The following is a 52,329-nucleotide window of genomic DNA, read 5'->3' as shown; positions in this document are numbered from 1 at the left end:
CAACAAGGACGGCTCCACCGCCGGCAACAACCCCATCGTCCAGGAACCCTGCTCCGACGTCGCCCGCATGCAGTGGCGATTCAACCCCGTCGGCAGCACCCCCACCAACCCGCCCACCACCCCGCCGAGCAGCGGCAAGCCGACGGTGGCCGCGGACGGCAGCGGCACCTACCGCACCGTGCAGGAGGCCGTGGACGCGGTCCCGACGAACAACACCACCCGACGGGTGATCACCATCAAGCCCGGCACGTACCGGCAGGTGGTACGCGTGCCGTCGAACAAGCCGAACATCACCTTCCAGGGGCTCGGCTCGTCGCCGTCCAACACGACGATCGTCTACAACAACTCCGCCCACACCAGCGGCACCTCCGGCAGCGCCAGCATGTTCGTCGACGGCGCGAACTTCGTCGCGGAGAACCTGACCATCTCCAACGACTACGACGAGAACACCTACGAGACCGGTGACCAGGCCGTGGCACTGCACCTCAACGCCGACCGGGCGGTGCTGCGCAACGTCCGGCTCCTCGGCGACCAGGACACCTTCCTGGTCAACGACCGCACCCGCGCCTACGTGGTGAGCTCCTACATCGAGGGCACCACCGACTTCATCTTTGGCGGCGGCACCATCGTCTTCAACGCCTCCACCATCCACGAGAAGCGCTCCTCCGGCGGCACCATGACCGCCGCCAGCACCGACAGCGCCAAGACCTACGGCTTCCTGTTCTACAAGTCGACGATCACCGGCGCCGGGAGCAACAACACCACCCTCGGCCGCCCGTGGCGGCAGGGCGCCCAGGTGCTCTACCGCGAGTCGAGCCTCAGCGGCGCGATCAAGAACAGCCAGCCGTGGACCAACATGGGCGACTCCACCTGGCAGAACGCCCGCTTCTTCGAATACCGCAACACCGGCTCCGGCGCGACCGTCAACAGCAACCGCCCGCAGCTGAGCGACTCGCAGGCCGCCAACTACACCCCGCAGAAGTACCTGGCCGGCACCGACGGCTGGAACCCCATGTGACGCACGCCCGCCCACGGCCGGAACTGCTCTTCTGATCCCCGGCCCGCACCACCCGGTGTGGCCGCCCGCGCCCGCACGGCGGCCACACCGGGCCCGGGAGGCGACTGCTTCGGCCACCGCCTCGGTTCCCGCAGACATTCCGGCTCGGCGCCGGCGCGACAGGACAGCGCTCGCGCCGGCCCGATCGCGCTGTACCGACAAGGAGAAACGTCATGGTAGGTAGCGGCAGCCGGGGCCGAGCCCGGCAACGACTGCGACGCGTGCTGGCCGGCGCGGTCGCGAGCATCCTGACAGCCGGTCTTCTGGTCGGGCTGGGCCCGACGGCGGCGACCGCGGCGTCCGTCGACCTGAACGGCTGGTACGTGCTGGTGAACCGCACCAGCGGCAAGGCGATGGACGACTACAACTACGCCACCACCGACGGTGCGGCCGTGGTGCAGTGGACCCGGGGTGACAGCGACAACCAGCAGTGGCGGTTCCTGGACTCCGGTGGCGGCTTCTACCGGCTCCTCAACCGCCACTCCGGCCGGGTCCTCGACAACGCCGGCTGGTCGACCACCGACGGCACCAACATCGTGCAGTGGACCGACAAGAACGCCGCCAACCAACAGTTCCGGCTGGCCGACTCCAGCGGCGGCTACGTCCGGCTGGTCAACCGGTACAGCGGCAAGGCCGTCGAGGTGCAGGGCAGCTCCACCGCCAACGGCGGCAAGGTGGTCCAGCGCAGCGACTCCGGCGCGAACAACCAGCAGTGGCAAGTCGTCCGCGTCGGTGACGTCACCCCCACCCCCGCCGCCGCCACCACCGCCTGGCAGGGCGGCCGCTTCGTCGTCGACACTCCCAACGTGGTACGCCGGTCCAACATCGTGCTCAACCGGGCCAACACCACCGCCAGCGAGTTCGTGCCGCTCGGCAACGGGTCGCTGGGGGTCGCCGCCTGGTCGGCGAACGGGTTCACCGCCCAGCTCAACCGCAACGACACGCTGCCCGACCGCAAGTCACCCGGCTGGGTGGTCATCCCCGGCCTCAGTCGGCTGACCGGCGCCGCCGACTACCGGGCCTCCCTGGATCTCTACGACGGTACGCTGCGGGCCTCCGGCGGCGGCATGACCATGACCGCGTACGTGCGCGCCGACGCCGCTCAGCTGGTCGTCGACGTCACCGGGGCGGACCCCGCCAGCAGCCAGAGCGCGCAGGTGAAGCTCTGGAGCCCGCGCAACCCGACCGCGCAGGCGTCCGGATCGGTCGCCGCGCTGTCGGAGACCTGGAGCGACTGCTGCGGCGGCGGCACCTCCGGGCAGACCTTCGGCTCGCTGGCCGCGGTCAGCGCGGCCGGACGCAACGTCACCGCGTCGACCCCCGACTCGCGCACCGGCCAAGTGAGCTTCCAGCCCCGGGCCGACGGCTCGTACCGGGTCATCGTGGCCTCGCCCCGCTGGACCGGCGGCAACGCCCTCACCACCGCGACCAACCTGATCAGCAACGACCTCACCCGGAGCTCGACGGACCTGGCCGCCGCCCATTTGACCTGGTGGCACAACTACTGGGACTCGGTCGGACTCATCAAGATCACGTCGGCCGACGGGTCCGGCGAGTACGTCGAGAACATGCGGACGCTGTACCTGTACAACATCGCCGCGAGCAACCGCGACTCCATCCCGGGCACCCAGGCCGGCGTCGCCAACCTGTTCAGCTTCGGCCAGGACCACCAGCCCTGGTACCCGGCGGGCTACTGGTTCTGGAACCTGCGCATGTTCATGCAGGCGAACCTGAGCGCCGGCGCCTTCGCCCAGAACGTGCCGATCTTCAACCTGTACCGGAACAACGTGTCGGCCATCGCGGCCTGGACCAGCGCGCACTACCCCGGGCGCCAGGGCCTGTGCGTGCCGGAGACGATGCGGTTCAACGGCAACGGCACCTGGTACCCCGGCAACGAGTCGTGCGACTCGACCATCGCCCCGTCGTACAACTCGCAGACCGTCACCACCGGCGCCGAGATCGGCCTGTGGATCTGGCAGACCTACCTCGCCACCGACGACCGGTCGTTCCTGTCCGCCAACTACCCGGTGCTGAGCGGCGCCGCCCGGTTCCTGCTCTCGCACGCGAAGAGCGGCTCAGACGGCCTGCTGCACACCACCTCCAACGCCCACGAGACCCAGTGGGCGGTCAACGACCCGATCACCGACGTCGCCGCGATGCAGGCGCTGTTCCCCGTGGTGGTCTCCGCCGCGCAGACCCTGGGCGTCGACGCCGACCTGGTCACCCAGGTGCGGGCGGCGATCCCGAAGATCCGCCCGCTGCCACGTACCGACCAGGCCACCCAGACCCAGGTCCTCGGACCGTCCGCGGACGCGGCGGGCACCACCGTGCTCGCGCTGTCGGCGCAGCCCACCGCGACGAAGCACAACGTGGAGAACCTGGGCCTGGAACCGGTGTGGCCCTACAACCTGATCGGCGACACCGGCAACCAGTCGGAACTGGCCAAGCGCACCTTCGCCCACCGCAGCTACGTCGCGGAGAGCAGTTGGAGCCTCGACGCCCTGCACGCCGCCCGGCTGGGCCTGGGCGACGAGATGCGCACCGCGCTGGGCGCCAACGTCGCCAAGTACCAGGTATTCCCCAGCGGCATGGCGAGCTGGAACCAGCAGCCCGAGACCCCCTACCTGGAGCAGCTCGGCGTCACCGCCGCCGCCGTCAGCGAAGGCGTGGTGCAGAGCTACGACGGCACCCTGCGCATCGCGTCCGGCTGGCCCACCGGCTGGGACGTCGACGCCACCGTCCACATCCCGCACAAGGGCAAGGCGTACGTGCAGGTCCGCGGCGGCAACCTGGTCACCGCCGCCGTCGACGCCGGCGCGACCGGCACCCTCACCCTCCGCAGCCCCTGGCCCGGCCAGCGGGTCTCCGTCGTCACCGGCTCGGGGACCACCGTCCTGAGCGGCCAGACCGGCGCCACGATCGCCGTCCCGGTCCAGGCCGGCACGGCCTACCTGATCCAGCGGGAGGCCGCACCGACCACCGCACTGCCGTTCGCGCAGGTCAGCGGCGGCGCCGCCAGCAGCCCGAAGAGCTACAACGGCCGGACGATCGGACTGGCCAGGTAGGCGATCACCGCCCGCAGGCGGCTCGTCGGCGACCCGGTCGGGGCCGCCGACGAGCCGTGTCGCCGCGGCGGCCGCCGCGTGCCCCCGGAACAGCGGCGGCCGGACGCCGGGTCGCTCGACGATCGGGCGCCGAACGGGCCGGGACAGCGGGACACGACACCGGTGCGGTTCGCCCGCACCGGGTGGATCCCGGAGGCTGGTCGGGCGGGTATCACCAACGCACAGTAGGCCCACTCCACCTTCCGGACAGAGGCCTCGCGGTGATGCGAGGTCCTCCGTGGCTTCCCGCGCCGCGCCGGCGTCGAGGAACTGTTCACCGCGGTCCGGCAGCGGCGCGGTCGACTCGACGTGCTGGTCAACAACGCCGTACGCGCCGAACTCGCGCCGATCGCCGACCGGAACTGGGACCGCCCTGACCGTCAACCTGCGCGATGTCGCTCAACCCGACGCCCGCCCCGGCAGCATCGCACCAGAGACCACCGCCGCAAACAAGATCATTGCCGGATGCGACGCCAAACTCACCAATACCGCGCTGTCGCAGACGCCGGAGGCGACCCGGCCACCGTCGCCGGCTGGATGGCCGAGGTCAACGCCCAACGCGCCGCCGCCCTCGCCCAACGCACCGCGGCAACGGCAACGGCAACGGCAACGGCAACGGCAGCACAAGCGCAGACTCCCCGTCGCCTCACCGAGGACGACATCCGACGCCTCGTCGGCAGCTTCGACGACCTCCGCACCACCCTGCGCGACGCCCGCAGCGAGGACAAGAGCACCGTCTACCGCGAGCTACGGCTCGCTCTCACCTACAACCCGGTGAAAACAAAATCAGCGTCGAGGCTAAGCCTGACGCTGATTACTGTGGGGTAACTGTACGTGTCCGAGGGGGGATTGGAACACCCGTGCGTTTCATATGTGCACCATTTCGGGTGCGCATGCTCATAGATTACGGTACAGCCAGGGTTGGCTCAAGTGCTTGCGGTTCGGCAGGTGTTCGCGGCGCGGACACGCAAGCATCCACCGTTCCACCAGCACGGCCTTCGGATTGGATATCGACAGACCGCCACGTCGTCGCCGAACACTCGTTCAGGTGAGACCGTAAACGGATCCGGCCTCTCGGTGGCTGGACTCCAACCTCAAGGATTCGGCCAACTCGATCTTGCGGCCGAGATACGCAGGCTAACCACCTGCAGACGGGTATTGTCGGCGTCTTTTACGCACTCGACGGGAGTGCTCGACCTACTCGAACAGCTCGCGGATGACTCCCATGGCCCGCGGCGAAACGACCTCGTCAGGGTAGAAGTCGCTGCACAGACGTAGGGCGTCATCGACTGTCGCCACCTCGGCCAACGCCGCCAGGGTGCGAAGGTCGTCCACGTCGCGGGTCCGCGCCGCGAGCGCCTTCATCGCGAAGATGTGCTCCGGCGAGGCCGCCATCACGCGCAGGCCAGGGTGGTCGAAGACCCGCCGCCTGCCCGGGTCGTCCTTGCCGGAGACATACACACTGGCCTGCTCGTTGAGCCACCACGGCGGCAACCCCAGTTCGTCGGCGACCGCACGCGCCTCGTCAAGGACGACACCGTGCGGGACAAACATCGCATCGACGTCCCTGGTCACCCGTTTCGCATCGTAGGCGAGCGCCATCGCGGCACCACCCACAACGAAGATGTCGGCGACGACCCCGCGACGGACAAGCCGCTCACGCCGCAGCCAGATCGTGCACGGACAGGTACACGCCATGCTTTCGAAATGCAGCCGGGGCCCATGCCAGGGCGTCGGCCCGGTGGATCGCCAGTTCGGCCGGGAACCACGCCCGCCGCAGCACACGCGCGTCGACCCACGCAGGCGGAGCAAGATCCGCCTGAGCCAGCAGATGCTCCGCGACTGCGGCGAGCAGTGCATCCCACCGCGGATCCCCCGTCAGCCCAGGCTCGTCGTTCAATAGGGCGACCCTGGTTTCGGCGGGCTCCCAGCGGTACTCCTCGAGAAACTCCCATACGAGCTTCCAGCGAGTCTGGTCGGTGTCCGCGGATGCCAGATGGATGGCGAGCCTGGCCAGACTCATCGGTTCGTAGCTGGAACCCATCGGGCAAGCCTCACCTTCGAGCCGACAGCTTCATCCGTTGCAGACTATCGCGGAGCCGACCGCGAACACCGCAGAGGTGAGGTGGCGACGGGGTCCGATTTTCTTGCCGCACCTCTGCTCGGACCGTTCACTCACGCTGACCACGCGGCGCCGCTCTTGTGATCTTGGCGGAAGGCGACGCCGTCTGCGACTTTGCCGCGAACTCAAAGGGGTGCATGCGAGCGTGACTATCAGCCAGATTGCGATCGAGAAGGCGACTCCGGCCGGGCTGGGCAGATCCGTCTCCCACCAAGCCCGGCGGACGGCATCACTTCGCGGGTGTGGTCTTGACGGTGGCGCGTAGCGTCTGTGCGAGGCTGGGCATCGCCTTCCAGCCGTCGGCGACTCGTGCGATTCGGGCGGTGTTGGTGGCAGTGAACTTCTGCAGGTCGTTAGCGGCGGCGTTGACGACTCCATCGAGCCGTGATTCACGGCAGGCCCCGTCGGCAGCGGCAATCTTCTTCTCGAATGCGACAGCGTTGGCCCATTCAGGGAGGGCGGTCGGGTCCGACGGACGCTCAAATGACACAGGCGGGAACTTCTGCTCGACCTTCAGGTACGCCGCGGATAGGTCACCGGCGTCGATTCCGGCCGACTTCATGCAGCTGGCGTATTGGCGAGGCAGGTCCGGTGCGACCTGCTGCTGGACGCTACCGAGCAGGTCCACCAGCTCGACTTCCAGTTCCTGTTGCCCGTCAGGAACCCTGAGCTTCTCACCCTCAGTTGCGGCGTTCTGGCAGGACTCGACAGCAGTGAACCAGCGAGCTTGGTCATCCGCGGCGGCAGGCAAACCCGGGTTGGGGGTCTCACCTCGCTTGGCCAGCATCTCGATACGGGCGGCGACCCCGAAGTCGACGCGCTGGGGCGCAAATCCGAGCAGATCCCCGGGGGCAGGGTCGGTAGGCGGGCTCATCGGCTGATAGGGGGTGACGCCGTACACGACGCCCTTGGTCCGGGCGCAGGCGGCGATCGCGGACTGGCTCGTGAGCCACATCCGCTCCTCGCCGGCCAGACGCTGTTGCGGCGTTCCATATACCTGGTCGATCACAGCGGACAACATGGCCGGGGCATCGACGCCGACGGGCGCGGCGACAGGCATGCCGGGCTGGGCGCAGCCGGCCAGCGCGGCGATGGTAACGGCGGTTGCAACGGCAACGTTCCGGCGGCGGTTAACCATTGGCCGGTGGGCTCCCTTCATACGAGATCAGGACGAGCAAGAAGTGACCGAGCCGCCCCCGCCGTACAGGTACGAACCGGTGGAGGTGAGCCACCACGAGTGGGTGCACTTGTTCGGAATGCTCACGAGGACCTCAGATGGTGGGGTCTGCTGCACCGATAGGTGACGGTTCCAGTCACGCGACCAGACAAGCCGCCGAGCCGAGCACGATAGCCGCCGCCGTGGCGAGTCGGCGGCGCATGGGACCAGGCAAGAGCTTCCTCTCTGATGAACAACGCCACGCCCCTCACCGGCCGCGCGAAAGGCATGGATGAATCCACCGAGCCAGCAGCGTACCCCCCAATCCAACTCGCGTATCGATCTCAGACGATCAAAAGGCCTCTGTGTCATCACCCGCACCAAGACCGTCGCAGTGCGGAGTCGTCGTCGAAGCCGCAGGGTGGATCCTGACCGAGGCCTCCGAGGTGCCCGACTGCCGTGATGAACGCCAGCGGACGGCGGCCGATGCCTCCCGGGCCAGCGCCGACGCGAACCTGTCCGGGGCCACATGGGACAGTGACGGCACCCACGGTGGGCGTCACCGACGCCGAGGACGACCGGGACCGCACCCTCGGCCGGCGGACGATCCGCAAGCCCCGTCACCGCCCACGGTGGCGGGGCTTCTCACCTGTCGACCGGCCGGTCTACCTCGGGCAGGTGGCCGTGCGCCCGCACGGTCGTGGCCGTGGCCGTGGCAGGGCCGTTGCCGGGCCGGGCTGACGCGACGCGATCTCGCGTGACCGCTATCCTCTTGCCGTGATCCGCACTCTCGCCGCCGTGTTCCTGGCTCCGCTGCTGCTCGTCTCGGGGTGTGCGTCCACCGACGTCCCCACATCCGCCAGGGCCAACCCCAGCGTGCCGGCGGACCGGGAAGCCGTCGGCGCCTGTCTGCTGGTGGCCCGGACGATCGAGCGGAAGGACGTGCTCTTCGGCTCGGGCACGCGACCGGCGGCACGCGCCGCGCAGTCGACCGATCCGGGCATCCAGGAGGCCGGCCGGGAGCTGATGACGGCGGGCACGGCGGTCGAGGAACTCCTCGTCAAGAACGCCCCGGACGTCGATCGCGGACCGGCCACCGCGCGCCTGGTCGAGGCGCAGCAGAAGTTGCTGTCGGCGTGCACCGACCTCTTCGGACCACAGCCGTGGCCGTTCGACAACCAGCCGTCGCCCCGCGCCACGAGCTGAGCCGATGAAGGAACTCGGGTGATCAGGGCGATCTTCCTCGACATTGGCAGAACGGTCCTCGACAAGTCACGCGAGTTCGTCGACTGGGCAGACTGGTTGCGTGCACGGCGGCCTGGTCGAGCAGCGACGCAACGGCACCCGACGGCGCTGTTGGCTCCGCCCGACCAGCTCGCCCTGCTCGGCACTGGAATCGACGAGCAACGCCGACCCTGGAGCGACCGCCTCGACGCGCCCGCGCACCAACTCAACGGCCAGGAGGCTGTCCGATGACCCGTCAGCGCCGAGCTGCGCGGCGATGAACTGATCGACCACCGCCACCTCAACACCGAGCCCGCCCGGGTCTGGACGGTGTTCACCTAACCGACTGATGTCGCCGCGTTCTGGGGCGGCTCGCACGTCATCATGCCACCCGACTCGGTGACCATGGACCCAGTTCGTGCTCGACACCCGGGCGTCGGACGGCACGACCCGGCGGCTCTGCTTCCTCTACGTGCGCCTTGACCCGACCCGCGAACTCGTGCTCGACGAGCCGGTCACCGCCCTGCACACCAGCGTGACCCTCGGCCCACCAATGGAGACACCGACCCACCATGCACCAACGCCGACTGCCGGCGGAGCAGCGGATCAGCCGGGTGGCCGACGGGTTCGCCTCGATCCTGGACGCCCTCGCCAATGACCTCACCGAGGACAGAGCCCGCCGTATCACAGCCGATTCAGCGTGACCTGGTCGCCAGATACTTCGCCGACTTTCGCGCTGGCGACCACGCACGCATCCCGGCATCCTCACCGAAGACGTCGACTTGGTCGTCCACGGGCACCGCAACATACGGGCCGGGCCGAGTACGACGGCGAGATCGAGAATCGGCCTTTCTCGGGCAGCCCGCAGCTCGACGTCGAGCGGGTGATCAAGGACGGGCCGGTGGTGGTGGTCACCGGCGAGGGACGAACCGTTCCGGTTCGCCTTCAACGACCTGTTCACTTTCCGCGACGGGCTGATCGTGCGCGGCGACTCCGCACTTCGTGCCGCCGCCCTGAGGGAGTCGCGAGGGTGGAATCGCGGTGTCGAGGCACCGGACGCTCCTCAATCCCGCAGGTGGTTGAGGAGCATCCGGCCGACTCCACGAACTTAGTCCCGCAAACCCATCGCCCGACGGATCGGCCCCGCCAGCGCCGGATTCTTCAGCCTCATGACGCTGATGAATCCGTTCCAGGTCGTCGCTCCAACGACGACCCGCTCGTCCAATGCCATCATGACGAAGCCGGGTCGTCCCGAAGGCCCTCCCAGCACACCCCAGTCCACTCCTCTGCCGATAACATCCCACTCGCTACGCAGCCGCACTCGAGCCCAATGCGGCCCCGCCGATGGGTCCCCATCGACCGGGCCGACCGAGACGAGGAAGCAATCATCCTCGTCGAACAGCCCGCCCGTGTCGGCAAAGTTCCACCAGGCTGCATTCGCACCCTCAATCAGGGCAGGATCATCGAACATGAATTCGACGTCCTCCCTGCCGTCCTCGACGGAGCAGGCCGAGAGCATCCAGGCCGCCGCAGCTGGCAGCTCGACTGTAGGCCAGGTGAAGTCGACCAAGTCCACACCTGCGGTACCCAGCGAAGCAGCGATCATCTCCGGATTTGGCATTCTCTTCACTCACCCACACGGCCGATAGGTGGTGATCCGGTCGTAGTTGTGACCAGTTCCCGGGCGCCCACCCTTCGGGCCTACCCAACCAATGGTGCCATCGGCCTTCACTAGGAGACGGTAGTCGTTACCGCCGCCGGGAATTTCGTAGATCTTCGCACCCCTCCAGTAGGTTCTGGCACCGATGGGTCCGGATCGACCGTCGAAGGTGTCAGGAACCTGCACGGTCCGGCCGTTCACTCGAACAGGGCGACCGTTCTCCATGCGGGTCGTCATGCGCTGCGACAGCTCACCACGATTGTACGCGTCAATTCCGGCTTGCACGATCCGGGGCGGGGTGAGCCCGTCATTGTGTACCAGAACCGGGACGCCACCAGCAACCACGTAGTACGTGTGAAGCCCGTTTACGGTCAGGTTGAAGGCAAGCGCCGTGTGTAGGGAAGCCGGGCGGAGGCCACCGACGATCGCTGCTCCTCCGTTAGGAGCGAGAACGAGATCGCCTCGGTCGAGCTGGTCGGCCCGCTGCCATTCGCGTTCCGTTTGGTTCCAGTACGGATGGTCCTCGGTCGTGACGACAAGTGCCTCCCCGACCTCGAGTTCGATGAGATCGTCGAGGTGTTTCCAAACATGATCGACTCTCCGAGGTCCCTGCTCGCCTGTCTCCGGATCCGTCGCGAGGACCTCGTCACCCGCTCGAATCTTCTGCAGCGCCATGACCGAGCCGTCGGCCATGAGAACTTCAGTGTCACCACTGAAGCTCATGCATCCGCAGTTGCAGCCACCTCGTCCATTGGGGCGGCCCCTCGGCCCCAGTCCGCGTCCAGCACCCGCAGCAGCACCCAGCGCCCCAACCCCCCCGGGGATCAAGTCGTCGGAAGGCAGCACCTCCGCCAGCTTGTCGATATTGGGGTTGTATAACTCCTCTACCCACTTCTGGCATCCACCCGGATTCCCCATCTCGACGCAGATGTTCATCGCCAAGGCCCGTTCGCTGACGGGCGCGAGCTCCACGCTCGGGACGAGCGCGTCCATCGCGAAATGTGCGCCGCGTTGTTCATTCCAGCGGCGGGTGAACTCTTCCAGCGGCACTGTCTCGGGGACTCGGATGACGTGACCGAGGATGCGGGGGTCGTTGCGACGCGTGGGGGCGCTACCCGACTGCTTCCGACTGGTGCCCCAGGCCTTGTTAGCCTCCGTGCCGCACCCGCCCGGGCAGCCCTTGGCCGGACTGTATCCGTAGCAGTCGAACTGGCGGCAGTCGTCCGGGATGAGGCCGGTCGGGTCGCTCGTGGTGACTGGCGAGTTGTTGGCGTATGCGTAGCCGTTCCACTGCTGCGGGCTCGACAGGTCCTGAAGTGGGTCCAGGGAGACGAAGCGACCGGTCGTTGGGTCGTAGTTGCGGGCGCCGACCTGGGTCAGCCCGGTGGCGGTGTTCAGCGGCTGGTTGAGGAAGCCACGGTTGTCAGGCGCCGTGACGGTGGCGCCGCGCTGGCCGCCGTAGGGCGTGAACTGACGCCAGGTGGGGATCTGCGCGGTGTTGTTGAGGTAGAGGGTGGGATTCCCCTGGTGGTCCGGGATCAGGTAGCTGTAGTTGGTGCCACTGCCGGTCCGGATGGCCGTCGCGCCGTTGGGCAACGGGTAGTAGCGGACACCGCTGACCGCGTTGGTGGTGGTGTTCAGCGTGATCTGCTGGGTCGGCAGGTAGAGCGTTGTGGTGCCGGGGTCCCGCTGGACGAGGAGGTTGCCGTCGGCGTCGTACAGGAAGGAAGTGTTGCCGTCCCGACCGCCGGTGACCGCGGTCAACTCGCCGGTCTCGTCCCAGGTGAGCGTCTGATTGCCCTGACCGGCGTTCCGGGCGGTCATGTTGCCGGTCTTGTCGTAGGTGTACGAGGTCGAGCCGGTCAGGCCACCGGCGGTGGTCGTGCCGGTCAGCGTGTGCGGCTGGCTGGCGCCGTTGCCGTTGTAGACGTAGTCGGTGGTGGTGTCGGCCCCGCCGCTGAGGGAGCGCTGGATCTGGGTCTTGCGGTTGCCGACAGCGTCGAAGGTCCACTCGGTCCAGAACGCGCTGGTCGAGCCGATGCCACTGCCCACCTTGGCGCGGTTGGCGACGGTGGGCTCGGTGGCGCAGTTGTCGGTAGCGGTCCAGGCCGAGGTGAGCCGCCGCAGGCCGTCGTGGCGGTAGCACTGGGTCTCGGCCGCCACGCCGGGCAGGTTCCGGGTCTCGACCTGCTTGACGATGTTACCGAACCGGTCGTACTCGTAATCACGCTGGCCGATGTCGGAGGTCGACGTGGCCGTCTTGGTGATCTTGCGTTGCTTGAGCCAGCCGGTGTGATCGTCGTAGATGTTGACCATGGTGGCCTGGCTGTTGCTGGCGTTAAGGCCGCCGCCGGTCACCCGCCCCCACGCGTCGTAGCTGGTGACGTTGGCGTAGGTGGCCAGCAGGCTGCCCGCCCCATTGGGAATCTCCAGCGCGCTCTTGTAGGAATAGGTGACGGTCTCGGTGGGCAGGCCGCCGGCGGCCTGCCAGGCGTCGCTGTACGGCTTGCCGGTGACGCCCAGGTACTTATGGGTGAAGGAGTAGGTGTTGCCGAGCAGCCCTTCGGTCGCCGGGATCGTGATCGTCTCGCCGGTGGAGGCGCCGAAGGCGGTGAAGCCGCCGTACTGGGTGGTGTAGGCAGCGCCGTTGCGGTAGGTGGTGGCCGTGGTCAGCTTGCCGATCGGGTTCGTCATCCCAGCGACCGCGTTGTTGGTGTTGTCGTACTCCCACTTGCCGAACTGGTTGGCCGACGACTGGTCCTTCTTCGCGGCGGTGAAGCTGCCGGTCTTCCGGTTGATCTTGTCGTAGGTGTAGGAGACGGTCTTCCCGCGCGCGTCGGTGGTCTCGGTGACGTTGCCGACGCCGTCGTACGTGGTGTTGCTGGTGCCGGCGACCGGGTCCGTCTTGCTGGTGACCCGGCCCAGCAGGTCGTACTGGCTCTTCCAGTCGGCGCCGCTCGCATCGGTCAGGAGCGCCTGGTTGCCGCGGTCGTCATAGCCGTAGCTGGTGGTGGTCGTGGTGCCGCCCGTCACCTGGAAGGTGCCGGTGAACGCGTTCGCCGGGCTGACCAGGGTGGGCGCGGCGGTGTACTGGAGCAGCGTGGTGGCACGACCCATCGGGTCGGTGACGGTGGTGGTGACGGTGCCGCCCGGCGGCGGGATCACCGTGGTGCGGTCACCGTTGTGGACCATCCGGGTCGACGAGACGACCAGGTTGTCGCGCTTGCTCTCGGCGAGGATCACCCGGCCCGCACCGTCGTAGGTGTTGAACGTCTGGTTCAGCACCTTCTTGGACAGGTCCGTCGCGTACACCGGAGTGGTGCCGGGATCACGCTCGGCATCCCACCAGCCGTTGTAGGTGGCGGCCACCCAGCCCCGGCTGTCGTAGAACGTGTCGGTGACCATCCGCCCGCCGGCCGGAGTGGTGGCCTGCGTCTGGCGGGGCCGCAGCTGGGCGTCGTAGATCTGGATCGCCGGCGCCCACCCACCGGAGTTGTTGAGCGTCTCGGTGGTGGTGGCGGTCGGGCCGGTCTTCTGGACCAGGTAGGTGTAGCGGACGTTGGGTGAGGTGCTGTTCGCGCGGGACGCGCCCCAGACCGCCTTGACCCGGCCGAGCGCGTCGTACTGCCGGGTGGTCACCACGCTGTTGGCGTCGCTGCTCACCGTGGTGAGGTTGCGCATCGGCGTGACCGTCGTGGAGGTGGAGTGCCCCTCGGCGTTGGTGGTCTTGACCCCGACGGTCAGGCCGACCGAGTTGTCGGTGTAGGTGGTTCGGCTGACGTTGCCGTTGGCGTCGTACGTGGCGACGGCCCGCCCGTAGCTGTCGAAGTCGGCCCGGCCGGTGGTCTGGTAGACGTAGGCGCCGGACTTGTAGTCCTCGGCCTGGCGCACCATGGTGACCGTGCCCCGGGTCGGCACCTTGGTCTGCGGGAACGCCTCGTCGAACGCGGGGTCGTCGTAGTAGGTCCGCACGTGGGAGACGACCTGGCGGGGGCGGTCGACGGTCGCCGGGGCGGTCAGCGTGTTGACGCCGCCCGGCGCGGTCGCGGGTGAGCCCTGGGTGTAGCCGCCGCAGGCCACCGAGACGGTCTCGACCTGGCTGATCAGACCGGTGATGTTCGCGCCTGTGTTCGCCGGCGCGTACTTCGTGGAGGTGCAGCGGTCGTAGGCGGCGTTCACCGGGACCGTGTGGTCGTAGGAGTACGTGATCAGGCCAAAGGTCGGCGAGTTCACGTCGGTGTCATAGGTGGTGTCGGTCTGGCTGTAGCGCCAGGTCGTCGTGCCCGACGAGGTGACCGCCTGCCGGTTCCACTTCTGAACCTGGCCCATCTTGTGGGCGGTCAGCGCGGGCAGGCCGGCACGCGCACGGGTGGCGGTGGCGCCGGACACCCAGTAGGAGGTCACCGACGAGGTCTCCACCGGGCCGGTATCACCACGGTGGGTGGCGCTCTCCAGCTCCCGCCCGGCCAACTGGTCGAGGTCCTCGTGCTGCCCACCGGCGGAGTCGGTCACCTTGACCACGGTGCTGTTGTTGTTCTTCGACATGCCGCGGTAGTAGGTCGAGACGGACAGCGTCTGCGCGTCGTTGACGCCGTCACCGTTGCGGGTCTCCACCGTGCCGTAGCCGCGGAACTGGCCGTAGGTGCGGTACTTGGCCTTGACCACCTCGTTGTCGTCGTAGCGCCAGGCCGCGCCGCCGACGTACTTGTAGCTGGTCGAGGTCGACCGGGCGCCGCCGGTGGGGTCGGTGGCGGTGACCCTGGTGACGGCGTACTTGTGGAACCAGTCCCGCTTCGGGGTGGTGAGGCCGTCCGGGGTCCAGTAGACCGGGTAGCAGGAGCGCGTGTTCGTGTCCGGGGCCAGGGTGACCGGCGCGGCGCACGGCAAGGGCAGTTCGTAGCTGGCGGCGATGACGGAACCGGTCTCGGTGGTGACCGTCTCGATGCGCTGCCGGTAGAACGACGGGAAGCCGCCGGCGGTGTCGACGCGGTTGGCCAGCTTGATCCCGGTGAAGGAGACCGACGGCAGGCTGATCGGGGCGGTCGACCCGCCGGAGGTGAGGTCGTGCCCGGTCCGGCTGATCGAGTCCAGCCACAGCGTGGGCGCGGTACCGTCGCCGGTGGCCGGCATGGTCTGCGCGAGCGCGTACGTGTCGACCGGCAGGTGCTTGCCGGCGGTCAGGTCGTACTGCTGGGTCTGGATGGAGGTCAGCCGGACCGTGGAGAAAAACGACGGGCTCCAGGACTTGCAGTCGGTGTCCTTGGCACAGACCAGGTCGTAGGGGACGTCGGGCCAGTTGGCCTTGGTGGTAGCGTTCAGCGGCTTGCAGGTGCCGGACAGGCAGCGGTCATCGGTGTTGAACACGACCCGGTCCGGCACGGTGCCGTAGGCGCCGCCGTCGGTGAAGCCGTAGTCGATGCGGGCCAGGTTGCTGTCCCGGACGTAGGGCACGTCGGTGGCGCCCTCGTTGCGGCCGTAGTAGTTGACGTCCTGGTTGTAGTAGTAGGCCATGGCATTGCCGTGCGGATCCTTGACGTAGTCGAGGTTCCACCGATGCGCCATGGTGCAGACCGACGCGCCGAACCCGGCGCTGTCGTAGCAGGGGTCCCCGGCGTGCGGGGAGTAGACCGGACCGGAGTCGACGGACTTCGTCTCCGGCTTGTCCGTGGTCCACCCGGGCAGCCGGTTGCGGCCGAACTCGTAGGTCGTCCCGTCCGGCTCGGTGACCCGCCAGTAGTCGGTGTTGTAGGTGCCGCTGCCGTTGTTCGACCCGGTGACCTGGGTGACGACCGAGCCGTTGTCGCTCTGGAGCTTCCAGATCTTCTTGCCGGCGTCCCAGATCATCGACGACGACGAGCCGTTGAGCGACAGCGTCAGGATGGGCCCGGTGTAGCAGCGGTCGTAGGTCTCCTTCGGCGACGGGCTGCCACCCGGGTTGTCCTTGCAGGACACGAACGTCTGCTCAACGTAGTTGCGCGGCGTCGACCAGCCGTCGCCAACCCAGGACGCCTGCGCGTTGGTGGCGACGGTCTGCCCGTCAACCGCGCTCGAGTCGTAGGAGAGGGCGAGTTGCGGCGCAAGTTTCGACCGTGCCGGCGGCAGGGTCAACGGGTAGGAGTAGCTGAACGAGCCGGTGCTGCCACCGGCGCTCCACGAACCGGAGGGCTTGAGGTCGGTGGCGGCGTACGTACCGCCGGCACCGCCCTCTTCGCCGGCGCCGGCCACGGCGGCGACGAGCATCGGGGTGGCGGTCGTTGACGGGGAGGCGTCGAGCGGAATCTCCGCCGAGACGGTGTGGGCGGCCGGGTCATTGGTCGAGGGCAGCGGCTGCTGCGTGCGGCACTCGGAGCGCTGCGGGGTGGTCAGCGCGCAGGCGGGCAGCCGAACCAACTTGAGCCGCAGGCCGTAGTTGCCGCCATACGCCTCGGTGAACGCACCGTAGTCCACCCCCACACGGACGGTCCCGGCACCCGTGGCCCGCGCGGCCGGCTGCGGGGCGACACTGGCGAGCACGCCATTGACCCCGACGGCGGTGGCCTTGGCGCGGTCGAGCACACGCACGTCGAGCCGCGTCGGGCCGGTGTAGGCGGCCCGGGCCTTTGCCACCGGGCTCACCCAGATCGGCGTACCCGCGGCGCGGGCCTTGACCGGGGCGGTTGCCCCGGCGGTGGCGGCGGCGAGGTCCACCTGCGCGGCGGCGGCCCGCGGCCACGTGGTCCGGGTCGGCGTGAAGTTGGTCTTCGCGTCGTTGCGCGGCGTCACGAAGCGGCTGGGCAGCGGCTTCACGCCGTCGACCGACCGGCCGGGTGACGGGACCGGCGGTTTCACCGTCGTCGGTGTGGTGGCGCTGGCCGGCGTGCCGACCAGCACGCCGACGGTGACGACCGCTGAGACTACGGACGCAATCCATCGTGTGCGGCGCGTGAACAGCCGCACTCCCCCGTGCCTGAGCATGCGAATCCCAACCTGAGTGTATGGATGAGGTGACCACGCCGGCTGTCCTCGCACACCCTCCGTGGCGCGATCAATCTGCCACGTAACCAAGCCGGTGGATGTCACGAGACGATAACAATCGATCATGTTCTTTACCATAAAACTGTCGCAGTGAGTGCGAAAGGGACAGCGCTCAGTGACGAAGGGATTCCCCGGTCCGGGTGAGCGCTGGTTCACTGTGCCGGCTATCGGACGCGCATCCGTCACGTCCCTCGACACGGGGAGCTCCTCACCATGTCCGCAACCCGGCCACCACATCGACCGAGGACCGTCCCGCTCGCGGCAGCGGTCACCATGATTGTCACCGCCGTCGCCGTCGCGCCCGGTACCACCGCCGTCGCTGCTGCGGACGGCTACGCCGGAGCCATCCGACCGGCAACCGCCACCGGCACTTCCCTCGATGTCGAGGAAGCGCTGACAGAGGCGCGTCGGACCGGCCAGTCGGTGGAGGCAACCGCCGCCGGCACCTCCTCCTCGGTAGTCACGGCCCTGCCCAACGGTCAGATTCGCCTGACGCAGCACGCTACGGCCACCCGCAAGAGGGTCGACGGTGCCTGGAAGGCCCTGGACGCGACGTTGGCCCGACAGCCGAACGGCACTATCACCTCAAGTGTGACGACCAACGAGGTGAAGCTGTCCCCGGGTGGAGACGCCCCGCTAGCCACGCTCGTGTCCGGTGATCGCGTTTTCACCGTCGCAGCGCCGATGCCGCTGCCCCCGCCAGCCCTGTCCGGTGACACGGCCACCTACCGCAACGTGCTTCCTGACGTCGACCTGGTCGCCACGGCGAGCCGCAACGGCGGCTTCTCCCACGTGTTCGTCGTCCACACTCCAGAAGCCGCAGCAGATCCCGCCTTGGCCACCCTCGAGCTCGACACCCAGGCAACTGGCTTCACTCTCGACGTCGACGCCGCCGGCAACATCGCCGGACGGGACCGCTCCGGAGCAACCGTTCTTTCCGCCCCTGCGCCACTCATGTGGGACTCCAGTTCGGGACCCGTCACCAAGCCCGCCGCACGCGGCGGACTGTCGTCCAGCAGCACCGCCATGCCCGGACGAGCGGCACGTACCGCCCCGATCAAAGTACGGCTGCAGGGCCGGCAGCTGCGGCTGACGCCCGACCAAGACCTGCTGACCAGCGCGAAGACCACGTATCCGGTCTATATCGATCCGACCTTCACCTGGTCGCCGGCCGGCTCCAGCCGAGGAGGCTGGGCCAGCATCTCCTATCAGCACCAGTCCACGAACTATTGGATGAACACCCCGGACCCGTACGACCGAATGCAGGTAGGCAACTCGGGAGTACAGCGGTCCAACACCTTGATCAACTTCACGGTACCGATCAGCACCCTGACGAACGCCGAAATCAATTCGGCCTACTTCAAGATCACAAATACTCGGTCGTATAGCTGCGACGACAAGCAGGTCAACGTCTACGCACCCGACACGGTGTTGAGCAGCAGCAACGCCACCTGGAACTACTGGGAGGGCCAGAGCAGCGGCCCATTGGCCGCCTCCAAGAGCTTCGCGTACGGATACACCGGCTGCGGAGCCAACGGCGTCTCCTTCGACGTCAAAACGCAGATCCAGCGCGACGTCAGCAGCAGCCACAAGACCCGTACCCTGTGGATGAAGGCGGCGAACGAGGCCAGCGATGCGGAGAGCTGGAAGGAATTCCTGGAGACGAGCCCGACACTCGAGATCGAGTACAACCACAAGCCGAACAAGCCGGCCGGCTTGACCACCTCACCAAAGACCGCCTGCACCGGAGGATCCACCGTCGGTGACGCGTCGGTCTCGCTCTACGCGCCGGTTTCCGACCGCAACGGTGGCGTCCTCGGGGTCTCGTTCCGGGTCACCCGCAAGAGCGACGGTGCGGTCGTGGCCACGTCCAACCCGAACCTGCTGACCTCGGCCTCGGGCGCCACCTCGGTGCTCGTCGTCCCACAGGCCACGCTGCGCCAGTATGCCGGCTACACCGGCCCCGGCACGGGCTCGGTCACCGCCTTCACCTGGCGGGTCCAGGCAACGGACTTCCGCACCCCCAGCGACTGGTCGGACACCTGCACCTTCAACTTTGACCCCACTCGTCCCGGCCACCCCGAGGTGAGCAAGCCCCAGGGCGCCATCCTCGGCCAGCCGACGACCTTCACCATCACCGCAGCCGGCGGCACCACCCCGAGCGGGTACCTCTATCAACTCAACGCCGGCGCGCCGGTCCAGGTGCCCAATGCCGGCGCCGGTGGTACCACCGTGTCGATCCTGCCTACCCGCTACACCAACACCCTGACAGTCACCAGCCTCTCCCCCGGAGGCAACATCGGTGACTCCGAGAGCGTCACCTTCAACGCGGATCCCACCATCACCGCGGCTGACGGGGACATGACCGGCGACGACGTTCCCGACCTCCTGGCCACCGGCAGTGTCAACGGCCTGCCACCAGGACTCTGGCTCACCGAAGGCGGCTCCGACGGTCCCGCCGCGCCCGCCACCAACATCGGCGCCAAGGGCAACGGGCTGACAAAACCCGGATCATCAAAGGATTACAACGGCGCTCAAGCCATCACCGGCCAGTTCTCCGGCTACGCGCTGCAGGACGTTCTCGTCTACTACCCCTCCGGACCCTTCGCCGGGGGCGGCACGGTCCTTCGTACCAACGGTGACGGGTCCGTCATCCAACCGTCCGCGGACGACACCCAGTACACGATCCAGCGGGAAGACCTCATCGACGAATCCGGGCAGTCCCCCCTGCAGGTGGCCAGCGCCGGCGACGCCCGCCACACCGGATCGTCGCGCCACGATCTCATCGGCATCAGCGGCAACAACCTCGGCTACTACCTCACCTACTACCCGTCGGTAGCACCCGGCGCCTTCCAACAGGTCACCCGCACCTCCGCAACCACACCCGATGGCAGCACCGACTGGAACAACTGGACCATCGCCACCGCGCAAACCACCACCAGCACGGGCACCAGCACCGCCATGTTCCTCTGGGAACCCAGTACAGGGGCCCTGCACCTCTGGACCGACCTCAGCATCGACATCGATAGCGGCCAGATGACCTACACCCCCTACACGATCGCCGCAGCCGACTGGAACAAGACCGCCGCCGTACGGCTCCGGGCCGCCGACATCACCAACGACGGACTCCCCGACCTCTGGACAATCGGCGACGGTGGCGTAACGAAGGTGTGGCGCATGACCAGCCTCGCCGGCACCACCGGAACCATCACCGCCGACACAGACCGAGGGATCCTCACCCCCAACCACGCCTGGCACCTCGGCGAGGCAACCGAAGGACCGGTCAGCAGCCTGCCCGCAGAGGACGCAGTCGGAACACTCGCCGCGACAGGCAGCGGAGCCGCGACCTGGCACTCCGGTGACCTCTTCGACCCCAGCATCGACCTCGACGGCCTCAACAGCACCCTGACCACGCCGTCTTCAGCGGTGCCCACCAACGGCGAGTTCTCCCTCTCGGTCTGGGCGAAGCCCGACGCCACAGGCGGCACCGTCCTCTCCCAGGACGGCGTCAACACCGCAGGCTTCAGGCTCTGGGCGGAGGCGAGTGACAACTCCTGGCGGTTCGCCATGTCCCGCAGCGATGTCGTCAGCCCAGCCTGGGACACGATCAGCAGCGGTGCCAACACCGTTCGGCTAGGCGTCTGGACAGAGCTGACGATCACCTACAAGCCCGCCAGCGGAAACCTCAGCAGCATGTACCTCTACATCAACGGACGTAACGTCGGCTCGGCGGCACACTCCACCACCTGGAACGCCGACCGGAGCATGCGATTCGGCAGCACACGCACCGGAACCAGCACAATCGGCAGCTACTTCAACGGCCAACTCTCCACGATCCAGACTTGGACCTCGGTCGCCCTCAACCCGACACCCGCCCCCCACGACCTGACCGGCGACGGCAAACCGGACCTCGTCACCGCGGACTCATCCGGCAACCTCCACCTCCGCGCCAACACCGGCGGCACCGGCATGGCCACCTTCGGCGCACCCGTCAAGATCGGCAACGGCTGGGGCAGCCTACGATGGGACATCCACGACTGGACCCAAGACGGCCTCGCCGACGTCATGATGGTCGACACCACCGGGAACCTCTGGGCGTACCCGAACGTCAACGGCGCACCCAGCTCCGGACGCCGCAAACAACTCGGCGTCGGCTGGAACGACTACACCCACGCCTCAGCCAACGCCAACACCTCACCACGACCCGACCACTTCGGCATCAAAAACTCGACCGGCGAGCTGTTCTACTACCCCAACGGCTGCTGCAAGGTACAAGTTGACGACGCCGGCTGGTCGAACCACCGCATCTACCCCGCCGACTTCAACCGCGACGGTCTCGACGACCTCATCGCCATCGACCCAGCCGGATACATGTGGTACTACCCGAACACCGGACAAGCAGGACACGCCATGCTCGGGACGCGGAAGCAGATCGGCGTCGGCTGGGACTCTCTCCGGGTAGCCATAGCAGACATCAACAGCGACGGGCTTCCCGACGCCGTCGCCGCAGCGTCAACCGGCCAAGCATGGGTGTACCCAGGCATGAGCACCATCAACTGGGGCACCCGATTCCAGGTGGCCAGCGATTGGAATGCCACCGTGGTCAAGAATATCGGCTAAGACAACCAGGAAATCGGTCCGGTGTCTCGAGGTAAGGTATCGAGGCACCGGATCTTCCGCCTAATCCATTGAGCGCTTTCATCCGTAAGTAGGTATCTGCGGTCAGAGGCAACGAGGGGGAGCAGAGCGGAGGTCGCGCTGCGGTTGCACGGCCGGTCCGACCACCTCGCCGCGTGCGGTGCGGTCGGAGCTGGCTCGCCCGGCACCGCACGCGGCTATTGGCCCCTACTCGGACGTGGGCCACGCGACGTGGTTCACCGGCGACCCCGCACCGCCGTGATCTGCCACCCGGGCCAGTGGATGGGGCTGGTTGGTCATGGCGGACAGCGCGTTGGCGACGTCGTGCAGGTCGGCCTTGATGTAGGTGGTGATGGAGGATCCGGGGCTGTCGGTGTGTCCGGCGTAGGCGCGGGCGATGCCGTAGCCGAAGTGCCGTTCCACCCAGGTCAGCGTGGTGTGGCGCAGCCAGTGGGTCGAGATGCCGTGCACGGCTACCCAGGGCAGGCGCGCGCCCAAGCGTTGCCACAGGTGGTCGTAGCGGCGGCTGGTGATCGGGTGGCCGTTGCGTGCGCGCAGGAGCGGGTCGGTCGGCAGGACCGCGCCGCGAGCGTCGGCGTGCTCTCGCAGGTGTCCGGCGAGGTCGAGGGTGATGGGCTGCCAGCGGACAGTGGATCCTTTCTCGGTGAGGCGGACGAGTCCGTTGGTGGTATCGAGGTCGATCAGCCGTAGGGCCAGGGCGCCGCTGCGGCGGCATGCGGTTTCGGTGTGCAGGCGTAGGAGCAGCGCGTCGAGGATGACGTCGTTCCCGCTGGTGCGCGCTATCGCGTTGATCTCCTCCAGCTCGTGTGCCGTCAACGCGCGGCGGGTGCCGGGTAGGCGTCGGGGTTTCGCGACGCGGTGCGCGGGGCTGGCGGAGGCGTCGATCAGCCCGTCGGCGATGGCCCGTCGGTAGTAGGCGCGGGCGGCGGCGATGACGTGTTCGCCCGCGTGCCGGCCGTTGCGGCTGTTGCGCCGCGCCACGGCGCTGGCGATCATCGCCTGTTTCAGGGCCTCGACGTCGCTGGCGGTGATGGTGTCCAAGGACCGCTCGGGCCAGGCGGCGGCCATCCGGTCCCAGTAGGTGCCGTAGGTACGGCGCGCTCCGGGCCCGGCAGCGGCGACTACACGGGGCAGGTACTCGGCGACCGTCGGCACAACGGACGGCGTCGCGGGGTGAGACTGCAGATCGGTCACCGTGACGCGGAGGTGAGCCAGAACCTGGCGAGCGGCAGCGACGGCGGCGGGGTCAGCGGTCATCGCCGGCTCCCGCCAGGTGAGTGTGCAGGTCGGCGAGCAGGCGTACGACGGTGCTGACGGGATGCACGACGACCAGGTCGTGCCTAACGATGGCGGCGAGCAGCACGGGTTGACCGGGCTCGATGCGGCACATGTGCCGGGCATTCGCTGGCAAGGGTAGGTCACCTCGGCTGCCCACCTGGTGGCGGCCGTCGCTGGCCGAGCAGATGACGAGCATGCCGTGACGCGGCTGAATGTCGAGGCGGTGGTGCGGAGGCCAGCCCAACGCGCGCAGGAGGTGCTGCGCGCTCACCCGGCCACAGCGTGCCGGAAGAGCCATCCACAGCAACAGGGGCGCCTCGGTGATCGCCGACGGGCAGACTCGGGCCGGTAGAGCGGGCATCGGCATCGGGCTTGGGCCCGGACGCGCGGGCAGGGCAGCCGGTACGAGTGGACCGACGAGGTGTTCCTTCGGTCGGATAGGTCGTGTCATGACCGAACAATCACATTCAGGCAGTACGCGACGAGGCACGATCCGTTCGGCGGCCTTCTCCCGGCCCTTCACCGACCTCCGCCGACATCAAGATCACGCGCAACAGCAAAGCCGGGTAGGTATGAATGAGCGGGACCAGGTTCCTGCCCAAGACTCAGGCGCAGGCGAGGTGCATCTTTGCCGCGATACGGTCGTGGCAACCCCGGCTACCGCCCCGCCGCTTCCGCTCCTCGCCGCCGTGCGGCTCCGGCGCGGGTCGGCTTATATCGCACGCTGCCGCAGCGCTCGCGAGAGGCCAGCCGCCAACGACACGGCTGTCGATTCCTGTCCCCAGGGCTACGCTTCGACCCCTGAAGACCGTAATCTTACGTCTTCGGTCACTGGTGCGTCTCGGAGAGTAGCGAGGAAGTGTTGGTGAGTGCCGCGACGAGGGCGCGGTAGGTAACGGTCGTCTGGGAGGAACTGCGTGCCGAACCCGCCACGGCTGTGGTGGCAGGACATCGATCCGGTCGTGTGGCGGTGCTTCGGCCAACCCGAGGACCTGGCGCGCGAGCGCAACACGGCAGTGTTGGCAGCCCTGGAGGAGTTGGCGACACGCGCTCCGATGTCGACGCCGGCCGACATCGCCGCGCAGATGCGCGACGTCGGCTTCCGCGACCAGGTGACCGAATTCGAGCTGCGTACGGTGCTCGACTACCTGACGAGCGCGCATCTCGTCGAGCCATTCCGGGACTATGCGGCGCTCAATGCGGGTTTGGATGCGGTGGTCCGCCGGCAGGAGGCGTGGGCGCTGACCAAGATCGGCCGGGCCGTGGTGGCCGCGGTGCGCACGGCTGTCGTCGACTCGCGGCGGGCGCTGCAACTGCCGAGCCGTCTTCTCGACAGCGTCGAACGCACGGTCCGTGATCTGATCGAGCATCTCTCTTCCGACGCTGGGCTGCTGCCAACCGACCTGGATGACGTCCGGACGAGGCTGGACGAGATGCAGCGTGTCACCGCCGACTTCTACGCTGCGCTGGCGCAGATGGTGCAGTCCGACGTCACCGATGATTTGCTGTTCGGGGAGAACCGTGATCGTGTCATCGAGGCCCTGCGGCAGTTCCCGCGCGAGTATGGGCGAGCGCTGCGCCGGGTCGAGGCGGCCCTGACCGACTTGGAGTCGGCCGGGCACCGGCCGCTGGTCGAGACCGCCGCCATGCACGCGGGCCTGCTCGACGCTCGCGATCAGCAGGACTGGATCGACGAGCGGGTGCGTCGGCTGTCCGACCTTGCCGCCTGGTTCGCCCCTTCGGGTTCGGTGCAGCGGCTGATCTCCTCGGCGGCCGGCGCCGTGCACACCCTCCTGGTGGCCATCGATCGACGCTACACAGCCCTGCGGCGTGGCTCGGATCTGGCCGCCGACTTCCGGGAACTCGCCTACAGCTTGTACGCCCAGCCGGACGACGAGGCTGCCCGCCGGGTGTACGCGGCCGCGTTCGGCCAATGGCCTGCCGTGCACGCGGTCGTCGGGACGGCCGAAGAAGACGTCGCCCACGCCACCCCGGCAGCCGGTGGGATCAGCCGGCACCAGGTGGAGGTGATCCTGCGCGAGCACGAACGCGTCGGTCGCTCCAGCGGCCGTCCCCGCAAGGTCCCGGACGCCGGTGCTGCCCGGGCTGCCGCTCTGGAGAAGGCCGCCGCCACTGCGGCGAACCGGCGGCGCTTCAGCGCGTTGCTGGCCACCGACGGCGAAGTGCCGCTGAGCTATTTCACCGGTCTGGCGACACCGGCGTTGGTGATCCTGCTCGGCGCGATCGAAGCTGCGCGCAACACGATCGATGCCGCCACCGGATACGGCGAAGTCCATGCCGAGGGTGCCAGCGTGGTCGTCCGGGTCCGGTTGGGCCGCCCCGAGACCCACCTGCCGGTCCGGCTTGCCGAAGGGACCCTGGTGGCGCCGGAACTGTTGATCACCGTGACCCCGACCGAAGCCGCCCAAGATCCGCAGGTCGTGATGACGAAGGGCGCCGCATGACCCAGCGGCTTCTCGACCCGGATCTCGCCGACGCGGCACGCCACCTGATCCTCACCTGCCGGATCTCTTCGGCCGAAGATCCGGTTCGCTACCGAGCGGTGCTGCGCGGCCGGCGGGAGATCACCGACTTCTTCCGGACGGAATTAGGGTGGACCTTGCACATTCACGACGTTGGTGGGATGGCGCGCCTGCATAAGCGCCGTGACGATGTTCCCGGGGATCGCGGACCGCGGCTGCAGCGGCGCAGCGGACGAGGCGAGTTGGCTCCCGCTCAGGTGCTGGTGCTGGCCGCGCTGGTCTGTGAACAGCTGTGGCGGCGTCCGCGGATCAGCCTGCGCGAGCTGTTGCAGTCAGTGGCTCAGGTGTGCGCCGCCGAGACGGCCACAGGTCGGCTACCGGCTTTCCAGATCGTGGCAGCGGACGGGGTCAGCAAGCGTGAAGCACAGGCCGCACGGGCGAACATCGTAGATGCGATCAAGCTGCTGCAGATCGACGGGGAGATCAGCGTTGACGCGGACCTGGACCGGGCGGTGACAGACGAGAACGCGGAGGTGTTCATCACCGCTGACCGCGACAGCCTCGCCAACAAGTTCGCCTCGTTGTCGCCGACGCTGTTGTCGTTGAGCAGCCGAGCTCCCAGTCAGCACGTCGCCACGCTGACAGCGGCTTCGCTTCCGGACGCCGAGCCGGACGCCATCGCGCAACGGCAGGCCAGCGTGGAGGGGCGCCGGCTGACCGCGCTACGGCGGGTGGCGGACGACCCCGCCGCTGACCCGCAGGACGACCCAAACCCGGTCGGCTACCTCGCCACCTCGACCGGCCGGGAACGCGCGTTGAACATCGCCGCCGCGCTGGGGCTTGTCGCCAGCGTGCGCCGCGACTGGTGGGAGATCACCGACCCGACGGGAACCGCCTCTGACTTCGACTTCCCGCAGGGTCGCAAGACAGAGCGGCAGGGTGCGCTAGCCCTGCTGTCGCACCTGCCGCACCACGGCGCGTCCGAGGTAACCGCCGGTGAGGTCACGACATTGTTCAAAGAGATCCGCCGAGACATGCCGCGGTGGGCGGCCGGCTATGCCGAACGACTGCCCGTCCTGGCCCGGGCCGCTGCCGGGGAACTGGTTACCGCCGGCCTGCTCCGGGTCACCGGCGACGAAGACCGGTGGCAGATCACACCGGGCGTGCACCTGTGGCGCGTGCGGGCACGGCATGGCCAGCCCGCTCGCCCGGGCCGGCACCGCACAGAAGCCGACTCGGACACGAGGGAGGAGCCAGCGTGACTCTCATCGCGCACCCGGGCCGACAGCCAACCGGAAGCCACGACACCGCCGGCCCGGTGTCGGATTGGAACGACGGACCGATCGCTGCCGATAGGTGGCAGCCGACCCGGGCCGGTGCGGTGAACTCGTGGGCGTGGACCGATGAGACGCTCATGTTCGCCGACGGCTGGCTGGCGCTGGCCGGGCCAAACGGATCCGGCAAGTCCCTGACCGCCTCGATGCTGGTCACCGTACTGCTCGACGGCGAGGTGTCGCAGAAGGCGCTGTCGGTGTCTGGTGAGGCCGTCGGCACGCTGATCGACCGGCACACCGACCGCAACGCCAAGGAGGACCGCACCGGAGCGTGGTGGCTGGAGTACGGCTACCGCGACAGCGGCACCGGTGACGTTCGCTACCTGACGACCGGGTTGTGGCTACGCTCGCAGAGCAGCGGCTTGCAGAAGGCGTTTTTCATCACGCCGGGCCGCGTCGGCACCGACCTCTTCCTCGCCCGACAGCGAGACCCGATACCGATCGAAGGGCTCGCCGAGCAGGTTGCCGCCGCGAACGGCCGACTGTTCACCTCCCACGACCGTCTCACCATGAAAGTCCGGGACTATGTGAACCTTAACGAGGAGAACCAGTACCGCGACGCGATCCGCACGACGCTGTTCGCGCCGTTGGACTCGGTGCAGTTCGACGCTCTCGTCGGAGTGTTGCGCAGCCTGCGCAGCGTCCGCACCGCAGAGGCGATCTCCCCGAATCAGATGCGCGCGGTGCTGACCGAGGCGCTTCCGGCGCTAGATCCTCGCGCGTTGCAGTTCATCGCCGACACCATGGAACGCATCGCCGATCTTGAAGCGCAACTGAAGCAAGCCCGCGCCGAGATTCGACAGCTGGAACAATCGGAGCAGCAATACCAGCGCTACATCGACGCGATCATCGCCGAGGAAGCCGCCCGACTGGCGAATGCCCAGACGGTCTTCGACGACCACGCCCGTGAAGCGCGCACCGCCGAGCAGCAGCTGTTGGAGGCGCAGGCACAGGCGGCGCGGGTACAGGCCCGGCGCGAGGAACTGCGCGGCGAGATCGCCGGTGTCCGCGGCCGGCTCCAAGCCGCCGAAGACGCGCTGCGTGACCATGCCGGCGCCCAGCTCCCACATCTCGAAGAACGCCTCACAGATCTACGCAAGCAGCAATCCGAGCTGGAAGCAGCCGGCCTGGACCTGCAGGAAGAGTCGCAACACGCCGCCCAGCAAGCGGTGGAGTCCGCGGATCAGTGCCGCAACAGTCAGCGCCATCTGACCGGGATCGGCTCGCGGCTACGCGCGACAGCCGCCGACGTCGGGGCGCACGCATTCGTCGATCGTCTCGCCGAGGTCACCGAACACCTCACGGCAGCCAACAGCCTCAACCAGGACCCACCCAAGATTGACCTCGCCCAGATCGCCGAAACACCCCGCGGCTGGATCGAGACGCGCACGACAACCCTCAACGGCATCGACACGACGCTGCACGAGCACGACTTGGCACAGATCGAACAACGAAGCGAGGCCGGGCATCTCCGCACCGCCGAGGAGGCCCAGGACCGTGCCGCCGACCGCGCCGGCGATGCCCGCGCCGAACGTCGTACCGCCGAGCAGGACCTACTCGACGAATTGGACCGATGGGACAACCACCGGGCGCAGCTTCCGTCCGTCCCGGCTGACCTGACGACTGAAGCCGAGGACCGGATCGCCCCCGACCGGTTGCTTGCCTGGCTGCACGAGGCCGGGACCGCCACACGGGAACGCATCGCCCTGGCAGCCCGGGAACAGGACGTCGTGCACGGCACCCGCCTCGTACACGCTGCCGAGGGCGCGGCTCACCAGGCCGCGCAAGCTCGACAGAGCGCCGAACAAGTCGCCGACCAGGCCCAACGTGACCTGGAAAACGCGCAGGCGCAAGCCAACATCAACCATACGACCGTCGACGAACAAGCACGCCAAGCCCAAGCGGCCCATGACGCCGCCGTGGACGCTGCCCACGCCATCACCGCCACAGCTGAGCGAGCTCTGGCGGACGGCCGCGTGGACGCCACGCTGGCAGCAGCCGAGTGGGGCCGCCAGGTGGCCGAGTGGCGCGCCGGGCTCGTCCACCTCGACGGCCGCACGGTGAACCTGCCCGACGATCCGGATGCCATCGATCTGCGGCAGCCGTTCCTCGATCTGGAACGGGCCCATTCGGCGGCCGTCAGCGGTCTGCAACGCGCGATCGCCGAGGCAGGGCGTGCCGTCGATGAGGCGAGGCAACGAGTCAGCGGGATCGAGGACGAGCTCGATCAGGCCCGGCGACAGCTGCCGGTGCCGCCAGCGCCACCGTGGCGGTCGCCGCGCGATCCGGGCCGTGGCGTGCCGTTGTGGGCCGCCGTTGCTTTCGCCGAGCACGTCAGCGCCGAACAGGCCGACCGTATCGAGGGTGCCCTGCTGACCGCGGGGCTGCTCGACGCGCTGATCACCGGCGACCGCCTGGTCGGCGACGGTGACCTGGTGCTCGCCGGCGACCGTCCCGTGGTCGGGCAGAGTCTCGCCGACATTCTCGTTGCGGAGAACGGCTCGGGCGCCGACCCGCGGCACGTCGAATGGCTGCTGCAGGCCGTCGCCATCGACCTGGCCGGCAGCGACCTCAGCATCGGGCATCTGCGCACCGGCAACGTGATCGCGTCGGCTCCGCCCAACTACCGAGCCACGTTCATCGGCCGGACCGCCCGCGAACGCGCCCGGCTCGCGCTCGTCGCCGACCTCGAACAGCGACTGGCTACCGCGCGCCAAGGCCTCGATGCCGAGACGCAACGCGTTGAACACCTTGAAGCCGCTGTCCGCGCGTCCCGCCGGGAGCGGGATGACTTCCCGCCCGCCGAGGTGGTTGCCACGGCACGCGAGCAGGTCAGTCAACTGCAGCTCGGCGTCGCGAAAGCTCAGCAGCACACCACACAGGCACTGGCCACCGCCGCAGCGCAGCTCACCGGCCTGCTCGCCGAGTTCGACGCTGCCCGCACCGCCATAGACCGGACGGTGGAGACTGCCCGCCGGCGACGTGAAGAGGCGGCCGGCGCACTAGGACGATCCCGGCAATCCGAGTCCGACGCCGGCGACGCCCTGACCACCGCGCGGGAGGAGCTGGCGGAAGCCACTGAGCGGCGCAACGAGGCCCGAACGGCTCAGCAACTGTGCGCCGCCGAGGAACAGCGATTCCCCGACGTGGAGCAGCTGCGCCGCACCACCCGTGATGAGGACGCTGCCGAACGGGACGAGGCCGCTGCCCGCGCCTCGGTCGACGAGCACCGCCACCGGCACCGGCAAGCCAGCGACCGCGCCCGCACGGCGCTGCGCGCACTGCATACCGCCGCGACGCTGCCCGACGGCACCATCCTGCCGACCGACCGAGAAGTGCTACGACGGCACCGGGACTTGGTCGCTACCCTGCTGCAGCAGATCGAGGCCTGGCAGAGCGCCGGGCAGCGAACCCTCGACTTGCTCGCAACAGCCCAGCGCGAGCAGCGGACAGCGGGCCGGGTCGCCGGTCGGTTCCAGAAAGCGGTCGCCGCCGCGGATCAGATCCGGCTCACCGCCGAGGAACTGGACGCCCGGATGGAGCAGACCCGAGCGCTGTACGGGGCGGAATACGCCGAGCTACGCCAGACGAAAGACCGGCTCGCCGACGACCTGACCGACAAACTGGCAGAGGTCGAGCAACGCGAGGCCGAGTTCCGCACGCACGACAACGCTGCGGTCGCCGCCACCACCACGCTCGACAAGATCGCGCCGCGTCGTCGAGAGGCCGACCAGCATCGCACCGACTGCTTCGATCGAATGTGCCTGCTGATCACTCACGGCTTCGCCGAAGTGCCGGAAACCCTGCCGCGTGATAGCGACAACCGGCCTGCCAACCTAACCGCCGCACTCACCTGGTCGCGTCAACTACTCGCCGGCAAACCCACCACCAGCGCCCGGCTGGACACCTTGAGGATCGCTCGGGAACGGGTGCAGAAACAGCTCGAGAGCACGATGCGGTCCGTCAACCAGGCCCTCGCAGAGTTCGATCAGCAGCTCGACAGCACCACCCTCGAGGGCACCGAGTGGCGGCGCATCACGCTCGCCGCACCCAACGCCGCCGTCGGCGAGGATCTGCGGCAAGCCGCCGAGACACTCCGCGCCACAGCCGAAGGCCTCGAACGAGATCTGCGCCAGGACGTCAAAGCGACTCTCAAGACGTCGATGTTCACCCAGCTGCGGCGTGACATCCAGACCCGCCGCGAAGCGGCAAGAGAACTTGTCCGACAGATCCGGGCCACCCTCGAGAACGTTCGAACCGGCGTGGCCCGCGTCGGCGTCCAGGTCGACTGGAAGGTCCGCGACGACGGCAACTCCCAGCAAATGGTCGCCCTACTCAAAGCGCCACCCTCCGACGAGGTCTTCGACCAAATGTACGAGATCCTGCGGGAACGGATGGAGGACGCCGGCGAGGAAACCTGGGCCGACCGGGTCGCCCACACCTTCGACTACCGCTCCTGGCACCAGTGGGAGATCAGCGTCACGCACAGCAGCTTCGGCGCCGACCAGTTCAAGCCGGTAAACGCCCGCTCCAACCCGCTCAAAGGCCTATCCACCGGCGAATCCCGACTCGCGACTATGCTCCCGCTGCTGGCCGCCGCCTGGTCGATGTACTCCGGCGACACCTACCACGGGCCTCGCCTGCTGTCCATCGACGAGATCGACGCCGCTTTCGACGACCGCAACCTGCGCCAGATCCTCACCCTGCTGCGAACCTGGGATTTCGACGTCCTCGCGACCACACCCACGATCGCCCCGCTGATCAAACGCGAAGCTCAGCACGTCGTCGTCCACGAAGTCATCACCGACGGCCGGCACCGCGTGACCGTCCCGTGGTTGTGGAAGGGCAGCGGGGAACCGACGCCCCTGCCCCTCGCCGCACCTACCGCAGACACGACCCCGGGCCGGACACTGACCGATGCCGGCTGACCTCACTTACCTGGCGGCAGACGTCGACCTGCATCCTCTGTGGCGCGCCGTGCATGGGCGTCTCTGCGCCGGTACCCGCCCCGAGGCGATCAACACGGTTCGGGTCCTCGCACTGAGCACAGCTGGTATCGCGCAACTGCGGACCTGGCTCGACACCTCCACACGCCGACGCCGCGGCACATCCGCCGTCACCGTGTCCGGCGATACCGCCACGGTCCCGCTGCGAGAACTCCTCGCCGCGCTCGACATCGATCGAGAATCGCTTATCGCGCTGGTCGAGAAAGCAGTGGGGGAACCAGTCGTCGACCGTAGCGCCGCTACGCTCGCCGCGGCGGACCGTCGTGCGCAGCTGTGGCAGTACGCGACCGAGGAGCTTCCCGACCTGCCGCAGCTCGTCGCCCGGATGCGGGTCACCGGCGTCGGCGAGGACGATACCGAGATCCGGCACAGCATCGCCGCGCTCTCCGCAGCCCTGCGACGCATTCCAGCCCGGCCACCGGTACCTCTGGCGAAGCTCGCCCACGACATCACCGGCGACCCGCACTACTTCGACCTGACCACCCTCAACGGCATCCGCCTCGTGGCCGCGATCGCCGAACGCGCCGGCCAACCCGAGCCGAATCGGCCGGATCTTGTGCGCGCGCTGCTAGCCACCGTCGGTGTCATCGCGGACCGGCTGTACGCGACCGTCCTGCTCTTCAACGTCGAGGCTGTCGGCGACGGACCGATCGACCGGCGACTGCGCGATTCACCTGCGCCGGTGGCGCTCACCTTGCTCGACCTCGTACACCATCCGCCCATTCTCGCGCCGCAAACCCTGACGGTCGTGGAGAACCCGTCGGTCGTGGAGGTCGCCTTCATTGCCGGGGTGCGGCAGCCGATCGCCTGCACCAGCGGCCAGTTGCGTGCGATCGATCATGTGCTATTCCAACTCGCTGTCGCGCACGGCGTGCGCCTGCGCTATGCCGGCGACATCGACGCCGCGGGCAGACAGATCGCGGCGGTCGTCGCATCGACGTATGGGGCCGAACTCGTCGCGATGGACGACGACACCGCCTCCGAAGCTCGACATCACCCGCCGGCTACACCCCGGCCCAGGCCGCGCGAAGGTGAGCAGTCCCACGCGCTCACTGCCGCTACGGCCGCCGTCTACCAGGAACACGACGTCCTTCTCGCGCGAATCCTCGGTGCTCACCGGCTCTGAACCCGCATGGCCCGGCGTCCCGCATCGGCAATGATCGTGCCGCCCTCGCTGTCTCTTGCAGGGCAGCTCAGATGGAGCCACGCCTACCCGCCAGATTCCGCTGCTACAAGGTCAGCGCCGGGTCCGCCGCAGCAGCCGATGTGAGCGACCCACGAAAAAATCGTCGGCGTTCGCTCCTGGTAAGCGGCGTTGTAGCGGTGACGACCTTCGAGTAGGTGGTAAGCGCCCGCATAGCGGGGGTCACTGAACTGCTCGAATCGAGGCCCGCCGGGTACATGAACCAGAACGATCGCCGGCAGCCAAACCCCAGCCCGGATCGCACGGCGGAGGTCTTCAATCTTGGCGATCCCTTCGTTGTCGTCGGGGTCATCGTGGAGCTGCCATTTCTCGATCTCGGCAACGGGGACGTGCTCCTTGTGGAAGCAGCGCAGTTCGTCGCTGGCATCAAAGATCCCGGCGAGGTTCTCCACCGTCGAGTCGTGATGGTGGTCAGGCACCTCAGCGTTCAACGCCTCCAGGCTCCACCACGCCGCGTTCGTTCCCATGCTGGCACAGAGTACGGGTAGCAACGAGACGGGACTCGTGACGCGGCAACAAGGCACCGTGCGGTGATCGTTCTTCCTGGCACAGCGTGTACAGCGTCCTAGGAGGATGGCCCCGCCGCCTACGGCCTGGCATTCTCGGCGTTCATCGAGAAGGCCGCTGGCCGTAGTAACGACGACGCGATGACGCCGCAGCGCGAGGACGAGCTCCTGCGCGGCATGCTCGCCCATCAGGTGGGGATCGAGCCCGATCGTGCGGCAGCGGTTCTCGATCTCGCGGCGGTCGGTGTAGTCAACAACGCGTGGCGCAATGGCCCTGTTGAGGACTGGCATGCCGGGGATGGCCCGCTCAACGACGGTGACATGCTCCGTATCAACGCGCATACGAGTTGGCGGATTCGACAGATCATCCGGCGCTGGCGTTATGAAGTGGGTCTACCGGCAGACGCCGACGCCGGCCAGCTCGACGACGTCAGCGTGGACGATTGGGACTGGCTGGCCGTACGGGTCTGGCGCTGGTTGGTCAATCCTCAGCGTCTACTGCCGGGTGGCTTCCGGCTCATCGAGATCGCCGGTAATGATCTGGCGGACTATAACGAGCACGTTGCGGGCACGTTGGGTGCCTGGGCGACCACAGCGGAGAAGCGCGGTGGGCGGTACGCGGCCTGGCGCGCCGCAACCCACGGGGGGGGCTGGCGTGCCGCCATTGGTGGGGCACGCCGAGTTGGCGACCTTGTCCACGCCTTCGTTACGGTCCTTGACGAGCCGTCTCATCGGCACTGGGGTCCTGACGGCCAGTGGCGTCGCGGCCTGCGGCAGGAACCTGTGCAGGTGCAAGACCGCAGTGGGTTACGGAAACTCCTACTGCGCTCGCCGTGGCTTTTGGACCAGCCAGCTGCCCAATGGGTCGTCGCTGCGGGGATCGGCCACCTGCTGCCTCCCATGGCACCGTTGCACGCCAGTACCGACATCGGGGGCGGCGCTTCACGACCCGGCTAGCGGTGGGTTCCACTGCGGTATGCGGCCGCCCCAGCCTCCGCGTCATGGGCGGGGAACTGCTGCTCGTTCTCGGCTACGGCTAGCGGGTGTGGCTGACCGGTGAGAGCCACGAGTGCGGTGGCGACCGCGGGCAGGTCCGCCTTGATGTAAGTGGTGGTGGCCGGTCCACGGCAGTCGGTGTGTCCGGCGTAAGCGCGGGCCACGGCGTAGCCGAAGTGCCGCTCCACCCAGGTGAGGGTGGTGTTGCGCAGCCAGTGGGTGGTGATGCCCTGGATGGCGACCCACGGTAGCTGTCGGCCGATGCGGGCCCAGAGCAGGTCGTAGCGCCGGTAGGTGGCGGGCTGGCCGTTGCGGTAGCGCAGGAGCGCATCGGCTGGTGCGGCGGCGCCACGGGCTCGGGCGTGGTCGGCGAGGCGGTCGGCGAGCATCGGTGTGATGGGCTGCCAGCGTTGCGTGCCGCCTTTCTCGCGCAGACGGATCAGCGCGTGGTCGGTGTCGAGGTCGATCAGGCGCAGCGCGAGGGCGCCGCCGCGTCGGCAGGCGGTTTCGGTGTGCAGGCGCAGCAGCAGGGCGTCGAGGATGATGTCGTTGCCGCCGCTGCGCGCGGCGGCGTTGATGTCGCGCAGTTCGTCGGGGTTGAGGGCGCGGCGGGTGTTGGGTAGCCGGCGGGGTTTGCGGATCCGGTGGGCGGGGCTGTCGACGGCGGTGAGGTGGCCGTCGGCGATGGCGCGGTTGTAGAAGGCGCGGGCGGCGGCGATGAGGTGCTCGCCGGCGTGCCGGCCGTTTCGGGAGTTGCGGCGGGAGCGGGCGCCCGCGTGGCCTGTCGCATGAGGGCTTCGAGGTGACTGGCGCGCACCGCGTCGATGCGTCGATCGCCGAAGGCTGCGGCCATCCGTCGCCAGGAGCTGCTATAGGTGCGTCGGGTGCCCGGGCTCGCCGCGGCGACAACAGTGGGTAGGTACTCGGCGACTGTCGGCACGGTAGGTGGGCTGTTGCTGGTGAGGTCGGCGGCGGTGAGGCCGAGGTGATCGAGGAGCGCTCGGGCGGTGGCGACCCGGTCGGGGTCCGTGGTCATGAGGGTTGTCCGGGGATGCGGGCGTGCAGGTCGGCCAGGACCGCGGTGATGGTGTGTGAGGGGTGCACGACGATGCGGTTTCGGCGGGGCAGGGCGGCCAGGAGGACGGGTTCGCCGGTGGCGATGCCGCACAGGTGTCGAGCGGCGGCCGGCAGCGGCAGTTCCTCGCGGGTGCCCACGACATGCGCACCGTCAGCGGCCGGGGTGACGAGGATGGCGCCGGTCACGACGTCGACGTGCAGCGGGAGGCCAGGTGTCCAGCCCAAGGCTCGCAGCAGCGCACGAGCGGTGACGCGGCCGGCGGCGTCGGGGTGAGCTACGTCGAACAGCACCCCGTCGCCACTGCGGGCGGTGGGCGCGGGCAATGTCGGCAGGGGCGCCGGCTCCGGCGAGGCGACCGGCAGTGGGGTGGGAATGAGCGCTTCGACGACCTGCTCGTCGGGCCGGCGGGGACGCGGGCGGCCGGAACTCACCGAGGCCCCCGCCAGGGCGTACGCAGCGGTGTCAGCGCAGGGGGACACCACTCCTGACGTCCGGGCGCACAAATGAGACGTAGCGCTTCGCATCTCCACGCGAGGGGAGTTGATCTCGCGTGGATGTCCACGAATGCTGGTGTCCGAGGGGGGACTTGAACCCCCACGCCCTATACGGGCACTAGCACCTCAAGCTAGCGCGTCTGCCATTCCGCCACCCGGACCTGCTCGTCCAGCCTACCTGGTCGGCCACGGTGAGGTTCACACCGGTTCGGCCGGCCCCGAGGGCCGCACGGGGCATTACTGTACACGGGTCGAAACGATCATGCACATCACCTCCGGAGCCGTCCGTCTTCGCAGGTCAACGCCGCTCGCCACCGGGCGGGTAGCGCGGAACCGGCGATTCCGGGCAGCATTGCCCACGTGTCCCACCCCTCGCCGCTGACCGCCGCGCAGCACCGGGCCCTCGCGCTCCGCGCCGCGGGAGACCTGACCGGCGCCCGTCGCCTGCTCGACGACGCGATCGCCGCGGCCCGACCGGCGTACGGCGAGGACCACCAGGACGTGTTGGCCACCGGTCATCTGCTGGCCCGGCTGCACCGGGAGGCCGACGACCCGGCCGCCGCCCGGCGCGTGCTCGAAGAGGCGTACGCCGCCGGTGAGCGCCGTCGCGGCGACGCCGACCCGCTGATGCTCGCGCTCAGCTTCGACCTCGCGGGGGTCGCGGAGGAGCTGGGCAACCGGCACGAGGCCCGCCGCAACTACGGCCGCGTCGCCACCGCCGGGCCCGCCGTGCTCGGTCCGGACCACCCCGCGGTACGCGCGGCGCGCCACTACCTCGGCGGCTCCGCCGCCGCTCCCGCCGGTCCCGGTCCACTCCCCGGCGGCTCCGCCGCCGCTGCCGGCGGGCACCCCGATCCGGCGTTGGCCGGGCCCACCGTGTCGCTGCCGGCGGTCGCACCGGCGCAACCGTCCCGGGGCGCCCCGCCGGCCTCCACCGTCCCCGCACCGCCCGGTGTCACGCCCGTGCCCGGCGCCGAATGGGCACCGCACCCAGCCCCGGAGTTCCGGTCACCGCAACCGGCCCCGGAGTTCCGGGCACCCGCGACCACGTCCGGCGCCGGAGCGCACCTTGTTCCGCCCCCGCCCCCGCCCCCGCCCTCGCCCCCGTCGCCCCGGTCCGCCCCGGGGCCGGCCCCGCTGCCGCCGCCGGTGGTCCCGTCCCCGCTCCCGCGCACCGGGGGTGACCGGCCGGCAAGCCCCTGGGCACCCCCGCCACCCCGACCTGGTCTCTCGGCCACGCCGGCCCCACCGAAAGCGGGCCTGGAGACCGCGCCCTCTCCGTCCGACGCCGGCGGCCCGCCGGCCCCACCGAGCCACGGAGCGCCGCCGATCCCGGCGCCCAGCGGGGCGCCACCGATCCCCGCGACGCACGGGGCACCACCGATCCGGGCGACGCACGGGGCACCGCCGATCCGGGCGACGCACGGGGCACCGCCTATCCCGGCGACCCACGGGGCACCGCCGGTGCCGACGCCCCGTGGAGCGCCACCGATCCCGCCGCCCCACGGAGCACCGCCGGTCCCATCGGGCCACGCGACTCCACCGACCCCCGCGGGCCACGGGGCTCCGCCGATCCCGGCGAGCCATCGGGTGACGCCGCTACCGCCCGCTCCCGGCGTGACGCCGGTACCGTCCCGGGCGCCGGTCACGCCGCTACCGCCGCCCGATCCGACGGCGTCGACCACCGGTGCCGCCGCGCTACCACCGCCGCCGGTCATCCCCCCGCCTAGCCGGCCGTCGCCGCGCTCCCCCTGGGCGAGCACCGGGGCCCTTCCGGATGCCGCCGTCGCGCCGCCGACGCCCGGCACGGAGGTCGCCGCGACACCGACGTCTCCGTCCACCCTGGCACCCGTCACCGGGGAGGAACGCGAGGCCGGCACACCCGTACCGCCGACGCCACGGGTGACGGAGCCCAGGTCCGGGTCGCCGGCCCTCGACACCACATCAGCGGGAACGGCCGCTACGCCGTCGTCGACCGCCGCGCCGGCACACCGGACCGACGAGCCGGCCGGGGCGACGGCGGACGGACCCGGATCGGGGCCGGTGACGCCCGGCCCGGGCTGGGACAAGCCGACCGTTCAGGTGCGGCAGATCGGTCCGTTGCTGCGCGAGGAGGCGGAGCGACAGGACGCCGCCATGCCCTCGGCCGACGCCGTCCCGACGAGTGGGCAGCCGGCCGCCCCGCGTGCCGTCGGCGGGGCGCCGGCGAGCACCCACTTCCCCGCGAGCCCGCGACCGACGAGCGGGGCGCCGGGCGGACACCTGCCGGACGGACCGTCGTCGGACGGACCGCCGTCGGTTGCGGGCTCGCCGGGCGCACATCGGCCGGAGACAGCCCCGGTGAGCGGCCCACCCGCGAGCCCACCCGCGCCCCGTGCACTCCCGGTGAGCGGTCCGCCCGCGCCGGTACGTCCGGCCGCCGGACCGGTGGCGCCCGGGTACCCGCCGGTCCCGCCGGGAAGTGAGGCGTTCGTCCACACCGGCGGCGGGTCACCGACCCGACCCGTGAGCGGACCGCCCGGCCACCCGGCGAGCGAGCCGCCGGAACATCCGGTCAGCGGCGCACCCGTGAGCGGCACGCCCGGCAGCGCCGCTCCCGTCAGCGGCACGCCGGCGCCGCAGTGGGGGATGACCGCGCCGCCCTGGAGCAGCGTGGCACCGTCCCAGCCGGTTGCCGGGCCCGGCCCCGAACCGACGCCGGACACCGTCGACGCCCCCGAGGCGGGACCGAACGTCACCGAGGAGCGGCGTGGTGCCGTCGCGGAGCACCGGAGTACGGACCGGCACGACCGGGACGTCGACGGCGGTGCGCCGGACCGGGGGTGGCCGCTGCCGGTCCACGACGGGTTGCCGGACTTCCCGGAGGCGGACCGGCCGGACCCGGCGGCGTACCCGGAGCAGGGTTCCTGGCCGGGGGTGCCGTCGGCGTTCCACCAGCCGGCCGCGTACCCGGTGGCGGTGGAGCCCGAGTCGCGCGGCCGGAACCGGACGGTGCCGGTCCTGGTGGTCGGTGGCGCGGTCCTCGCGCTGGTGGCGGTGGTCGCCGGGGGCGCGGTGTGGCTGAACCGGGACGCGACACCGCCCGCTCCCGCGCCCGGCGCGGTCAAGCCGAAGGTGACCGGCCCGCCCCCGACTGATCTGCGGCTGCGGGACGACACCACCACGATCACGGTGACCTGGACCGACCCGACGGACGGCGGGGTGCCGTTCGTGGTGGCCGGCGGCCGGGCCGGGCAGAAGCTCGGCGTGATGGCCACCGTGGACGCCGGGCAGACCCGGTACACCGTGAACGGGCTGAGCGCCCGGCTGGACTACTGCTTCACGGTGCTGGCGGTCTACTCGACCGACTCGTACGCCACGTCGGGCCAGGTGTGCACGGACCGGGAGGGCGGCGGCGCCACGCCGAACTGACCCGCCATCGAGGACACGCTCGGTGTCCACAGGAGGACGGTGCGGGTTTCACCTGCCCCGGCCGGCCCCTATGATGGCTCCGGCTCTGGGGAGGGTCGACCGGGCGCGGCACCCTCCTCCACCGACGGGAAGGCAGCCGGCTGTGACCACCATCGAGGACGTCACGAGCACCGCCGGGCCGGAGACGGCCCGCCCCCGGAAGCGGATGCGCGGCGGGCTGGTGACCATCGGCACCGTGGCCGCGCTGCTGGCGGCGATGGGGTTGACGGTGCTCGGGCTGGGCGCGGCCGACAACGCGGTGGCCAACTTCGACTCGTCGTCCTGGCTGTGGAGCACCACGCGCAGCGAGTTGGCCCGGGTGAACGGCATCACCGCCCGGGTGGACACCCGGATGGAGGTGCCCGGCGGGCGGCGGCACCAGACGCAGGTCGCCCAGACCGACCGGCTGCTGATCCTGCGGGACCTGAACACCGGCCAGGTCAGCTCGCTGGATCTGGCCACGTTGCAGATCACCGCCACCACGCCGACCGCGCCGGGGCTCGGGGTGAGCGTCGCGCTGCACGACGACGAGGCGTTCGTGGTGGACGCGGTGCAGGGCATCGTCCGGCAGCTCGACCCGCGGGCGTTGACACCGGTGGGCGAGCCGGTCCGCTACCCGCCGGGCATCACCGGCGGGACGTTCGACGGCGCGGGCAAGCTGTGGATCGCGGTGCCGAGCGAGGGCACCGTCTCGGCGGTCACCGCCGCCGACCTGCCGGCCACGCCGGGTGACGCGCCGGCCGGCGGGCTCAGCCCGAAGCGGGTCGAGACGTACGAGGTGGCGGAGCCGGCGCACGAGCTGGTGGTGTCCACGCTGGACGAGGGGGTGGCGGTGCTGGACCGCACCTCCGCGTCGCTGGTGACGGTCAGCGGCGGCCGGACGCGGCGGGCCGGCCTGACCATGACCGCGCCGGGCAGCCTGCCGACGCGGACCAGCGGGCCGCAGGTGCCGGTCACGGTCCCCGGTGACCGGTCGGTGCACGTGGTGCGCGACGGGGCCGAGGTGAAGCGGTTCACGGTGCCCGGCGAGGGCGCCCGGCTCAGCCCGGCGGTCGCCTGGGCGGGTCGTTTCTACGTCGCCGACGAGGGCACCGGCACGGTCTACTCGTTCGACGCCGGCGGGCAGCTGGTGGAGACGATCAAGGGCGCCGGCCGACCGGGCCCGGTGGAGCTGGAGGTCCGCGAGAACCACCTGTTCATCAACCCGCCGGACTCGTCGACCGCGCAGGTGGTCGACGACCACAACCGGGTGCGCGAGGTGGACAAGTACGCCAACGACGTGCTCGGCGGCGACCCGCCGCCGGCGCCCCCGCCGCCGCCCCCGCCGAAGAAGCCGAAGGTGAGCCGGCCGGGCGCGCCGAAGGCGGTCACCGCCGCCGCCGGCGACGCGTCGGCGCGGGTGAGCTGGCAGGCCGCCGCGTCCAACGGCGCCGAGATCACCAGGTACGTGGTGGAGGGCGCCGGCCAGACCCACGAGGTGGGCGCGAACCAGCGCGCGTTGGAGATCACCGGCCTGACCAACGGCGAGACGTACACGTTCTCGGTGCACGCGGTGAACGCCAAGGGCGACGGTCCGGCGCGCCGCAGCAATCCGGTCGTGCCGACCGCCGAGGTGCCGGACCCGCCGACCGCGGTGACCGCCGAGGCGCGCCCGGACGGCACGGTCCGGGTGAGCTGGCCCGAGGCCAACGGCCAGGGCAACAAGGTCGCCCGGTACGCGGTGACCGCGACCTCGGCCGGCGCGAGCGCCCCGGCCGGTGAGTCGCCGAAGCCGGAACTGGTGCTGCCGGCCGGCCAGTTGGAGTACGGCACCCAGTACGCGTTCACGGTGACCGCGGTCAGCGACAAGGGCGCCGGGTCGAAGGCGTCGCCGGTGAGCAACACGGTGGTGCCGTTCACCGCCCCGAAGGCGCCGACCGAGCTGCGCGCGTCCACGGTGGCCGACCAGCCCGGCACGGTGGCGGTGCAGTGGTCGCCGGCGGTGGAGAACGGCCGCCCGGTGACGAAGTACGTGGTGGCGGCCGGCGGGAAGACGGTGGAGGTGACCGATGTGCGGGCCACCGTGGGCGGGCTCGGCAACGGTCAGAACGTCACGGTCAAGGTGAAGGCCGTCAACGAGGCCGGCCCCGGCGCGGAGGCCGCCACCACGGCGCGCACCGTGGCCGCGCCCCGGATCACGGTGACCGGCTCGTCGGCGGACGCCACGTCGGTGACGGTGACGTTCACCGTGGACGCCGGCGGCGGAAAGGCCACCTGCACGGCCGCGACCGGCGGGAAGACGGCCACCGGGAGCTGTGCGAGCCTGCGGGTGACCGGGTTGACGCCGGGCACGGCGTACTCGGTGGCGCTGACCGCGAGCAACGCGGCCGGCAAGGGCACGGCCACCCGCGCCCAGACCACCGACCCGCTCTACGGAGTCGCCACCTGCAAGAACGGGCCGGACGGCGACCAGCGGACGTACTGCGACAAGGACGTCTCGGGCCGCAACGGCAACGAGATCTTCGAGGTCACCCGGCAGGACGACGACCGCCAGGCGGGCTGGGTGCCGGACGGCCACCGGCTGCGGACCTACTGCAAGGCGAAGGGCGAGAACGTGGACGCCTGGATCTACAACAAGAACAAGCAGAGCACCTGGTGGATCCAGGTCGACTACAAGGGCAGGACCTACATCCCGTGGGCCTGGCTCAACCTGGAGGGCGGCGACAACCTCAACCTGCTGCCCGCCTGCTGACCACGATCTCTTTCGCGAAAGGCGCCCCGTGAACACGCACGAACCGCTCAGTCAGCCGGAGGTGCAGGGCTTCGCCGCCCTGGCCGCCCGGCTGGCCGACAACGTCAACGCGGTCGTGCTGGGCAAGCCGCAGGTGGTCCGGCTGGCGCTGACCGCGCTGTTCGCGCAGGGGCACGTGCTGCTGGAGGACGTGCCCGGGGTCGGCAAGACCACGCTCGCCCGGGCGGTCGCGGCCACCGTGCAGGGCGAGTGGCGGCGGATCCAGTTCACCCCGGACCTGCTCCCCTCGGACGTGTCCGGGGTGACCATCTTCAACCAGGCCAGTCGCGGCTTCGAGTTCCACCCGGGGCCGGTGTTCGCGAACATCGTGATCGCCGACGAGATCAACCGGGCGTCGCCGAAGACCCAGTCGGCGCTGCTGGAGGTGATGGAGGAACGCACCGTCACGGTGGACGGCGTACGCCACCCGGTGCCGCAGCCGTTCCTGGTGGTGGCCACGCAGAACCCGGTCGAGATGGACGGCACCTACCGGCTGCCGGAGGCGCAGCTCGACCGGTTCCTGGTGAAGCTCTCCGTCGGCTATCCCGACGAGGCGGTCGAGGTGGAGGTGCTGCGCGGCGCCACGGTCCGCTCCCCCGACTCGCTGAGCGCGGTCACCGACACCGCCACGGTGGGCGAGATGGTGCAGATGGCCCGGCGGGTGCACATCGCCGAGCCGTTGTACGCGTACGCGGTGCGGCTGGCCGCGGCGACCCGTACCCATCCGCAGGTGCGGGTCGGGGTGAGTCCGCGCGGGGTGATCGCGTTGACGCGGGCGGCGTGCGCGTACGCGCTGATCGACGGTCGGGGCTGGATCATGCCGGAGGACCTGAAGGCGCTTGTCGAGCCGGTCTTCGCGCACCGGTTGCTGCTCACCCCGGACGCGCAGGTGCGGGGCGTCACGCCGGCCGAGGTGCTGCGCCAGGCGGTCGCCTCGGTGCCGGTGCCGCTGCCGTCGGGCCAGCCCGCCCCGGTGCACGGCTGAGCGTGGGGATCACCGCCCGGGGGATCGGGTTGCTCGTCGCCGCCCTGGTGCTGCTCGGCATCGGTTTCCGGTACGCGTACCCGGAGCTGACCGTGCTCGGCGCGGCGGCCGGCGTCGCGGTCGGCTACGCCGCGGTGACCGCCGCCTGGCGGCCCCGGTTGACGGTGGCGCGGCGGGCCGACCCGGACCGGGTGGCCCGGGGCGAGCCGGCGGCGATGGAGCTGACGGTGCGCAACACCGGCCGGCTGCGGGCGGCGAACCTGGTCGCCGAGGACCGCTGCGCCGGCGCACTGGTGCCGGTGCCGCTGCTGCGGTTGCGCCCGGGGCGGGACACGGTCGTGCGCTACCCGGTGCCGACGCACCGCCGGGGGGTGGTGCCGGTCGGTCCGCTGCGGGTGGTGCGCCGGGACCCGCTCGGGCTGGTGGCGCTGGCCCGTGGCTACGGCGGCACGGTCGGAGTGTGGGTGCACCCGCGTATCCACCCGATGTCCGCGGTGCCCACCGGCGCCGGGCGCAGCCTGGACGGGCGCACCGACAGCGTGCCGCACGGGTCGATCACGTTCGACTCGCTGCGGGAGTACGTGGTCGGTGACGAACTGCGCCGGGTGCACTGGCGGACCAGCGCCCGGGTGGGTGAGCTGATGGTGCGCGAGAACGTGGACACCAGCCTGCCGTGCCTCGTGGTGGTGCTGGACAACCGGGTGGCCGCGCATCCGGGCCGGGTGGCCGGGGTGGCGGAGTCGTTCGAGTCGGCGTGCGAGGCGGCGGCGTCGGTGGTGGCCGCGGCGGTGCGGGAGTCCCTCCCGGTGCACCTGCTGCTGGTCGCGCCGGCCGACGCCGAGCCCGCCGGGGTGGCCGGGCCGCTGGACCGCCTCGCCGCGACCGAGCTGGCCGGTGGCGGGTCGGAGGTGCTGTCGGCGGCGACGGGCCGGCTGCGCCAGGACCGGCTCGGCGACACGCTGGTCTTCCTCACCGGGCCGGGGGCCGCCGACGAGCTGGGGCACGTGGGCGCGCTGCGCGGCGCGTACCCGTCGGTGGTGGTGGGGATGTTCGGCGCGGCGGCACCGACGGCGGCCGGCGCGGCGGGCCTGGTGGTGCTGGACGCGGCCGACGGCGCGGCGTTCGCCGCCGGGTGGGACGGGATCCGCCGGTGGTGACCGGGACGCCGGCCCGGGAGTGGGCGGTCCGGGCGCTGCGGGCGGCGCCGGTGCCGGTGACGCTTGTGGTGCTGGTGTCGCTGTCCGGCGTGGTGTTGGGCCGGGTGTACGCCGATCCGCTGCTGACCCGACTGATGGTCGGCGCGGCGGTCGGTTCGGTGCTGGTCAGCGTGGCCGCCCGGCGGCTGGCGTCGTGGCTGGTGGCGCCGCTGTCGGTGGCCGCGCTGGCCGGCTGGACGCTGCTGTCGTTGCGGCTGGCGGCGAGCCACGCGGCGCTGCCCGGCGGGCTGGGCGAGGTGGCCGCCGACGCCGCCCGCAACGCGATCCCCCGGCTGCTGACCGCGATGATCCCGGTGCAGCCGACGCCGGACACCGTGCTGGTCCCGGTGGTGGCCGCCTGGCTGGCCGGGCTGACCGCCGCCGAGGTGGCCCTGCGGGCCGGCCGGGTGCTGGCCGGGTACCTGCCGCCGGCGCTGCTCTACGCCGGCGCGCTCTACGTGGTCGGGCCGAACGCGGCGCCGGCGGTCGGCCCGACGGTGCTGTTCGCGGCCGTCGCGGCGGTCGGCCTGGCCGCGCCGGGACGCCGGCCCGACCCGGCGGCGGACGCCGACCCGGTCGCCGGGCTCACCCCGGCGGTACGCGCGGCGGTGCGGCTGCGGCTGGCCGCGGCGAGCGCGGCCGGCCTGGCCCTGGTGGTGGCGCTGGCCGCGCTGCTCGCGCCGGTGGTCGCCGGTCAGGTCGACGCGCGTCCGGTCGACCCGCGCCGCTACGTGGAGCCACCGCAGGTGGAGTCGCTGGACGAGAACCCGCTGATCCGGATCTCGGGTTGGGCGTTGAACCCGGACCAGCGGCTACTCGACGTGCGCACGCTCGCCGGGCCGGCCGAGGGCGGGCCGCCCCGGATCCGGTTGGCGGTGCTCAGCGACTACGACGGGGTGACCTGGCGGGTCGGGGCCACGTACCGCAACGCGGGGCGGATCCTGCCGGCGGTCGAGCCCGCGCCGGGCGCCACCACCGAGGCGGTGCGTCAGGAGATCACGGTGGGCGACCTGACCGGGCGGCTGCTGCCGGCGGTGCCGACGCCGCGCGAGGTGGGCGGCGCGCGGGTGGCGTACGACCCGGCGAGCGGGACGCTGATCCGCCCGGAGGGGCTCGTGCCGGGGCTGCGGTACGAGGTGTCCTCGGTACGGGAGCGCCCGGACGTGAATCTGGTGAGCACCGCGAACGTGCCGGCCGGTGACGCGGTGGCGCGGGTGCTGCGGGTGCCGGACGGGGCGCCGGAGCAGTTGCGCCGGCTGGCCGCCCAGCTCGCCGAGGCCAACGGCGCCCCGTACGCGCGGGCCGACGCGATCGCCACGTTCCTCGCCGAGCACTACCGGTTGACCGCGGACGCACCCAGCGGGCACGCGTACCCGAATCTGACGTTCTTCCTGTTCGGACCGCGTAACGGCGGCGGGCAGCGGGGCACCTCGGAGCAGTTCGCCGCCGCGTTCGCGGTGCTCGGCCGGCTCGCCGGGCTGCCCACCCGGGTGGTGGTGGGGTTCGCGCCGAACGCGGACGGGCCGGTGCGGGCCGCCGACGCGTACGCCTGGCCGGAGGTGCTGTTCGACGGCGTCGGCTGGGTGTCGTTCGATCCGATGCCGCGCCCGGACTCCGCGCCCCGCCCGGTGGAGGAGGACTTCCGGCCGCAGCCGGAGGAGCCGCCGCCGTCGGAGGTGCCGGCACCGACCGAGCCGCCCTCGGCCTCTCCCCCGGCCGCGGCGTCCGCGCCGGACCGGGCCCGCGGCGGCCCGGGTACGCCGGTGCTGGTGGGCGGCGGCGTCGGCGGCCTGCTGCTGGTGGTCGGCGGAGTGTTGGCGGCCCTGGCGGCGATGCGCCGCCGGTTGAGCCGGTCCCGGCTGGACCGGGGTGCTCCCGGCGAGCGGGTCGCCGGCGCGTGGCGGGAGTTGACCGACGCGCTGCGGCTGGCCGGCCGCCCGGCCGGGTCGGACCTGACGGCGGCGGAGGTCGCCGAGCGGGCCCGGAGGGCGCTGGTCGAGGCCCGCGCGGCGACCGGTGTGTCGCCCGTCGGCGACGGGGCTTCCGGTGGCGACGTCGGCGAGCTGGCCGGGTTGGTCAACCAGGTGGCCTTCGCCCCGGGCAGCACCACCGGGCAGCAGGCGGACCGGGCGGCGACGCTCGTCACCGCGTACGGGGAGGCGCTGCGCGACGCCCGGCCAGGTTGGCGGCGGCTGTGGTGGCGGGTCCACCCGGGTCCGCTGCGCTGGCGGCGCTGACGTCCTCGGGCCGGCGCGGGCCGGTCAGGAGTCGGCGGCGCGCAGCTTGCGGACGAGTTTGCGCAGGCCGGCCTGCCAGCCGTCCGGGTCCTCGGCGCGGCGGCGGGCGTAGTCGGCGACCTCCGGGTGGGGCAGGATGAGGAACCGTTCCTCGGCCAGCCCGGCGATGACCGCGTCGGCGACCTGGTCGGGGGTGAGGATCGCGCCGGACGCGGCGATCACCCGGGCGCCGAGGTGGCCCTCGGCGAGCCCGTCGGCGAGCATCGGGGTGTCCACGCCCTGCGGGCAGAGCGCGCTGACCCGGATACCGGCGTCCCGGTAGGTGATGGCCAGCCAGTCGGCGAGGCCGACCGCCGCGTGCTTGGTCGCGGTGTAGGGCGCGTCCCCGACGGCGGTCAGCAGGCCGGCGGCCGAGCAGGTGAGCAGCAGGTGGCCCTGGCCCCGGCGCAGCATCCCCGGCAGCACCGCCCGGGCGCTGTGCAGGTGGCCGAGCACGTTGACCCGCCAGGCCCGGTCCCAGTCGGCGTCGGACGCGTCGAGGCCGCCGCCGGTGGCGACGCCCGCGTTGGCGCAGAACAGGTCGATCCGGCCGTGGCGGCGTTCCGTCTCGTCGACGAGCGCGCGGACCGCCGCCTCGTCGGTGACGTCCAGCCCGACGCCGGCGGCCACCGGGCCGATCGCGTCGGCCGCCGCGCGGGCCGCGTCGGCGGCCAGGTCGGCGAGCACCACGGCGGCGGCGCCCTCGGCGGCGAAGCGGCGGCCCAGCGCCGCGCCGATGCCACCGGCCCCGCCGGTGATCACCACCACCCGGTCGGTCAGGTTCATCTCAGCTCCCGTCCTCGGCGCCGGCCCCGAGCCGGGGCAGCAGGTCGGCCCAGGCCGTCGCGCCGCCCTCGGTCGTCTCCGGGGTGGGCAGCACCGCCAGCACCGGCACGTCGACGCCGCGCGCGGCGTACCGGCGGGCGGCGGCCACGCACCGCTCGGGCGAGCCGTGCAGGACCAGCGCGTCGACCACGTCGTCGGGCACCGCGGCGGCGGCCCCACGCCGGTCCCCCGCCGCCCAGGCCCGCCACATCTCGCCGAGCGTCTCCTGCCGACCCAGCCAGCGGTGGAAGGCGGCGTACGCGGGCACGGTGAGATAGCCGGTGATCAGGCGGCGGCCCAGCGCGCGGGCGTACGCGGCGTCCTCGGTCGGGCAGACGAAGATCCGGGCGGCGACCTCGAAGCCGGGGCGGCGCTCCCCCAGCTCGGCGAGCGCGGTCGGCACGTCGTCGGCGGCGAGCCAGTTCAGGATCACCCCGTCGGCCTCGGCGGCGGCGAGCCGCAGCATGCCGGGGCGCAGCGCGGCCAGCAGCACCGGCGGTGGCACGGCCGGCGGGCGTTCCAGGGCGAACCGTCGGACCGTGAACGTGTCGTACGCGCCGTCGACGGTCTCGCCGCGCAGCGCCGCCCGCAGGAAGCGCAACACGTCCCGGGTCCGCCGGTACGGCTCGTCGAACGGCATCGCGTTCCAGTCCCGCACCAGCACCGGCGAGGACGCGCCGACGCCCAGCGCGAAGCGGCCCGGCGCGGCCTCGGCCAGCGCTGCGGCGCTCATCGCCAGCAGCGCCGGCCCCCGGGTGAAGGCCGGGGTGATCGCGGTGCCGAGGCGCAGCCGGGGCGCCCAGGCGGCGGCGAGCGCGAGCGGGGTGAACGCGTCCGTCCCGGCCACCTCCGACGACCAGACGTCGGTGAACCCGGCCCGGTCCAGCGTCGCGTAGACCTCGGCGTGGTCGGCGAGCGGCACGCCGCCCAGCGGCACGGTCATGCCCCATCGGTTCGTCACCCGTCGATCGTGCCCGCCCGGCACCGCCGGAGCAAGATCGGGGGCGATCCGACCGATCCGCGCCGCCGCGGCCGGTGGGGGTGTTACGACTGCCGGGTGGACGCGATCGAGGGCGGGGCCCGGCGGTGAGGGTCGACGAGCCCGCCACGCTGCGCTCGGACGACGGCGACGGCGACCGGGCCACGTTCCTGGAGCTGTTCTTCGACCTGGTCTACGTGTTCGCGCTGACCCGGATCTCTGCGCGCGCCTTCGAGGACCTGGCCCTGGAGGGCGGCGAGACCACCTGGTCGGCGGTGACAGGTGGCGGAAAGACGTTGCTGCTGCTGATCGCGCTCTGGATGCTCTGGCAGGGCACCGCGTGGACCACCAGCCGCTACGACCCGTACCACCTGTGGTTGCAGGTCATCGTGATCACCGCCCTGGTGTCGGCGATGGTGATGGGGGTGGCGATCCCCCGCGCGTTCACCGGGGGCGGCCTGGCGTTCGCCGTCGCCTACGTGGTGGCGAACGTCGGCCGTTCGGCGATCCTCCTGCTGGTGCTGCGCCGGATCCAGTACCGCCGGCTGAAGCTGCGGATGCTGATCACGTACGTCGTGTCCGGGGTGCTCTGGCTCGCCGGCGCGGTGCTGCCCACCAACCCCCGGGTGGTGCTCTGGAGCGCCGCGCTGGTGGTGGAGTATCTCGGCAACCGGTTCGGCTGGCCGGTGCCGGGGCTGGGCCGCTCGACCATCTCGCGCTGGGACATCCACGGCCGGCACCTGGCCGAGCGGTACCAGCAGATCTATCTCGTGGCGATCGGCGAGACGATCCTGGTCGCCGGCCTGACGTTCACCCGCTCGCCGGGCGGCTGGCAGAGCATCGTCGCGTTCTCCGCCGCCCTGGCGACGTCAGTGCTGCTGTGGCGGATCTACGTGCAGCGGGCCGGGCAGATCCTCGGCGAGGCGGTGACCGGGGCCGAGCACCCGGCCACCATCGGCCGCTCCGCCGCCGACACCCACCTGGTCATGGTGGTCGGCGTGGTGGCCACCGCGATCGGCTACGAGCTGGCCATCGAGCACCCCGCCGGGCACAACGAGCTGGCGTGGCTCGCCGTGGTGCTGGGCGGGCCGGCACTCTTCCTGGCCGGCCGGGCCCGCTTCGAGTACGAGGTGTTCGGCCGGGTCTCCCCGTCCCGGCTGGTGGCGATCGTCGCGCTGCTGCTGCCCGTCCCGTTGCTGGTGCGCGTCTCGCTGCTGGTGGCGGCCGGGTACGCGGTCGTGGTGCTGGCGGCGGTGGCGGTGGCCGACGTCCGGCGCGCCTGGGGCCGCCCGCCGGAGGCGCCCGCACCGCCGTTCTGACCGGCCCGCACCGCCGTTCTGACCCCGCCCGCACCCGTTCTGACCGCGCCCGCACCGCGGGTTCTGACCGCGCCCGCCGCGCTGTCCGACCGCCGCACCGCCGGGCCGGCCGCGTCCGCCGCCTCCCACCGGTGTGCCGACGTCGCGCCCGCCGCCGGGCTACGATCCGCGCGTGACGTTCTCGCTCGTCGCCCGCTCCGCCGACGGGCACCTGCACGGCGTGGCCGTGGCCAGCCGGTTCCTCGCCGCCGGGGCGCTGGTGCCGGCCGCCGAGGCACGGGTCGGGGCGGTCGCCACCCAGGCGCACGCCAACCTCGCCTACCGGGCGCAGGCGCTCGCGCTGCTGCGCACCGGTGTCACCGCCGCCGACACGGTGGCCGGGCTGGTCGCCGCCGACCCGGGGCGGGACGACCGGCAGCTCGCCGTGGTCGGCGCCGCCGGGGCCGGGGCCACCTGGACCGGGCCGCGCTGTCATCCCTGGGCGGGCGGCCAGGCCGGCGACGGCTGGGCCGCGCAGGGCAACATCCTGAGCGGCCCGCAGGTGATCGACGCGCTGCGCGACGCCTGGCTCACCGGCGTCGATCTGCCGTTCCCGCAGCGGTTGCTCGCCGCGTTGACCGCCGGCGACCGGGCCGGCGGCGACCGGCGCGGCCGGCAGAGCGCCGCGTTGCTGGTGGTGCAGCGCCACGGCGGGTACGCCGGCACCGGCGACGAACTGGTGGACCTGCGGGTGGACGACCACCCGGATCCGGTCGCCGAGCTGCGCCGCCTGCTCGGCCTGCACACCATGATCTTCGGTCGACCCGACCCGGCCAGTCTGCGCGACCTCACCGGGCCACTCGCCGTCGAGGTGGCGGAGTTGCTCGCCGCCGCCGGGCACCCGGTCGGCCCGGCCGGCCTGGACGACGCGCTCGCCGCCTGGTCCGGCCTGGAGAACCTGGAGGAGCGCTTCGTGCCGGGGCGGATCGACCCGATCGTGCTGGAGCACCTGCGGCGCGGCGCGGCCGACCGGTCGGTTGCCGACGGAACCGCCGGGCCGGCGCCCACGACCGGCTGACCCGACCCGCCCGCAGCCGGCCGACCGTCCGACCCGACCGTCCGACCCGGCCGCCGACGGGGACCGGCCGACCGGCGTCCGGCACCGGCGATCGGCTCAGCCGCCGAAGGCGAGTCGACGGATGCCGGCCGCCGCCAGCGCCGCCCGCTCCGCGTCGGTCAGCGGCAGCCGGCCGGTGGCCTTGCGCAGCACCGTGAACGCGTCCCAGCCGAGCCGGTCCGGCACCGGCCGCCCGGCGGTGAGCACGTCGACCGCCACGGCCGCCGCGGTCGGGGCCGTCCAGGGCCGCCGGTCCAGCGCGTCGGCCAGGTCCAGGCCGTGCACCGCGATCTCCACCACGCGGGTACGCAGGAACTCGGTCAACGCCATCGCGTCACCGTGCCGGGTGCGGACCACCCGGTGGGGCGGCTCGGCGGCCACCGCCGCGTCAGTGGTCCGCCAGGCCCGGCCGAACTCCCGTGCCACGTCGGCCGCGCCGGGCAGTTCCCCGGCCGCCGCCCGGGCCCCGTCGATCCGGTCCCGGTCGACCGCGGGTGCGAACTTGGCCGCGTCGAAGTACCCGGCGGCGGTCACCTCGGCCCGGGGCGGCGCGGGCTCGGCCAGCATCCCGGCCAGCCGGCCGGCGCCGGTGCGCACGTGGGCCAGCAGGTCCCGGACCCGCCACGGCGGGCACGGGGTGGGCCGGTCCAGCGCCGCCTCGTCGAGCCCGTGCAGGACCCGTTCCAGCCGCTCACACTCGTCGCGGAACGCGGCCCGTACCGGCTCCATCGGGCCGCCTCAGCCCTTCCAGCGGGGCACCAGCCGGTGCACCAGGGCGAGCACCAGCGCGGCCACCACGGCGATCGTGCCGGCGATGCCGGCCGCGCTGCCCGCGTACCCGATGAACAGCGGACGGCGGCCGAGCTCCTCGACGGCGACGGTGGACCGGTCCACCAGCCAGGACAACGCCACCGCGGAGGCCAGCAGCGCCACCGCGCCGCCGACACCGAGCACGGCGGCGGCCAGCCGGTGCGCGTCGCCGGGCTCCACCACGGCCCGCTCCCGCTGGAAGACCAGCAGCACCAGCCCGGCCACCGCGGCCCAGGCGCCGACCAGCA

General features: G+C 70.9%; 32 protein-coding genes, 1 tRNA gene and 1 pseudogene (1 of these 34 cut by a window edge). 19 read left to right on the top strand and 15 right to left on the bottom strand.

The features are described 5' to 3' along the window. The 3 genes from C8054_RS12555 to C8054_RS32730 form a co-directional block, all read left to right on the top strand. The coding region (locus C8054_RS12555) for a pectinesterase family protein (RefSeq protein WP_107156952.1) at nt 1-1,018 on the top strand (1,018 nt) is incomplete at its 5' end. Nucleotides 1,019-1,230: 212 nt separating this feature from the next. Next, nucleotides 1,231-4,122, top strand: coding sequence for an RICIN domain-containing protein (locus C8054_RS32280; RefSeq protein WP_199199715.1), 2,892 nt, complete (start codon nt 1,231-1,233; stop codon nt 4,120-4,122). Nucleotides 4,123-4,698: 576 nt separating this feature from the next. Continuing rightward, nucleotides 4,699-4,989 (top strand): hypothetical protein, encoded by a 291-nt coding sequence (locus C8054_RS32730; protein ID WP_233219612.1) that lies wholly within the window; start codon nt 4,699-4,701, stop codon nt 4,987-4,989. Nucleotides 4,990-5,358: 369 nt separating this feature from the next. On the opposite strand, the gene C8054_RS12535 is transcribed toward C8054_RS32730, so the two are convergent. From C8054_RS12535 to C8054_RS12525, 3 genes are all read right to left on the bottom strand, one after another. Then, nucleotides 5,359-5,859: a DUF6036 family nucleotidyltransferase gene (locus C8054_RS12535; protein ID WP_255563022.1), complete on the bottom strand. Its 501-nt coding sequence runs from the start codon at nt 5,857-5,859 to the stop codon at nt 5,359-5,361. Beyond that, nucleotides 5,819-6,205, bottom strand: coding sequence for a hypothetical protein (locus tag C8054_RS12530; protein ID WP_107156949.1), 387 nt, complete (start codon nt 6,203-6,205; stop codon nt 5,819-5,821). Before C8054_RS12530 ends, C8054_RS12535 begins: the two co-directional genes overlap by 41 nt. Nucleotides 6,206-6,512: 307 nt before the next feature. Continuing rightward, nucleotides 6,513-7,421, bottom strand: coding sequence for a hypothetical protein (locus C8054_RS12525; protein WP_107156948.1), 909 nt, complete (start codon nt 7,419-7,421; stop codon nt 6,513-6,515). Nucleotides 7,422-8,216: 795 nt separating this feature from the next. Between C8054_RS12525 and C8054_RS12515 the strand changes: the two genes are divergently transcribed. Next, on the top strand, nt 8,217-8,645 hold the full coding sequence (locus C8054_RS12515; RefSeq protein ID WP_107156946.1) for a hypothetical protein: 429 nt from the start codon (nt 8,217-8,219) through the stop codon (nt 8,643-8,645). Between the two features lie 18 nt (nt 8,646-8,663). After that, nucleotides 8,664-8,915, top strand: a complete 252-nt coding sequence (locus C8054_RS32725; protein ID WP_233219611.1) for a hypothetical protein — start codon at nt 8,664-8,666, stop codon at nt 8,913-8,915. 856 nt (nt 8,916-9,771) lie between these two features. Here C8054_RS32725 and C8054_RS12495 read toward each other — a convergent pair. Then, nucleotides 9,772-10,239 (bottom strand): hypothetical protein, encoded by a 468-nt coding sequence (locus C8054_RS12495; protein WP_233219619.1) that lies wholly within the window; start codon nt 10,237-10,239, stop codon nt 9,772-9,774. A 54-nt stretch (nt 10,240-10,293) separates the two neighbouring features. Further along, complete coding sequence (locus C8054_RS12490) at nt 10,294-17,259, bottom strand: RHS repeat-associated core domain-containing protein (RefSeq protein ID WP_233219610.1); 6,966 nt, start codon at nt 17,257-17,259, stop codon at nt 10,294-10,296. Nucleotides 17,260-17,610: 351 nt separating this feature from the next. Here C8054_RS12490 and C8054_RS33230 point away from each other — a divergent pair, with 351 nt between their 5' ends. Beyond that, nucleotides 17,611-21,957 carry an FG-GAP-like repeat-containing protein gene (locus tag C8054_RS33230; RefSeq protein ID WP_146179913.1) on the top strand — a complete coding sequence of 1,449 codons (4,347 nt, stop codon included), beginning with the start codon at nt 17,611-17,613 and terminating at the stop codon, nt 21,955-21,957. A gap of 225 nt (nt 21,958-22,182) precedes the next feature. On the opposite strand, the gene C8054_RS12480 is transcribed toward C8054_RS33230, so the two are convergent. After that, nucleotides 22,183-23,253, bottom strand: a complete 1,071-nt coding sequence (locus C8054_RS12480; protein ID WP_107156942.1) for a site-specific integrase — start codon at nt 23,251-23,253, stop codon at nt 22,183-22,185. Continuing rightward, nucleotides 23,243-23,545, bottom strand: coding sequence for a hypothetical protein (locus tag C8054_RS12475; RefSeq protein WP_107156941.1), 303 nt, complete (start codon nt 23,543-23,545; stop codon nt 23,243-23,245). The genes C8054_RS12480 and C8054_RS12475 overlap by 11 nt, the downstream gene beginning before the upstream one ends. A gap of 646 nt (nt 23,546-24,191) precedes the next feature. Between C8054_RS12475 and C8054_RS12470 the strand changes: the two genes are divergently transcribed. From C8054_RS12470 to C8054_RS12455, 4 genes are read left to right on the top strand one after another with little or no spacing between them, the layout of a single operon-like run. After that, on the top strand, nt 24,192-25,739 hold the full coding sequence (locus C8054_RS12470) for a DUF2397 family protein (protein WP_107156940.1): 1,548 nt from the start codon (nt 24,192-24,194) through the stop codon (nt 25,737-25,739). Further along, on the top strand, nt 25,736-27,019 hold the full coding sequence (locus tag C8054_RS12465; RefSeq protein WP_107156939.1) for a DUF2398 family protein: 1,284 nt from the start codon (nt 25,736-25,738) through the stop codon (nt 27,017-27,019). Before C8054_RS12470 ends, C8054_RS12465 begins: the two co-directional genes overlap by 4 nt. After that, on the top strand, nt 27,016-32,019 hold the full coding sequence (locus C8054_RS12460) for an SbcC/MukB-like Walker B domain-containing protein (protein ID WP_107156938.1): 5,004 nt from the start codon (nt 27,016-27,018) through the stop codon (nt 32,017-32,019). Before C8054_RS12465 ends, C8054_RS12460 begins: the two co-directional genes overlap by 4 nt. After that, nucleotides 32,009-33,223, top strand: a complete 1,215-nt coding sequence (locus C8054_RS12455; protein ID WP_107156937.1) for a TIGR02679 domain-containing protein — start codon at nt 32,009-32,011, stop codon at nt 33,221-33,223. The genes C8054_RS12460 and C8054_RS12455 overlap by 11 nt, the downstream gene beginning before the upstream one ends. Before the next feature lie 83 nt (nt 33,224-33,306). Here C8054_RS12455 and C8054_RS12450 read toward each other — a convergent pair whose 3' ends face one another. Beyond that, the gene (locus C8054_RS12450) at nt 33,307-33,768 is read right to left on the bottom strand and encodes a ParB-like nuclease domain-containing protein (protein ID WP_107156936.1); all 462 of its coding nucleotides are present in this window, start codon (nt 33,766-33,768) and stop codon (nt 33,307-33,309) included. A gap of 180 nt (nt 33,769-33,948) precedes the next feature. Between C8054_RS12450 and C8054_RS12445 the strand changes: the two genes are divergently transcribed. After that, the gene (locus C8054_RS12445) at nt 33,949-34,764 is read left to right on the top strand and encodes a hypothetical protein (protein WP_107156935.1); all 816 of its coding nucleotides are present in this window, start codon (nt 33,949-33,951) and stop codon (nt 34,762-34,764) included. On the opposite strand, the gene C8054_RS32715 is transcribed toward C8054_RS12445, so the two are convergent. The 3 genes from C8054_RS32715 to C8054_RS12430 form a co-directional block, all read right to left on the bottom strand. Beyond that, nucleotides 34,761-35,345, bottom strand: a complete 585-nt coding sequence (locus tag C8054_RS32715) for a site-specific integrase (RefSeq protein WP_233219617.1) — start codon at nt 35,343-35,345, stop codon at nt 34,761-34,763. The two genes, C8054_RS12445 and C8054_RS32715, sit on opposite strands and share 4 nt — an antisense overlap. 490 nt (nt 35,346-35,835) lie before the next feature. Continuing rightward, entirely contained in the window at nt 35,836-36,312 is a 477-nt protein-coding gene (locus tag C8054_RS12435) for a hypothetical protein (protein ID WP_146179912.1), read from the bottom strand. Between the two features lie 137 nt (nt 36,313-36,449). After that, a tRNA-Leu gene (locus tag C8054_RS12430) sits at nt 36,450-36,536 on the bottom strand. Between the two features lie 199 nt (nt 36,537-36,735). On the opposite strand from C8054_RS12430, the pseudogene C8054_RS32270 reads away from it, so the two are divergent. The 6 genes and pseudogenes from C8054_RS32270 to C8054_RS12400 form a co-directional block, all read left to right on the top strand. After that, a pseudogene (locus tag C8054_RS32270) lies at nt 36,736-37,152 on the top strand (tetratricopeptide repeat protein); the annotation flags it as partial. 1,728 nt (nt 37,153-38,880) lie between these two features. Beyond that, nucleotides 38,881-39,786 carry a fibronectin type III domain-containing protein gene (locus C8054_RS12420; RefSeq protein WP_233219616.1) on the top strand — a complete coding sequence of 302 codons (906 nt, stop codon included), beginning with the start codon at nt 38,881-38,883 and terminating at the stop codon, nt 39,784-39,786. Between the two features lie 205 nt (nt 39,787-39,991). Continuing rightward, the gene (locus C8054_RS12415) at nt 39,992-42,556 is read left to right on the top strand and encodes a fibronectin type III domain-containing protein (protein WP_199199726.1); all 2,565 of its coding nucleotides are present in this window, start codon (nt 39,992-39,994) and stop codon (nt 42,554-42,556) included. A 28-nt stretch (nt 42,557-42,584) separates the two neighbouring features. Next, complete coding sequence (locus C8054_RS12410) at nt 42,585-43,580, top strand: MoxR family ATPase (protein ID WP_107156932.1); 996 nt, start codon at nt 42,585-42,587, stop codon at nt 43,578-43,580. Between the two features lie 2 nt (nt 43,581-43,582). Continuing rightward, nucleotides 43,583-44,737: a DUF58 domain-containing protein gene (locus tag C8054_RS12405; protein WP_107156931.1), complete on the top strand. Its 1,155-nt coding sequence runs from the start codon at nt 43,583-43,585 to the stop codon at nt 44,735-44,737. Beyond that, the gene (locus C8054_RS12400) at nt 44,731-47,013 is read left to right on the top strand and encodes a DUF3488 and transglutaminase-like domain-containing protein (protein WP_233219609.1); all 2,283 of its coding nucleotides are present in this window, start codon (nt 44,731-44,733) and stop codon (nt 47,011-47,013) included. Before C8054_RS12405 ends, C8054_RS12400 begins: the two co-directional genes overlap by 7 nt. A gap of 24 nt (nt 47,014-47,037) precedes the next feature. On the opposite strand, the gene C8054_RS12395 is transcribed toward C8054_RS12400, so the two are convergent. Then, nucleotides 47,038-47,838: an SDR family oxidoreductase gene (locus C8054_RS12395; RefSeq protein WP_107156929.1), complete on the bottom strand. Its 801-nt coding sequence runs from the start codon at nt 47,836-47,838 to the stop codon at nt 47,038-47,040. Between the two features lies 1 nt (nt 47,839). Then, nucleotides 47,840-48,820 (bottom strand): LLM class F420-dependent oxidoreductase, encoded by a 981-nt coding sequence (locus C8054_RS12390; RefSeq protein WP_107156928.1) that lies wholly within the window; start codon nt 48,818-48,820, stop codon nt 47,840-47,842. A 143-nt stretch (nt 48,821-48,963) separates the two neighbouring features. Between C8054_RS12390 and C8054_RS12385 the strand changes: the two genes are divergently transcribed. Together C8054_RS12385 and C8054_RS12380 are read left to right on the top strand one after the other, a co-directional pair. Further along, on the top strand, nt 48,964-50,175 hold the full coding sequence (locus C8054_RS12385) for a low temperature requirement protein A (protein ID WP_107156927.1): 1,212 nt from the start codon (nt 48,964-48,966) through the stop codon (nt 50,173-50,175). Between the two features lie 172 nt (nt 50,176-50,347). After that, nucleotides 50,348-51,232, top strand: coding sequence for a DUF1028 domain-containing protein (locus C8054_RS12380; RefSeq protein WP_107156926.1), 885 nt, complete (start codon nt 50,348-50,350; stop codon nt 51,230-51,232). Nucleotides 51,233-51,328: 96 nt separating this feature from the next. On the opposite strand, the gene C8054_RS12375 is transcribed toward C8054_RS12380, so the two are convergent. Together C8054_RS12375 and C8054_RS12370 are read right to left on the bottom strand one after the other, a co-directional pair. Beyond that, a complete protein-coding gene (locus C8054_RS12375) occupies nt 51,329-52,000 on the bottom strand; it encodes a maleylpyruvate isomerase N-terminal domain-containing protein (protein WP_107156925.1) in 672 nt (223 codons plus the stop codon). Nucleotides 52,001-52,009: 9 nt separating this feature from the next. After that, nucleotides 52,010-52,329, bottom strand: the 3' end of a protein-coding gene (locus C8054_RS12370) for a phosphatase PAP2 family protein (protein ID WP_107156924.1). Its footprint extends 562 nt past the window's final position; 320 of the gene's 882 nt are visible here — the last part of the coding sequence; the start codon falls outside the window, past its right edge; its stop codon occupies nt 52,010-52,012.

The organism is Micromonospora sp. RP3T (assembly GCF_003027925.1).
In the GTDB taxonomy this organism is placed as follows: Bacteria; Actinomycetota; Actinomycetes; order Mycobacteriales; family Micromonosporaceae; genus Micromonospora.
This window is presented reverse-complemented; position numbering and strand designations above follow the sequence as displayed.

Excerpts from the sequence above, each read along its gene's own strand:
- C8054_RS32280 (WP_199199715.1), top strand. The coding sequence starts at position 1,231 with ATGGTAGGTAGCGGCAGCCGGGGCCGAGCCCGGCAACGACTGCGACGC.
- C8054_RS12525 (WP_107156948.1), bottom strand. The coding sequence starts at position 7,421 with ATGGTTAACCGCCGCCGGAACGTTGCCGTTGCAACCGCCGTTACCATC.
- C8054_RS12450 (WP_107156936.1), bottom strand. The coding sequence starts at position 33,768 with ATGGGAACGAACGCGGCGTGGTGGAGCCTGGAGGCGTTGAACGCTGAG.
- C8054_RS12445 (WP_107156935.1), top strand. The coding sequence starts at position 33,949 with ATGACGCCGCAGCGCGAGGACGAGCTCCTGCGCGGCATGCTCGCCCAT.
- C8054_RS33230 (WP_146179913.1), top strand. The coding sequence starts at position 17,611 with ATGATTGTCACCGCCGTCGCCGTCGCGCCCGGTACCACCGCCGTCGCT.
- C8054_RS12465 (WP_107156939.1), top strand. The coding sequence starts at position 25,736 with ATGACCCAGCGGCTTCTCGACCCGGATCTCGCCGACGCGGCACGCCAC.
- C8054_RS12390 (WP_107156928.1), bottom strand. The coding sequence starts at position 48,820 with ATGACCGTGCCGCTGGGCGGCGTGCCGCTCGCCGACCACGCCGAGGTC.
- C8054_RS12480 (WP_107156942.1), bottom strand. The coding sequence starts at position 23,253 with ATGACCGCTGACCCCGCCGCCGTCGCTGCCGCTCGCCAGGTTCTGGCT.
- C8054_RS12535 (WP_255563022.1), bottom strand. The coding sequence starts at position 5,859 with ATGGCGTGTACCTGTCCGTGCACGATCTGGCTGCGGCGTGAGCGGCTT.
- C8054_RS32730 (WP_233219612.1), top strand. The coding sequence starts at position 4,699 with ATGGCCGAGGTCAACGCCCAACGCGCCGCCGCCCTCGCCCAACGCACC.
- C8054_RS12375 (WP_107156925.1), bottom strand. The coding sequence starts at position 52,000 with ATGGAGCCGGTACGGGCCGCGTTCCGCGACGAGTGTGAGCGGCTGGAA.
- C8054_RS12530 (WP_107156949.1), bottom strand. The coding sequence starts at position 6,205 with ATGGGTTCCAGCTACGAACCGATGAGTCTGGCCAGGCTCGCCATCCAT.
- C8054_RS12395 (WP_107156929.1), bottom strand. The coding sequence starts at position 47,838 with ATGAACCTGACCGACCGGGTGGTGGTGATCACCGGCGGGGCCGGTGGC.
- C8054_RS12415 (WP_199199726.1), top strand. The coding sequence starts at position 39,992 with ATGCGCGGCGGGCTGGTGACCATCGGCACCGTGGCCGCGCTGCTGGCG.
- C8054_RS12455 (WP_107156937.1), top strand. The coding sequence starts at position 32,009 with ATGCCGGCTGACCTCACTTACCTGGCGGCAGACGTCGACCTGCATCCT.